Raw genomic sequence first — 57,119 nt, 5'->3', positions numbered from 1 at the left:
CGTGGGGCAGAAACAGCTCGCCCGCGCCGTCGGGGAAGGCGCGGGTGGTCACGATGGTCGCGTTGGTCTCGCGTCGCACGCCCGACGCTGCGGTGACGACGTCATCGTCGTGTTCGATCACGATCGCCGGATAGTCGCCGGTCACGGGAAAGTTGCCGAGTGGGCCGCCGATCGTGACGAGACCGGCCGTGTTCCACGCGCCACTCTCGGCGTGGACAACGGCCACGGCCGCGCCCTGCGAGTGGCCCGTGAACACGACGGGGCTATCCGGCGTGGCTCCGGCGTCACGCAGCGCGAGCTCGACGGCGCGGGCCGACGAAGCGTCGGGCAGTCCCGCGACGAGCGCGCCATTGCTGGCCATGTCGAAGGGGTTCGTGCCTCCGGCCTCGGCGGTGGCGTTCGTGCCCGCGATGTACACCTCGAAGTGCGGGCCGCGTGGCCCGTCGTAGCTCTCGACCCGCACCGGCGGGCCGCTGCTGTCGGGAAGCCTCGATACACGGTCACCCACCGACTGCGGTGGCGGGGTTCGTCTCTCGAGGGTCGAGGGCGCCGGAGTCGGGATGTCTCCGACGACGCTGACGCGTTCGACGCGGACAGGGGCCGTGCCGCGGATGCCGATGATGGCGGCGAGCCCGGTGAGAACAGCCGCCGAACTAGTGACTCCTGTGAGTCCGAGCCCGGGTTCGCCGACGATCGGCACGAGCGCGGGCGGAACGCCGACTGCCCCGAGCGCGGCGTCGTCCAGCAGGGTCACGAGCCAGCGCGTCAGCGCAACGCCATCGGGCGTAGCGAGCCGCTGTCCCACGAGGTCCAGTCCGCGCCCCGCGGCCGACCTCAGTGTGGTCGCCGCGGCGTCGCGCAGGGGTTCGGGAAGCAGCTGCGCAAAGCGAGCAGCCTGCACCGCTGCGGGCAGGAGCATGACCCCACCGGCGAGGGCAACACGAGCGCCGACGAAGCCGATAAGTGCGGCCGCTTGGCTTGCGGCTGCCTCAACAGCGCGCTGCGCGGCGTGGTCGGCGCCGACCATCAGATCAGCGACTGAGGTCAGCGCCGTCGCCAGCGCCTTCAAGCGATGGGTCGCGTCTCGCGTCGCGACAACCGCGTGATCAAGCTGCGCGAGCGCATAGCTGTCGACACCCGGGCCGTACGCGCCGCGAGCCAGTCGCTCGGCGAACGCGCAGCGGCCGGCCTGCGCGCGCACCTGGACGCACATGGACTCGAGCACGGTGTCCGAGACCACGGTGGTGCCGGGCGCCGTGACCGTCAGTGTCATCGGCCACTGCCCGACTCGGCCGCACTCGCGAGAGCGGTGAAATGTCGCCAGGCGTTCGTGAGCGCCCCATCAGCTTCGGCGAGCAGCGCCTCGATACGTCGCGCTTCGGCGTCGTAGACGACACGAATCGGCCCCGCAAACCCCGCTCGCGACTCGGGACCGGGAAGCTGTGTCGGCGCCGTACGCACGATGTCGGCGGCGTGGGCAAGCTGTCGCTCACGCGCGCGCAGGTCAGCCGCCAGGAACGGATCGGGAGAATTCATGCCCGGAGGGTGCCTCGCCGGCGCGACCGCGAGCATCCCGTGCCTGCCGCGTTGGGGCGTATTCGACCACATCGAGGATGGGGAGGAGTGTCGGGCCTTCGGCATTCCCGGCAGAATGGGCGGGTGAGCAGCCAGACGGACGAGGACGCGGAGGCGGACGGCCACCCCCTCGCGCCCGTGTTCCGCATCTGCTTCGTCTGCACCGGCAACATCTGTCGCTCACCGATGGCCGAGGCGGTCATGCGGCAGCTGATCCGCGAACGCGGCTACGAGAAGCTCGTCACGGTGGAGTCAGCGGGAACCGGCGAATGGCACGTGGGCGAGCCCGCCGACCCGCGCACCGTCGAGGCGCTAACCCGGCGCGGCTACGAAGCCGACGACCACCGCGCCCGCCAGTTCGATCCGGCCTGGTTCGTCACCCACGACCTGGTGATTGGCTTCGACCGGGGTCACGAGCGCATTCTTCGCAGTTGGGCACCGAGCGACGACGCCCGCGCGAGCGTGCAGATCATCACCGACGTCGACCCGGAAGGCGCGGGAGTCGACGTGCCCGACCCGTACTACTCCGACGCCGACCTTTTCGACCAGGTGCTCAGCGTGATCGAACGATCGTGCCGCGCCCTTCTTCAGCAGCTCGAACCCGCACTACGACAAGGAGCCCGATGACCACCCTCAGCCCGCAACCACTTAGCCCGCTCGACGGCCGGTATCGCAGCCAGGTCGGCGACCTGGGCAGCCACCTGTCGGAGGCCGGGCTCAACCGCGCGCGTGTGCACGTCGAGGTCGAATGGCTCATCCACCTCACCGACCGCGAACTGCTCGGCGCGCGTCGCCTGACCGACGACGAGAAGGTCGCTCTGCGTTCGCTCGTCGAGGACTTTGGCGATGACGACGTGGCGGCCCTGGCTGCGCGCGAGGCGGTCACGCGGCACGATGTGAAGGCCGTCGAATACCACGTGCGCGACCACCTGGCCGCGATCGGGCTCGATGACCTCGCCGAGCTCACCCACGTCGCCTGCACGAGCGAAGACATCAACAACCTCGCGTACGCGATCACGATCCGCGACGCGGTCGCCGGTGAGTGGATGCCCCGCGCCCGGTTGGTCGTCGAGGCGCTGCGTGAGCGGGCGCTCGCGTGGCGCGCCGTGCCGATGCTCTCGCGCACCCACGGCCAGCCAGCCACTCCCACCACCATGGGCAAGGAGCTCGCCGTGTTCGTGCACCGCCTCGAGCGGCTGCTCACGAGCGTCGACGAGGTCGAATACCTCGGCAAGTTCTCGGGCGCGACCGGCACGTTCGCCGCCCACGTCGCCGCCGACCCGACACACGACTGGCCGACGTCATCGAAGGAGTTCGTCGAGCACCTCGGGCTCACCTGGAACCCGCTCACCACGCAGATCGAGTCTCACGACTGGCAGGCGCAGCTCTACCAGCGCATCGCGCACGTCGGCCGAGTGCTGCACAACCTTTGCACCGACGTCTGGACCTACATCTCGATGGGCTACTTCCGGCAGATCCCGCAGGAGGGCGCCACGGGGTCGTCGACGATGCCGCACAAGATCAACCCCATCCGTTTCGAGAACGCGGAGGCGAACCTCGAGTTGTCGGCAGCGCTGCTCGACTCGCTCGCGTCAACGCTCGTCACCTCGCGCCTGCAGCGCGACCTGACCGACTCCTCGGCACAGCGCAACATCGGCGTCGCCCTCGGCCACGCGTTGCTCGCACTCGACAACATCGTGAAAGGGCTCGGCGAGATCGCCCTCGACGAGGACGCGCTCGCCCGCGATCTCGAGGGAAACTGGGAGGTGCTCGGCGAGGCTATCCAGACGGTGATTCGCGCCGAGGTGACGGCGGGCCGCTCCACCATCAGTGACCCGTATGCACTGCTCAAGGAGCTCACGCGCGGCCACCGCGTTTCGGGCGACGAGTTGCGGGCGTTCGTCGACGGGTTGGACGTCTCGGACGACGCGAAGGAGCGCCTTCGTGCCCTGACGCCGGCCACGTATGCGGGGCTCGCCGACGAGCTGACCGGCTACGTCGAGCGCTAACGGCGGCGCGCGCTACTGCTGCTCGCCGCCCTGCTGCTCGGCCGCCCAGCGCTCACCATCGGCCGGCCTATTGGGCGTGACCGCGAGCATCAGCATGGCAAGCACGAGCAGGTCAATGACGAAGGTCGCACCGAGGAAGATGACGGCGAGCAACCAGTCACGGGTCACCATGAAGGTGATGAGTCCGATGAAGGCGGCGACGACGGCGGCGAGGCCGACGAGCTCGCCGGGGCGCAGTCGTTCGCGGCGGGGCGTCTTGTCGGTCATGAGGCGGGGTGCTCCTTGGGGGTGTCGGCCCACTTCGCGCTGAAGCCGGCGATGACGAGGTAAACGCCGACGATGACGGCGTAGGCGCCGAAGAATCCGACGGCGCTGACCGAGTCGCCGACGGCGACGAGGATCAACGCAAGGATGACCGTGCCCGCACCGACGGTGATGCCGTCACGCGCGAGCGGCGAGATGCCGCGGTGACGCAGGCCCCACACGACCTCGTAGGCGCCCGCGAACACGCAGTATGCACCGAGCGTAAGCAGCAGGAACGGCAAGAGGTTTCCCTCGAGGCCTGCCACGAGGGCGAACGCGGCGGCGGCAACGACGGCCGCGATGACCGACAGCCCACGGTGCAGTGACCGCAGCGGTTCACCGGCGCCGAGACGCAGCGTCGTCAGCACGAGCACGACGGCGCTCACGGCGCCGAAGACGCCCAGAGAGATCAGGCCCATGCTCGCCGAGTGGTCGGGCGTGAACGTGATGACGAGACCGACGACGATCGCGGGGATCGCGCGGGCGATAGGGGCGAGCCACAGCGATGCGGATGCTCGTGTGCCGGTATCGGCGTCACTCTCGGTGGGTGGGGCGGTCACCATAGCTCACAAGCGTAGGGCCGGGAACCGTGAGCCTCCTGCATCGACGGCGTGACGGGGAGCCTGGCTGGGCGCTACACCCGCGGCATGTCGGCGAAGCGCGACAGGTGGCCCTGGAAGGCGACCGTGATGGTGTCGGTCGGGCCGTTGCGGTGCTTCGCGACGATGAGGTCGGCCTCGCCGGGGCGGGCGCTCTCTTTGTCGTAGGCACTGTCGCGGTGAAGGAGGATCACCATGTCGGCGTCTTGCTCGAGTGACCCCGACTCGCGCAGGTCGCTGATCGCGGGCTTCTTGTCGGCGCGCTGCTCGGGCCCACGGTTCAGCTGCGAGAGGGCAACGACCGGCACCTGCAGCTCTTTCGCCATGAGCTTCAACGCTCGCGAAAACTCACTGACTTCCTGCTGGCGCGACTCGACACGCTTGCCGCTCGTCATGAGCTGCAGATAGTCGATCACGACCATCTTCAGCCCAACGGTCTGCTTCAGACGCCGACACTTGGCACGAATCTCGACGAGCGTCATGTTGGGGCTGTCATCGATGTAGAGCGGAGCGTCAGCGATGCGGCCGCGCGTGGCGGCGATCGCCGTCCAGTCGCGGCCCTCGAGCGTTCCCTTGCGCATCGCGTGCAGGGGGATCGACGCCTCGGCGGACAGCAGGCGCATCGCGATCTCGCTACGCCCCATCTCGAGCGAGAACACGATCGTCGGCTGCTGGTGCTTGATGGCGGATGCGCGGGCAAGGTCGAGCGCAAGCGTCGACTTACCGAGCGCGGGTCGCGCCGCGATCAGGATGAGCTGCCCGCCGTGCAGGCCATTCGTCAGCTGGTCGAGGTCGGCGAACCCCGTGGGAACCCCCGTCATCTTGCCGTCGAGGCCCTTCGCTGCCTCGATCTCGTCGATGGCTTCGCCGACCGCCTGTGTCAGCGGCACGTAGTCTTCGGACTGCGTGCCCCCGGCGACGCCGTAGATCTCGGCCTGGGCGTTGTTCACGAGGTCGGTCACCTCGCCCTCTGAGGCGTAGCCCATCTGCACGATGCGTGTGCCGGCCTCGACGAGACGACGCAACACCGCCTTCTCGGCCACCAGGGAGGCGTAGAAGCCAGCGTTGGCCGCGGTCGGCACGAGCCCGGTCAGGGTGTGCAGATAGTCGGCGCCGCCGGCGCGCGTCAGGTTTCCGGTCTTCGTCAGTTCGTCGGCGACGGCGATGACGTCGGTCGGCTCGCCGTGCGAGTACAGCGACATGACGGCGTCGAAGATGATCTCGTGCTTCGGCACGTAGAAGTCGATGCCGCGAACGACCTCGATGACATCGGCAACCGCGTCTTTGCTGAGCAGCATGCCGCCGAGGGCGCTCTGCTCGGCCAGAAGGTCGTGCGGGGGAGTGCGCTCGGCCCGGCGGTCGCCCTCTCGGCCATCACCCGCGCGCGGGTCGACGGCGGCAGAGATGTGGGCGATCGACACGAAAGAAGCCTTCCTGTGGGCGGGGTGCAACCTGTATACGCGCGAGCACCGACACGCGCCGCGTGAACACGCAGCGTGGTCTCGGGGTCGACGACGCTTCACCCTAGGGACGCCGCGTTCCACCCCTCAAATATGGCCTGTGGATAATCCTGGGGAAACCTGCGGAAAACGCCCGCGCGTCGTGTGGGCAATCTGTGGAACGGCCTGTGGATGACCGCGGGGATACTCAGAGCCAACCGCTTCTGACCAGCCTTTTCTTGTTTCACAGGGTGTGTGGAAAAACAGGCCTCAACCGCCACATGAAGCTTCGCGGATGCGCGCCAACGCTGTGGAGGAAACTGCGGGAAAACTCTTGACGGCGGGCACAAAAAAGCGATACCCGCGGCGGTTGCCGCGGGTATCGCTCGGGGCAAGTGCGCCCTACTTCTTCTTCTTGTCGGCCACCACGTTGAGGGTGATGGTCGCCACGATCCCGTCGCGGAGCTTCAGGATCGCCTCGTGCGTGCCCACCGTCTTGATGGGAGCAACGAGCTCGACGAGGCGCTTGTCGATCGAGCCGATGCCGGCCTTATCGACGGCGGTGGCCACGTCGCCGGTCTTGACCGAGCCGAACAGGCGACCCTCGGCGCCCGCTGTCACCGTGAGGGTGACAGGGTTCGCCTCAAGGCGCAGCTTGAGATCTTGAGCCTCCTCGATCGTGGCGTGCTCGCGCGCGGCGCGGGCAGCCTTGATCGACTCAACCTGCTTCTCGCCGCCGCGGCTCCACGCCACGGCGAAACCCTGGGGGATGAGGTAGTTGCGGGCGTACCCGTTCTTGACCTCGACGACGTCGCCGGCCGAGCCAAGGCCCGACACTTCCTGCGTGAGAATGAGCTTCGACATCGTGAACCCCTTAGCGTCCGGCGCCCGCGTACGGAAGCAGGGCCATCTCGCGGGCGTTCTTCACGGCCTTCGCGATCAGTCGCTGCTCCTGCACCGAGACACCGGTGATGCGGCGGGCGCGGATCTTGCCGCGCTCGGAGATGAACTTACGGAGAGTGGCGACGTCCTTGTAGTCGATGACGCCAACCTTGATCGCCTTTGCGGGGGCGGCATTCTTCGCGCCCTTGCCGCCGCGAGGCTTGCGGCGGTCGCCGCTGCTCTTGCCAGCCATAGTGGTTGTCCTTTTATCTGTGATTCACATTGAGGGGATCCGGGCTACCGGATCAGAACGGGGTGTCGTCGGCGTAGGAGCCGGGAGTGTTCCAGACGTCGCCGCCAGCGGACGACTGTCCACCGCCCGATGCCGCGCCACCCGCGGGGGCGCCCCACGGCTCGTCGGCGACCTGAGCGTTGCCGCCCCGGTTGCCGCCACCCATCGCACCGCCGCCCGCGCCACCCGACGAACGGGTGACCTGCGCGGTCGCGTAGCGAAGGCTCGGGCCGATCTCGTCGACCTCGAGCTCGATGGTGGTGCGCTTCTCGCCTTCCTTGGTCTCGTAGGAACGCTGCTTCAGGCGTCCCTGCGCGACCACGCGCATCCCCTTCGTCAGCGACGAGGCGACGTGCTCAGCGAAGTCGCGCCACACGCTCGCGCGGAGGAACAGCGCTTCGCCGTCCTTCCACTCGTTCGACTGGCGGTCGTAGGTGCGCGGCGTCGAGGCGATCGTGAAGTTCGCCACCGCGAGTCCGTTCTGGGTGTACCGCAGCTCCGGGTCGGCGGTCAGGTTGCCGACCACGGTGATGACGGTTTCGCCGGCCACGGGCTTACTCCGCGGCCTTTGCGGCGGCGCGCTCGGCCTTGGCGTCGGCTTCAGCCGCTGCCTTGGCGAGGTTCGCGATCGCTTCCTCGGCGCGAAGAACCTTCGTGCGCATGACCGCTTCGCTGAGCTTCAGCTGGCGGTCGAGCTCAACGGTGGCCTCCGACGTGGCGGTGAAGTTGACGACGGCATAGATGCCCTCGCTCTTCTTGTTGATCTCGTAGGCAAGACGGCGCTTGCCCCAGATGTCGACGTTCTCAACGGAACCGCCGGCGTTACGAACAACGCCGAGGAACTTGTCGAGGCTCGGGGCGACAGTGCGCTCGTCGATCTCGGGGTCGAGAATGACCATCAATTCGTACTGATGCATGACTCACCCACCTCCTTCGGACTCGAACGGCTGCAGACGGTCTGCAGCAGGAGGGTTATGGCATCACGTGCCGGCGCGCGAAAGCACGCAGACAACCGTGACAGCGTAGTCGATCCGGGATGCTCGCCGCCACTCAGCGGGAATCGTCACCGCGCGCGCTCCACCAGTCGCGCAACCGCTGCTCGGCCACGTCGGCCGCAAGCGGGCCTTCGTCGAGCCGCACCTCGAGGAGGTAGCGGTACGCGGCCCCCACCTCTGGCCCCGGACGAAGCCCCAAGATCGCCATGATCTGCTCACCGTCAAGGTCGGGTCGGATGGCCGCGAGCTCTTCCTGTTCGGCGAGTTCGGTGATGCGCTGTTCTAGCTCGTCGTACGCGTTTTTCAGCCGGCTCGCTTTGCGCTTGTTGCGCGTGGTGACGTCGGCGCGCGTGAGGATGTGCAGCCGCTCGAGCACGGGTCCCGCGTCGCGCACGTAGCGCCGCACACCCGAGTCCGTCCACGGTGCATCGGCGTAGCCGAAGAAGCGCAGGTGCAACTCGATGAGGCGCGCGACCGCGGTGATCGTTTCCTTGTCGAAGCGCAGCGCGGTCAGGCGCTTCTTCGCCATCTTCGCGCCGACGACGTCGTGGTGGTGGAAGGTGACGGCGCCGTTCGGCTCGATCTTGCGCGTCGCGGGCTTGCCGATGTCGTGGAGCAGCGCCGCAAGCCGAAGAATCGTGTCGGCCGGCGCATCCTTCTCACCCCGCGCCTTTTCGAGATCGATGGCCTGTTCGAGCACCGTCAGCGAGTGCTCGTAGACGTCTTTGTGGTGCGCGTGCTCGTCGATCTCGAGCCGCAGTGCGGGCAATTCCGGCAGCACGTAGTCGGCAAGGCCCGTTGCGACGAGCAGTTCGAGTCCGCGGCGCGGTGACGCCGTGGCCAGAAGCTTCACAAGCTCGTCGCGGATGCGCTCGGCCGAGATGATCTCGAGCCGGCCCCGCATCGCCGTCATCGCCTGGAGAGCCGCCTCGTCGATCGTCACACCCAGCTGCGCGGCGAAGCGCACGCCGCGCAGCATGCGCAGGGGGTCGTCGCCGAAGGAGCGTTCTGGAGTGGTGGGGGTGACGAGCAGCCCCGCGACGAGGTGGTCGAAGCCACCGGTGGGGTCGACCAGCTCGAGCTGCGGAATGCGCAGGGCGAGCGCATTGATGGTGAAGTCGCGACGCAGCAGGTCGCCCTCGAGCGTGTCGCCGAAAGCCACCTCGGGCTTGCGGCTCGAGGGGTCGTATTCGTCCGCGCGGTAGGTGGTGATCTCCACCGTGTCATCGCCGATGCGCGCGCCGATCGTGCCGAAGTCGCGGCCGATGTCCCAGTGCGCATCCACGACGGGGCGAATGATGCGAATGATGTCGTCGGGGCGCGCCGACGTCGCCAGGTCGAGGTCGTGCACGTCGCGGCCGAGAAAGGCGTCGCGCACGGGACCGCCGACCAGCGCGAGCTCGTGACCGGCCGCGGCGAAGCGCTGGGCAAGGGTGGCCAGGGGTTCGGCGGCGGCGAGCTCGCGCAGTCGGCTGACGGCCTGGGCCACGCTCTCCATAGTCCCCAGAGTCTAGACTTCCCGTCATGGTCGGGCTGCGGGCGTCGAGGGTTCTGGCGTGCCCAGGCTGAGCGGCCGCCGGATCGCCGGGGCCGCGATTGCCCTCTCGCTCGCGGTGGGCCCACTCGTCGCCCCGTTCACCACGACCACCGTCGACGGCGCGACCGGCACGATCACGGTCGTCGCGGCGCCTGCCGACGCGGGGGTGCTGCGCGACGACGCCGACCTGGAGGTTCGCATCACGGTGACGAACGGCACCGCCGAGCCCATCGCGGGCGCGACGGCGCGGCTGCACCTGACGCTCGAACCCCTCATCGACCAGTCCGCCGTGCGCGGGTGGCTGCGCGACGACGACCCGCCGACCGGACCGATTGTCGCCATCACCCCGCTCGTCACGATCGCGCCCGGTGCGACCGTCGTCGCCTCGCTGACGGTGCCCGCCGACGAGATCGACCTCGACGAGCGCTTCGGGGTGCGCGCTGCGGGCGTCGCGGTGACCTCGAGCGAGGGTGCGGTGATCGCCCACGACCGCACGGCCATCGTCGGCCAGCCCGCCGGCACCACGGCGGCTGGCAGCGGCATCGCCGTCATCGCACCCCTCACCGCACCGGATGAACGGGGTCGCTTCCTCGACGCCGAGCAGCTCACCGCCCTCACCGCCCCCGACGGACGGCTGACGCGCACGCTGGACACGGCGCTCGGCGGGGGGGTCGCGCTGGGCGTCGACCCGCGCATCCTCGCCTCGATCCGGGTGCTCGGCGAGGCAGCTCCGGCGAGCGCCACGGCCTGGCTCGACAGGCTTGCCGATTCGGGGCTCGAAACCTTCGCGTTGCGCTGGTCGGATGCCGACCCGCTGGCCGCCGTCGGAACGTTGGAGGTGGCGAGCCCGCCGACGCTCGGCGCCGGCTCCGTGGTGCTGGGTGACGACGGTGAGCCGACCGCGACTCTCGACGAGCTAACACGTTGGCCGCACGCCCTGACCGGGTGGGTGTGGCCCGCCGACGGGAGCCTCGGGGCCGACGCCATCGATCCGCTCGCGACAGAGGGGGCGCGCGTCGTGCTCGCCCGCGCGACCGACGTGGAGGGCGGGGCAGGCGTCAGCATGCCGATCACCGAGTCGCTCCGCGCCGTGGTGGCCGACGACCTCACGACCGACGCGGTGCGGGCGGTCGCCGCATCGACGAGCGCTCAAGTGCGGCGCGCCGCCGTCGCCGAGCTGAGCGCGTTGCTTGCGAGCGCGTCCGCTCCCGCGATGCCGCTCGTCGGTATCGCCGACCGCACCGCTGCGCCGAGCGCGCAAGTGGGTCTGCTGCTCGACGAGCTCACGGCACTGCCGTGGGCTCGGTCGGCCTCCCTCGCACCGGTCACGGGTGTGGGAGCGAACGGGCAGCCTACGTCGCTGGCGTCCGACAGCGCCACCCCGACGACCCCCGCGCTCGACGCCCTGCTCGAACTCGAGCGCGGCGACGCCGAGTTCGCCCGCATCGCCCTTGACGCGGGGCCCCTGCTCGCCGACCGTCGACTCGATCTGCTCGACGCCCTCGCGCTCGGGGGCGAGAGCGCCGCGGCGGGGGAGGGTCGCTATCGCGACCAGTCGGATCGGCTACGCTCGGCCGTGCAGATTGTCGAGAGCAACACCATCACGCTGTTCGCCGACCGCACGTCGCTGCCGGTTACCGTGCAGAACAGCCTCCCCGTGGCCGTGCGCGTTTACGTGCGGGTCGAAGCCGCAACCGGCCAGCTACGCGTCGAAGATCAGCGTGTCGAGACGATCGTGGAGGCGAATTCGCAGGTGCGGGCGCTTGTTCCCGTGCAATCTCTTGTGAACGGAGACGTCGACATCCGCGTATCGTTGCGCGCCGAGGACGGCGCGGTGATCGGCAGCCCGATCGGTGTCGGGCTCAACTTGCAGGCGGGGTGGGAGACCGCCGGTACCATCGCGATCGGGGGCATCATCGCCCTGCTCTTTGCCGTCGGCCTCGTGCGCGACATCCGGCGCCGTCGGCAGACGCGCGCCGATCGCGGAGCGGCAACGAACAGCGCCGACCCCTCCGCACCGGAGCTGACCGGCCCCACTGACACCACCACGACGAGCACGCGGTGAGTTCGGGCCCCGCCGCGACCCCGGCCCCCGAGAGCGACGGTCGACGCGACTCGATCGGCCGCGCGAGCTTGTTCCTCGCGTCGGGGACGATCGTGTCGCGCATCCTCGGATTCGTCTCCGCGATCATCCTGGCCCAGGTGGTCGGCACGTCCGGCGCCGGCGACGCCTTCGCGCTCGCCACGACGCTGCCGAACAACATCTACGCGATCATCGCCGGCGGCATCCTCACGGCCGTGCTCGTGCCGCAGATCGTCAAGGCCAGCGCCGACCCCGATGGAGGCACGCGCTACGTCAACAAGATCATCACGCTCGGCTTCGTCGTCTTCCTCGCGGTCGCCGTCGTCGCCACCGTCAGCGCGCCACTGCTGGTCGCGCTGTATGCCGAGCAGGCCGGCGACGGCTCACGCGGCTTCTCGCCAGAGATCATGGCTCTCGCCACCGCGCTCGCGTACTGGTGCTTGCCGCAGGTGCTGTTCTTCGCCCTGTACAGCCTGCTCGGGGAGGTGCTGAACGCCCGCAAGGTGTTCGGCCCCTACACGTGGGCGCCCGTGGTCAACAACATCGTCATGATCGCCGGCCTGTTGACCTTCGCATGGATCTTCTCGGGCGATGTCAGCGACGCGAGCGTATGGACGCCCGACATGGTGGCCCTGCTCGGTGGCGCATCGACTCTCGGCATCGCGGCGCAGGCATTCGTCCTGTTCCTGTTCTGGCGTCGGGCCGGGCTCCGCTACCGCCCCGACTTCCAGTGGCGGGGCGTGGGGCTCGCACAGACGGGCAAGGCGGCCGGCTGGGTGTTCGGCATGATCCTCGTCACGCAGCTCGCCGGCATCATCCACAACCGTGTCGCCTCGCTCGCGGCCGACGACGGGGAACCGTCGCTGGCCGTGTTGCGTTTCGCCTGGCTGATCTTCATACTGCCGCACTCGATCGTGACGGTCTCGCTCGGCACCGCCTACTTCACCCGGATGAGCGGCCACGCCCGTGACGGACGCCGCGACCTGCTGCGCGACGACATCGGCGCCAGCCTGCGCACGATCACGATGATCATGATGCTGGCCACGATCGGTCTGGCGGTCGTCTCCGGGCCCTTCTCACGCATTTTCAGCAGTGACCCCGTGCTGGTGGAGGGCATGGCGCGCGTCCTCGTCGCGTTCGTCATCGGGCTCATCCCGTTCTCGACCCTGTTCATCACCCAGCGCGTGTTCTACGCGCTCGATGACACGCGCACGCCGTTCGTCATCCAACTGGCGCAGTCCGGCATCTTTGTGGCGCTCGCTCTTGTCGTCGCCACGCTGCCGAGCCCGTGGATCGCGCCCGGCATCGCGCTCGTCACCACCATCGCGGGTACCGCCCAGACCCTGATCTCGTTGGCGATATTGCGCAGGCGCCTCGGCGGTATCGGGATGCGCCTGACCGCCCAGCGCACCGGCCTCTTCGCGCTGGCCGCCATTCCGGCCAGCGCCGTCGGGCTCGCCCTCGCCGTCACAATGGGCGCCTTCGACGGGGGAGCGGCCCGTGAGAACGTGGGCACCGCGATCGTCACCATAATCGCGATCGGGGGAGCCATGACGGTCACCTACGCGGGTGCGCTCTCCGTGTTCCGCGTTCCCGAGTTCACCGCGCTCGTCGATCCCCTCGCGAGGCGCCTGCGCCGCCGGTGAACAGTCGGTGACGGGAATGACCATCCCCTGAACAGCACCCCGAGCCGGAATACCCGCGACCTAGACTGGGTTTGCCTTCCCACAGGCGCGGAAACCGCGCCGATTCGCCAACGAACTGAGGCTCCATGCGACAGGTCATCATCATCGGCTCCGGCCCCGCCGGCTACACGGCCGCCATCTACGCTGCCCGCGCCAACCTCTCGCCGCTCGTCATCGCCAGCTCGGTCGAGTTCGGCGGCGAGCTCATGAAGACCACGGACGTCGAGAATTTCCCCGGCTTCCCCGAGGGCGTCATGGGGCCCGACCTGATGACGAAGATGCAGCAGCAGGCCGAGCGCTTCGGCGCCGAGATCGTCTACGACGATGTCACCTCCCTCGAGCTCGACGGCCCGATCAAGGCGGTCACGCTCGGTAACGGCGACCGTCACGAGGCGCTCGCGGTCATCTACGCGACCGGCTCGGCGTACCGCAAGCTCGGGCTGCCCGACGAAGACCGCCTCTCGGGCTACGGGGTCTCGTGGTGCGCCACCTGCGATGGCGCGTTCTTCCGCCAGAAGACCGTCGCGGTCGTCGGCGGCGGTGACTCCGCGATGGAAGAAGCGACCTTCCTCACCCGCTTCGCCGACAAGGTGTACCTGGTCCACCGCAGCGAGACCTTCCGGGCATCCCCCGCGATGCTCGACCGTGCGAAGGCCGACCCGAAGATCGAATTTGTTACCAACGCGTCGGTCGCGCACATCTACGGCGGCGAGCTCGTCACGGGCGTCGGTGTCGTCGACACGGTCACCGGCGACGAGCGCACGCTGGATGTGAGCGGCCTGTTCATCGCGATCGGCGCCGACCCCCGCACGCACCTTGTGCACGGGATGCTCGACCTCACCGAGCACGGAACGATCGCTGTCGAGGGCCGCAGTTCCCGCACCTCGCTCCCGGGCGTTTTCGCGGCCGGTGACGTTGTTGACCCGACCTACAAGCAGGCCATCACAGCGGCCGGCAGCGGCTGCGCCGCCGCCCTGGACGCCCAGCACTACCTCGAAGGCCTCAGCGACGACGTTCGCCAAGGCGCGAACGCGGAAACCGTCAGCGCCTAACAGGGCCGCCTTTGAGCATCCAACCTTTTTGAGAGAAGGAGAGCAGTTATGTCCACCCGCGACGTCACCGACGCCACGTTTGAGGCCGAAGTTCTGAAGAGCGAAAAGACGATCATGGTCGACTTCTGGGCGCCCTGGTGCGGACCGTGTCGCGCCGTGTCGCCGATCCTCGACCAGATCGCGAGCGAGAACGCCGACAAGATCGACATCGTCAAGATCAACGTCGACGACAACCCCGAGACCGCCATGAAGTACCAGATCACGTCGATTCCGGCGATGAAGGTGTTCCAGGGCGGAGAGGTCGTCAAGAGCGTCATCGGCGCGAAGCCGAAGCCGGCGCTCGAGGCGGACCTCGCCGAGTTCCTCGCCTAAACACCCCGTTGTGCGCGCGTCATCGCGCGTTATCGTCTCCCCCGGCGCTGGTAGCGTCGGGGGAGTCGTGCATCCGGGCACGACCCGCCACCACGGAGACCGCATGAGCATTCCGCGCGAGGGAACATCGCTCGACCCCTGGTACGAGCAGTACGCGACGCGTACGGCCGGGCTGTCTGGCTCGGAAGTTCGCTCCCTGTTCGCCGTGGCGTCGCGCCCCGAGGTCGTGTCGCTCGCGGGCGGTATGCCGTTCGTCTCGGCGCTGCCGCTCGAGTCGATCGGCTCGGCGATGGAACGCGTCATGACGGATCGCGGAGCGACCGCGCTGCAGTACGGAGCGGGGCAGGGCACCCCCGAGCTGCGCGAACGCATCCTCGAGGTCATGGCGATCGAGGGAATCCATGCCGGCGTCGACGACGTCGTCGTGACGACGGGCTCACAGCAAGCCCTCGACCTGGTCGCAAAACTGTTCCTCGACCCGGGAGACGTGGTGCTGGCCGAGTCGCCCTCCTACGTGGGCGCCATCGGCATCTTCCGCTCGTATCAGGCCGACGTCTCGCACATCGCCGTGGACGCCGAGGGCATGATTCCCGCGGCGCTGACCGAGCGCATCCAGTCGCTGCGTGCAGCGGGCCGCCCCATCAAGCTGCTGTACCTGATCCCCAACTTCCAGAACCCCGGGGGAGTGACGCTGAGTTCGGCCCGCCGGCTCGAGATCATCGACATCGCCCGTAGCCACGGCATTCTGATTCTCGAAGACAACCCCTACGGGTTGCTGTGGTTCGATCAGGCCCCGCCGCAAGCCATGCGCAGCGTCGACACCGACGGCATCGTGTACCTCGGGTCGTTCTCGAAGACCCTCGCCCCCGGCTTCCGCGTCGGCTGGGCACTGGCCCCGCACGGCATCCGCGAGAAGCTCGTGCTCGCGGCCGAGGCGTCGATTCTCTCGCCGAGCGTGCTCAACCAGATGGTGATCACCGACTACCTGACGAGCGCCGACTGGCGCGGCCAGATCGATGTGTTCCGCGGGCTGTACAAAGAGCGCCGCGACGCCATGATCGATGCGCTCAACCACTACCTACCCGACCTCAGCTGGACGATGCCGGGCGGCGGGTTCTACGTCTGGCTCACCCTTTCTCCCGGTCTCGACGCGAAGGGGATGCTCCCCCGCGCCGTCAAGGAATTGGTCGCCTACACGCCCGGTACCGCCTTCTTCGCCGACGGCGCCGGCCGCCAGCACCTCCGGCTCGCGTTCTGTTACCCCACGCCCAGCGACATTCGCGAGGGGGTTCGACGACTCTCGACGGTCGTGCGCCAAGAGCAGGAATTGCTCGAGACGTTCGCTCCCACCGGGCCGATCGACGAGGTTCCCGCCGACGTGCGCCTCGGTAGCCACGTCATCTCCCCGCCGCCCAACCTCTCGTAGATCGCCATGTCGTCACCTTCCTTGACCGCCTCCCGCGTCGTCGTCCTCGCCGGCGGCATCTCACACGAGCGCGACATCTCGCTGAAGTCGGGCAGACAGGTCGCCGATGCGCTCACCGCGCACGGCATCGCCGTCGAACTGCGTGACCCCGACGCCTCGCTTCTGCCCAGCCTCATGGCGGATCCGCCAGATGTCGTGTGGCCGGCGCTGCACGGCGCGAGCGGAGAGGACGGCGCCCTGCGGGGCCTGCTCGAATTTCTCGGCCTGCCCTACGTAGGATCGCCCGCGCACGCGACGCGGCTGGCGTGGGACAAGCCCACGGCGAAATCGCTGGTCGAACGCGCGGGGGTGCCGACCCCCCACTCCATCACCTTGACGCGTGATGCGTTCCGTGAACTCGGTGCTGAGAGCGTTCTCGCCGTCATGGGCCAGGAGTTGCCCCCACCGCTCGCCGTCAAGCCAGCACAGGGCGGCTCGGCACAGGGCGTGAGCCTCGTCAGCAGCGATGAGGAGCTGCGCCGTGCCATGGTGCTCGCCTACACCTACTGCGATGTCGCGCTCGTGGAACAGCGCATCATCGGCACCGAGATCTGCATCGGCATCATCGACACCGGCGACGGGCCTGTTGCGCTGCCCGCCGTCGAAATCGAACCCAAGTCGGGCGTCTACGGGTTCGAGGCCCGTTACAACGCGGGGGAGACGACGTTCTACGCGCCGGCCCGCGTCGACGCCGCGACGGTCGACCGCGCCACCGCGGTTGCCCTCGACGCCCACCGAGCGCTGGGCCTTCGGCACCTGAGCCGCATCGACCTCATGATTGATGGCGCAGGCACCCCCTGGTTCTTGGAGGCGAGCGTCATGCCGGGGCTCACCGAAACGTCCACTCTCGCGCTGGCCCTCGAGGCAGCCGGGCACGACGTCGGGTGGGTGTACGCGGAGCTCGCCCACGCCGCTCTGCGCGACGCGGCACGGACCGTCTAGCGGCCTACTGGAATCCCGGCTCGCCGAGCTCGCCGAGAATACGATTCAGGTCGCCCACCGTCGCAAAGTCGATCGTGACGGTGCCCTTGCTCCGCCCGAGCGAGACCTTGACGCGGGTGTGCAGTCGATCGCCCAGGCGCTCAGCAATCTCGTCGAGCTGTGCCTGACGCCCACCCGGCGCCGGCTTACGGGCCGGAGTTTTCTTTCCCTGACCGGCCATGTGTTGCGCTGCCGCTTCCGCCTGGCGCACCGACAGCTCCTCGTTGACGATCTTGTCCGCGAGGCGTTCCATGATTACGGCATCTGCGGTCGACAGAATCGCGCGCGCGTGTCCGGCACTCAACACGCCGGCAGCAACGCGAGACTGTACGGGCGTCGGCAGCTTCAACAGGCGCAGCGTGTTGGTGATCTGCGGCCGCGACCGGCCGAGGCGCTCGGCAAGCTGCTCCTGCGTGATCCCGAAGTCGTCGAGAAGCTGCTGGTACGCGCTCGCCTCTTCCAGGGGGTTCAGCTGGGCGCGATGCAGGTTCTCGAGCAGAGCATCCCGCAGCATGTTCTCGTCGCTCGTATTGCGCACGACGGCGGGAATGCTCTCGAGCCCCGCAATGGTCGATGCGCGCAGGCGCCGCTCGCCCATGATGAGCTCGTAGCGCGCCTCGCCCGGCCCCGCTCCGACCCGGTCGCGCACGACGATGGGCTGCAACACGCCGAACTCCCGCACCGAGTGCACCAGTTCGGCGAGCTCTTCTTCGCGGAACTCTGTGCGCGGCTGCTGAGGGTTCGGAACGACGTCACCGGGGGCGACAGCGACGAGCCGCGCGCCGGGCACCTCGGTCAGTGACTCGTGCGGAGCTTGGGCCTGCGGGAAGAACACATCGACCGGGCGGTCTCCCGATCCCGTCGGGATGAGGGCGCCGATGCCGCGGCCGAGTCCTGTGCGCTTGGGTGCCGCCATCAGGCCACCGCCCCTCTCGTTGCGATCTCTGCGGCTGCCTCGAGGTACGAGAGCGAGCCGGGGGAGTTCTGGTCGTAGCTGATTACGGTTTGACCGTAGCTCGGGGCCTCACTGATGCGGACCGATCGCGGGATCAGCGTGTCGAGCACCTGCTGGGGGAAGTGTTCGCGAACGTCGGCAACCACCTGATTGGCGAGGTTCGTGCGTGCGTCATACATCGTCAAGAGAATCGTGCTGACGCGAAGGTCAGGATTCAGGTGTCGTTCGATCAGCTGGATGCTGTTCAGCAGCTGGCTGAGGCCCTCCAGTGCGTAGTACTCGCACTGGATCGGAATGAGTACCTCGCGCGCCGCGACAAACGCATTGATCGTCAGGAGTCCGAGTGACGGCGGACAGTCGATGAAGACGTAGTGCACGGGGTCGTCAGACTCCGCGAGGTACAGCTCGACCGCCGTGCGGAGCCGCTGCTCGCGCGCGACGAGGGACACGAGCTCGATCTCGGCGCCGGCGAGGTGAATAGTGGCGGGGACGCAGAACAGCCGCTCGAACTCGGGGCTCTTCTGCACGACCTCGTCGATCGTCGCCTCGCCCACGATCACGTCGTAGACGCTCGGCGTCTCGGCACGGTGCTCCACGCCGAGGGCGGTCGACGCGTTCCCCTGGGGATCCAGGTCAATCACCAGAACGTGCGCTCCCTGTCGCGCTAGGGCCGCCGCCAAGTTGACGGTCGTGGTGGTCTTGCCCACGCCACCCTTTTGGTTCGCGACCGTGATAACCCGGGGCGTTTCGGGCAGGGGGAAGTTCTGCGTCTCCACCGCGCGTCGGCGGCGCGTGATGTCGGCGACCTCTCGAGCGAGGGGAGTGGACCCGTCGTAGGGAGAGTCAGTCGTCACGACTACCTTCCGGTGGATGTTTCACGTGAAACAGTGGCGGTTGTTCGACCACTGGCGACCGCCCGGTCAGGAGGCCTCGACCACTGTAGCCCGAAAGAGGCGGGTCGGTTCGGGCACGACGCCCTCCCCGAGAATGAGGACCTCGGGGTCGCTGAGGCGAGCGGCGCGACGCTGCTTCACGCTCTCCGCGATCTCGCTCTCGACACGCGCGCCCTTGAGAAAAAGCATCTCCCCGCCGGCGGACAGGAGAGGGCGCGTCATGGGAACCAGTTGACGGAGAGCCTTCACGGCGCGGGCCGTCACCTGATCAAATGGTCCGGCGTCGACGGCCTCCTCCGCGCGAGCACGAAGCACGGTGACGTTCCGGAGCCCGAGGCGCTGAGCTTCGTCGCGCAACCACTCCGTGCGACGCTCCATCGGCTCGATGAGAATGAGCTCGACATCCGGTCGCGCGATCGCGAGCACGAGCCCGGGGAGGCCCGCACCACTGCCCACATCAGCGACGCGCGCGCCCCCGCGCAGGAAGGGGGCGACGAATGCACAGTTCAGAATGTGGCGTGACCACAGCCGCTCGCGTTCGACGGGCCCGATGAGGCCGAGCTCTTCCCCGATCTCTGCCAGGCGGTGTGCAAACGAACGAGCGACGTCGATGCGCGGGCCGAACAGGCCAGACGCGACCGCCGGCTCCGGCTCTACGTCGGAATGTTTCACGTGAAACGTCCTAAGCGCGGCGAATGACGGTGTGGCGCTCGGCGCCCTCGCCTTCCGACTCAGACGTGAAGCCACGCTCGGCGACGATGTCGTGCACGAGCTTGCGCTCGTAACTCGACATCGGGGGGAGCGCTGCGGACGAGGCGCCAGCATCAATCCGCTCAACCGCTCGGTCGACCAGACGCGCGAGCTCGGTTGCGCGAGCATCGCGGGATCCCGCGATGTCGAGAATCAACCGCGAGAACTCGCCGGTCTTCACGTGCACCGCGAGGCGCGTCAGCTCCTGCAGAGCGCTCACGGTATCGGGCTTCGACAACAGACGAAGCGCATCCCGCTCGTCCGCATCGATCGAGAGATAGACGCGACCGCCCCGCTCGTCGATCTCGATGTCGCCGTCGAGATCGGCGATGTCGAGAAGCTCTTCGAGGTAATCGGCGGCGATGTCGCCTTCGGCATCGCTTGAGGTAGGGGCGGTGCTCGTGGTTTCGGTCATGGCCTAGCGACCACCCTTCTTGTTCTGCTTCTTCGCGCGCGACTTCGATACCGGCTGTTGGCGCTGAGTCTTGATGGGTTCCTCGACGGCGACGGAGCCGCTGGCCTCGTCGGCGGGGTCGGGGAGCCCCTTCTTCTGGCGCTTCTTTGCGAGTCGCGCCTCACGGGCGAGCGCGGCCTCGCTCCCGGGGGTCGGCATGTTTCGGATGACGATGAACTGCTGAACCATGGTCCAGATGTTCGAGACGAACCAATAGAACATGACGCCGAGGGGGAAGAAGGCTCCCGAGAAAACGAACACCAGCGGAAGCAAGTACAGCAGGATCTTCTGCTGGCGGTACATGGGGGAGTTCTTCATCTCGGGCGACTGGTTCTTCGCCATGATCTGCAGCTGGGTCAAGAACTGCGAGCCGGTCATGAGAATCACGAGCACGATCGCGATGATGATGACCGCGACGTTTCCGTCGCTCGTCGCCATGGTGAGACCGAGGGGGGCGACGCCAAAGAGGCTCGCGCTTCCGAACTCCGCCGACAGCTCCGGCGTGAGGAGCCCCACACTGTCGCGCCCGGCGTAGGCGTCGTTCAGCACCGAGAACAGGCCGAAGAAGATGGGCATCTGCAACAGCAGGGGGAAGCACGACGACAGCGGGTTCGTGCCGTGCTTCTTGTACAGGTTCATCGTTTCGCGCGACATGGCCTCACGCGAGAACTGATCCTTCTTGCCGCGGTACTTGTCCTGAATCTTCTTGAGCTCGGGCGAGATCTCGAGCATCTTGCGCTGCGACTTGATCTGCCGCACAAATACCGGAATCAACAGCGCGCGGATGACGATGACGAGACCGACGATCGACAGAACCCACGTCACGCCAGCGGCCGACTCCAGTCCGGCCAGAGTGAGCAACGAATGGAAGCCAACGAGGATTGCCTCAATGACCCACTTAATGGGCCACAGAAGTGTTCCGAAGAAACCCAGTTCCATGACGGGGTTATGCCTTTCTGTCGAGGACGATGAAGCCAAAGCGGGTGAGGCGGTACGGGGAGTGTTCGCGCGCCGGCGGGTCATCGACCCCGCCAGCGGCCCACGGGTGGCACCGCGCAAGTCGCCGCACAGTCAACCAGCCTCCGCGAACAACGCCGTGCTGCTGGACCGACGTCAACCCGTACGCCGAACAGCTGGGGTAGTACCGACACACATCCCCGTAGAGCGGGGAGATGACCGCGCGGTATACGTGGAGGAGCGCCACGACGATGTTGCGCGGAACGAGCGCCACGAGTCGGAAGGCACGCACCAGGGGCTGGTCTGTCACGCATTCACCGCCCGCCGGATGGTTGTGGTCAGCTGCTCCCGCAGGGTATCCCAGGTGACCTCGGCTGCCGCTGGGAGCATGCGGATCACCACCGCAGTACCAGCCGGGATGCTCGGGGCGACGTTCGCGCAGATCGCGCGCACCCGCCGCTTGATCCGATTGCGCACAACAGCGCCCCCGACAGCTTTCGACACGATGATGCCGAAGCGGGCGGGGGCGGTTTCTTCGCCGCTGCGGGCGTAGACGACGGCCGTGGGGGTTGCAGTCTTGCGCCCGCGGCGCATCGTCTCGCGGAAGTCGGAACCCGACCTCACCCGGTGGGCGCGGGCGAGCACGACGCGACGGCGCCTTAGGCCGAGAGTTCGGTGCGGCCCTTGCGACGGCGGTTCGCGAGGATCGCGCGGCCGGCGCGGGTGCGCATGCGAAGGCGGAAGCCGTGCACCTTGGCGCGGCGGCGGTTGTTGGGCTGGAACGTACGCTTGCTCATGATGGTCTCCTCGGCCCCTCGAGGGAGCGACGATGTGGGGTCTGCTGGCTCGTGGGCGCGCGCCGCACGGCAGAAGTCAACCGGTTAACAATAGGCTTCGCGACACCCCCGGTCAAACGGGATCGGGCGAGCCACGCATTATCGCGAGCATCAGCCACACCAGTGGTAACGACACGGCGAGAGAACTACAGTAGGCGAACGGCCTGCCAGAGGGATGCTCGACGTCGTCCCCGCACCGTCACACCGACCTGCATCAACGAGAGGGACACTGCGCCATGACCGACGACACCGAACCCATAGGCGCGATGTGGGATTCGGTGAAGGCGCACCTCGTGGCGGATGACCGCATCACTCCGCAGCTCATCGGCTTCATCAACCTCGTCGTTCCGCGCGGCATTATGGCCGGCACGCTGTATCTCGAGGTACCGAACGAGCTGACCCGAGGGATGCTGGAGCAGCGCATCCGCTTGCCCCTGCTCGCCGCCATCACCACGGTCGCCGGGGACGACGCCTCCAACTTCGCCATTGTCGTGAACCCCGAAATGCAAGCAGAGGCCTTCGACAGTGCACCGGATATCAGCGACCAGCCCACAGCATCCGGCTACATCGAGCAGCCGGCGCCGCCGGCACCGATCGATGTGGCATCCCGTCGCGGCGACAGCCGGTTGAACGACAAATACAGCTTCGACAACTTCGTCATCGGCGGCTCGAACCGCTTCGCGCACGCCGCAGCGGTCGCCGTTGCTGAAGCGCCGGCGAAGGCCTACAACCCTCTCTTCGTCTATGGAGAATCGGGGCTCGGAAAGACGCACCTGTTGCACGCCATCGGCCACTACGCCGAAAACCTGTACCCGGGTATCCGTGTGCGCTACGTGAGCTCAGAAGAGTTCACGAACGACTTCATCAACTCGATCGCCAACAATCGCGCAAGCCTGTTCCAATCGCGCTACCGCGAGATCGACATCCTGCTGATCGACGACATCCAGTTCCTGCAGGGGAAGGACTCGACTCAGGAAGCCTTCTTCCACACGTTCAATACGCTGCACGATCACAACAAGCAGGTGGTCATCACGTCCGACCTGCCCCCCAAACACCTCACTGGCTTCGAAGACCGGATGCGCAGCCGCTTCGAGTGGGGTCTCATCACCGATGTGCAGGCGCCGGATCTCGAAACCCGCATCGCGATCCTCCGAAAGAAGGCGCAAAACGATCGACTGCAGGTGCGCGACGACGTACTCGAGTACATGGCCTCGAAGGTCTCCAGTAACATCCGCGAGCTCGAAGGGACGCTCATCCGCGTCACCGCGTTCGCGAACCTGAACCGGACGCCGGTCGACCTGCAGCTCGTGCAGACCGTTCTCAAAGACCTGATCACCCTCGATGAAGACAACGTGATCGCGCCGGTCGACATCATCAATCACACCGCGGCGTACTTCAAGCTCACGGTCGACGATCTGTACGGCTCTTCGCGGTCGCAGGCGGTCGCCACGGCCCGGCAGATCGCGATGTACCTGTGCCGCGAGCTGACCAACCTGTCTCTCCCGAAGATCGGCCAGCTGTTCGGCAACCGCGACCACACCACGGTGATGTACGCCAACAAGAAGATCAGTGAGCTCATGAAGGAGCGGCGCTCGATCTACAACCAGGTCACCGAGCTGACCAGCCGAATTAAGCAGAACCACCGCTACAGCTAGCGATTCCGCGACCGCTCACAGCGAGCATCCAGCAAGAAAAACCCCGGGATTCGGGCCTTTTGTCGTGTCGTCACAGAAGAACCTCAGGTTCAGGCGTCATTTCCCACACTGGGGACAGCCTGTGGAAAACGCCGAGGGCGCTTGGGGATGGATTGCGGAAACGCCGCGCACGGCTGTGAGCGGATGCTCGGGGCAGGCGTCCGTCATCCCCTTAACTTTCCGCCGTGTCGAGAGGTGATTCCACAAGTTACACACATGTGGTTTCCCGAGATTCCGGGCATCTGGCGTCGTTGTCCACACTGTGCACAGCGGTTAACGCTCTTATTTCTTGTTCTTCTCTGATGTGATTCGGGGATAACCCTTGTCCGGGGAGCGAACGACAAACTCTTCGGGGAGGCGCTGTGCCAGTATGGGAATCCCGGCACTCCCGGACCGCCCGACGGAAGAGGGATTCGACGTGAAGTTCCAGGTCAATCGCGATGTCTTCAGCGACGCCGTGTCGTTCGCCGTTCGCCTGCTTCCCCAACGCACCACACTGCCGATCCTGTCGGGCGTACTCCTCCGGGCAGAGAACGGCACGGTCACTCTGTCGTCGTTCGACTACGAAGTCTCGGCGCAGACGAGCATCACGGCCGATGTCGAGAGCGATGGCACCGTTCTTGTATCCGGGCGTTTGCTCGCCGACATTGCGTCGCGGCTGCCGAACGCCCCCGTCGAGTTTTCGCTCGACGACAACAAGGTCGCCGTTCGCTGCGGCTCTGCACGTTTCGCGCTGTCGCTCATGCCGGTCGAGGAGTATCCGAGCCTTCCCGTGATCGACGGTGACAGCGGGCTTCTTCCCGGCGAGGCGTTCAGCGACGCCGTCTCGCAGGTCGCCGTTGCCGCCTCGCGCGACGACGTGACGCCGGTCATCACGGGTGTGCAGCTGGAAACGTCAGGCACGTCCCTGTCGCTGGTCGCCACCGATCGCTACCGCGTTGCCGTGCGCGGTATCGACTGGGAATCCACCGGCACGAGTGACGGCACGACAGCGCTCGTCCCCGCGCGCACGCTGTCCGAGACCGCGAAGATCTTTGCCCATTCAGCGCAGATCACCGTGACCATCGTGAGCGGTGGCGACCGTGAGCTCATCGCCTTTTCTGCCGACAACAAGACCGTGACATCCCTGTTGATCAAGGGAAACTTCCCACCCGTCAAGCGCTTGTTCCCCGAGTCACCTGAAAACTACGCCGTGATGAACACCGCTGAGCTCATCGAAGCGACCCGTCGTGTCGCCCTCGTGCTCGAGCGTGATGCCGCGCTTCGGTACAGCTTCAGCGAAGATGGCCTCACGCTGGAAGCGATCGGCAGTGAGAACGCGCAGGCGCAAGAGACGATCGACGCACACCTCTCGGGGGAGAGCACGGTCGTGTCACTCAAGCCCCAATTCCTCATCGACGGGCTGTCTGCCGTGCACTCGGAGTTCGTGCGTATCTCGTTCACGAAGACCGACAACCCCGGCAAGCCCGGCCCGGTGCTCATCACCAGCCAGACCTCGAAGGACCAGGCCGGCTCCGACAGCTACCGGTACCTGCTGCAGCCCAACCTGTTGCTGCGCTAGTGCGCGGCGCACCCGCAGCGCTGTGCACGTCACTCACCTGAGCCTCGCCGACTTTCGCAACTACGCTCGCGCAGAACTCGCCCTGACTGCCGGCCCCACACTGCTTATCGGGCGGAACGGTCAAGGAAAAACCAACCTCGTTGAGGCGATCAGTTATCCGTCTCTCGGCGGCTCGCACCGCGTCGCCGGCGATGCCGCGCTCGTGCGCGCCGGCGAGGAGGCCGCGATCGTGCGCATGCGCGTCGCCCACGACGACCGCGCCATCGTCGTGGAATTGCACCTCAACACGTCGGGAGCGAACCGCGCACAGGTCAACGGCTCTGTCGTACGGATGCGCGAGCTTCCTCGCTACGTGCACACCGTGCTCTTCGCGCCAGAAGACCTCGCGCTCGTGCGAGGTGAACCGTCCGGGCGACGCAGCTTTCTTGATGCGCTCGTCGTTCAGCGTTCTCCGCGCATGGCCGGCACCCTCGGCGACTACGACCGGGTACTTCGGCAACGGAACTCTCTCTTGAAGTCGGCCCGAGCATCCCGCCTGTCGCCCGATGCGTTGACCACACTCGATGTCTGGGATGAGCGCCTGGTCACGCTCGGTGTCGAGATCATGGCGGCGCGCGTCGCGCTCGTGGCAGAGCTTCGGCCTCATCTCACGGCGGGATACGCCGCGGTCGCCGGTGACGACCACGCCGCAACTCTCGGACTTCGTCACTCGGCCGTGGACCCGTCCGGGGATGCGCCGCTCGATGACAGCGACGAACTCGATGCGGAGCGTGCCGCTGCGCAGTTTCGTTTTTCCCTCGCAGAACGGCGTCGAGCGGAGCTCGAGCGAGCGGTCACTCTGGTGGGCCCGCATCGCGACGATCTCGTGCTGACGTTGAATGGTCTCCCCGCGCGCACGCACGCGAGTCACGGTGAGAGTTGGTCGTACGCTCTCGCGCTCAAGCTTGCGGCGGCGCGGGTACTGCGGGCGGACGCGGTCGCGGGGGACCCGATCGTGATTCTCGACGACGTGTTCGCCGAACTCGACGAGGGGCGTCGCGAACGTCTCGCCGATGCCGTTGCCGATTTCGAGCAGGTGCTGATCACGGCCGCGGTCGAGAACGATGTGCCCGAGCGCTTGGCCGCCACGCGCATCCCGATCGTGGCGGGCACCATCCAGGCCTCGGACCAGCCCGGCGACGATCATGCGGGTGGTGACGCGTGACCGCCGATGACGCGACCGCGCCCGAGAGCGAGGCAAGCGCCGTATATCGCCGGCTGCAGCGCGTGTTTGGCGACCCGGCGCTTCGATCGCGGGATGCTCGGCGCCGCTCGCAGAAAACGGCTGGGTCGTCGACTCCCTACGGCTCGGGACGCGACCCCGCGGGTCTGGGTGACGTGCTCGAGGGTGTCAGCCGAACCATGGGGTGGACATCGCCGCTGGCGAGAGGCGACTTGCTGGCGTCGTGGTCCGATCTCGTGGGACCAGAGGTGGCATCGCACACGGAGCCGGTCGGGATCGACGATGGTGTGTTGTCGGTGCAGTGCGACTCGACCGCGTGGGCGACCCAGCTGCGCATGATGCGTGGCGACATGGTCACGTCGATCACGAAGCGATTCCCGGATGCTCAGATCACGAGCATCCGATTTATTGGCCCGAGTGCCCCCAGTTGGAAGCGGGGGCCTCGATCGATCCCGGGGCGCGGTCCACGCGATACCTACGGCTGAGACGACGAATCAGTCCACAGGGAGCGAGAAATCTCCCCAGAGGGGCCTTCACGCGCCTCTGAGGGGCCTTCCATTGATAGGATGGACCCCGTGACTACCACCCCTCATCCAGACAATTACGGCGCGGCCAACATTCAGGTTCTGGAAGGGCTCGAGGCGGTGCGTAAGCGCCCCGGCATGTACATCGGGTCGACCGGCCCCCGGGGCCTCCATCACCTCGTGTACGAGATCGTCGACAACTCTGTCGATGAGGCCCTCGCCGGCCACTGCGACACGATCCACGTCACGATCCTTCCCGACGGCGCCGTTCGCGTCGTCGACAATGGCCGCGGCATCCCCGTCGACGAACATCCGGTCGAGAAGCGATCGACCGTCGAGGTCGTCCTGACCGTGCTGCACGCCGGCGGAAAGTTCGGCGGCGGCGGGTACGCCGTCTCGGGCGGTCTACACGGTGTCGGTTCCTCCGTCGTCAACGCCCTGTCGCAGCGCCTCGAGGTTGCCGTCAAGCGCCAGGGCCACGAGTACACGCAGAGCTACACCGTCGGCGTGCCGGATGCACCACTGAAGAAGGGGCGTGCCGTCGACGGCACCGGCACCACGATCACCTTCTGGCCGAGCACCGACATCTTCGAAACTGTCGACTTTGACTACGAGACGCTGCGCACGCGCTTCCAGCAGATGGCGTTCCTCAACAAGGGTCTGCGCATCACCATCACCGACGAGCGTGCCCACCCCGAAACGGATGACCAGCCGGCCAGCGAGCCCCGGCACGACGAATTCCTCTACGAGAAGGGGCTCGTCGACTATGTCGAGCACCTGAACGCGTCGAAGAAGACCGACGTCGTGCACCCCGAGATCATCGCGTTCGAGTCCGAAGACACCGAGCGCACGATCGCCCTCGAGGTCGCGATGCAGTGGACGACTGCCTACAGCGAGAGCGTCCACACCTACGCCAACACGATCAACACCCACGAGGGCGGCACGCACGAGGAGGGGTTCCGCGCGGCACTCACCACCCTCGTCAACCGGTACGCCCGTGAGAAGAACCTCATCAAGGAGAAGGAAGAGAACCTCTCCGGCGACGACGTGCGCGAGGGTCTGACCGCCGTGATCTCCATCAAGCTCGGCGAGCCGCAGTTCGAGGGCCAGACGAAGACGAAGCTCGGCAACACCGAGGCGAAGTCGTTCGTGCAGAAGGTCACCGGCGAGTTCTTGGGCGACTGGTTCGAGCGCAACCCCAGCCAGGCGCGCGACGTCATACGCAAGGCGCAGCAGGCGGCCGCCGCACGCATTGCGGCGCGCAAGGCGCGTGAGCAGACCAGGCGTAAGGGCCTGCTCGAGTCGGGCGGCATGCCCGGCAAGCTCAAGGACTGCCAGTCGAAAGACCCCTCGATCAGCGAGATCTTCATCGTCGAGGGTGACTCGGCCGGCGGCTCGGCCGTGCAGGGGCGCAACCCCGAGACGCAGGCGATCCTGCCGCTGCGCGGCAAGATTCTGAACGTCGAGAAGGCGCGCCTCGACCGCGCGCTCGGCAACGCCGAAGTGCAGGCGATGATCACCGCCTTCGGTGCCAACATCGGCGAAGACTTCGACCCCGACAAGGTGCGGTACCACAAGATCGTCTTGATGGCCGATGCCGACGTCGACGGCCAGCACATCACGACACTGCTGCTGACGCTGCTGTTCCGCTACATGCGACCGCTCATCGATCGGGGCTACGTCTACCTCGCGCAGCCGCCGCTGTATCGCCTGAAGTGGTCGAACGCCGAGCACGAGTACGTGTTCAGCGATCGCGAGCGCGACGCGCTGCTCGAGGCGGGGCTTGCCGCCGGCAAGCGCATCCCGAAAGACAACGGCGTTCAGCGTTACAAGGGTCTCGGCGAGATGAACCACCAAGAGCTCTGGGACACGACCATGAACCCCGAGACGCGCACGCTCATGCAGGTCACGCTGGAAGACGCCGCGATCGCCGACAGCGTGTTCGCCACCCTCATGGGCGAAGACGTGGATGCACGACGCACCTTCATTCAGCAAAACGCCAAAGACGTCCGCTTCCTCGATATCTGATGCATTGCGCGTGACGCGCACCGAGCCTCCCGAACATCACCACGCAAAGGAATCCGATGGCTGACGAGCCCACCGCTACTGACGAGGACTTCGGCGCCGGCGGCCGCATCACGCAGGTCGACCTGCAGCTCGAGATGCAGCGGTCGTACCTCGACTACGCGATGAGCGTCATCGTCGGTCGAGCGTTGCCCGACGTGCGCGATGGCCTGAAGCCCGTGCACCGCCGCGTGCTGTACGCGATGTACGACGGCGGCTACCGCCCCGACAAGGCGTTCTCGAAGTGTTCGCGCGTCGTCGGCGACGTGATGGGGCAGTTCCACCCGCACGGCGACTCGGCGATCTACGACGCGCTCGTGCGCCTCGTGCAGCCGTGGTCGATGCGCTACCCGCTCGCGGCGGGTCAGGGAAACTTTGGCTCACCCGGCAACGACGGCGCGGCTGCCCCTCGGTACACCGAGACGAAGATGGCCCCGCTCGCCATGGAGATGGTGCGCGACATCGACGAGGAGACCGTCGACTTCCACGACAACTACGACGGTCGCACGCAGGAGCCGTCTATCCTTCCCTCGCGCTTCCCGAACCTGCTCGTCAACGGGTCGGTCGGCATCGCGGTGGGTATGGCGACGAACATTCCGCCGCACAACCTGCGCGAGGTGGCCGACGCTGCCCTCTGGCACCTGGCGAATCCTGACGCGTCGCGCGAGGAGCTGCTGGATGCGTGCCTGCAGCGCGTCAAGGGCCCCGACTTCCCGACGGGCGCGCAGATCCTCGGCGTCAAGGGCATCCAGGACGCCTACCGCACCGGCCGCGGTTCGATCACCATGCGCGCGGTCGTCACGGTCGAAGAGATCCAGAACCGCACGTGCCTCGTGATCACCGAGCTGCCGTACCAGGTAAACCCCGACAACCTGGCGATCAAGATCGCCGACCTGGTAAAGGACGGCAAGCTTGCCGGCATCGCCGACATCCGCGACGAGTCGTCGGGTCGCACCGGTCAGCGTCTCGTCATCGTCTTGAAGCGGGATGCCGTTGCTCGTGTCGTGTTGAACAACCTGTACAAGCAGACGCAGCTACAAGACAACTTCGGCGCGAACATGCTCGCGATCGTCGACGGGGTTCCGCGCACGCTCACGCTCGACCAGTTCATCTCGTACTGGGTGGAACACCAGGTCGAGGTGATCGTTCGCCGCACCGAGTACCGCCTGAAGAAGGCGGAAGCGGACGCGCACATTTTGCGCGGGTACCTGAAGGCACTGGATGCTCTCGACGAGGTCATCGCGCTCATCCGCCGCTCGCAGACCACGGAAGAGGCGCGCGACGGCCTGATGGCGTTGCTTGACGTCGACGAACTGCAGGCCACCGCGATTCTGAACCTGCAGCTGCGGCGCTTGGCGGCCCTCGAGCGGCAGAAGATTCAGGAGCAGGCCGACGAGCTAGAGCGCCTGATCGCCGACTACAAGGAGATCCTCGCGAGCCCCGAGCGCCAGCGCGAGATCATCAGCGACGAGCTGACCGAGATCGTGGCGCGCTACGGCGACGACCGTCGCACCGAGATCATGTTCGGGTTCGACGGCGACATGAGCGTCGAAGACCTGATACCGGTCGAAGAGATGGTGGTGACCGTCACCCGCGGTGGCTACATCAAGCGCACCCGCAGCGACAATTACCGCTCGCAGCACCGAGGCGGGAAGGGCGTGCGCGGTGCGCAGCTGCGCGCCGACGACGTCGTCGAGCACTTCTTCGTCACGACAACACATCACTGGCTGTTGTTCTTCACGACCACCGGCCGCGTCTATCGCCTGAAGACCTACGAGATTCAGGAGGCCGGACGCGACGCGAAGGGCCAGCACGTCGCCAACCTGCTCGCCCTGCAACCCGACGAAGAGATCGCCCAGATTCTCGACATCCCCGACTATCAGGCGGCGCCCTACCTGGTGTTGGCCACCCGCGGCGGTCAAATCAAGAAGACGGCGCTCGTTGAGTACGACACCAACCGCACGGGCGGCATCATCGCCATCAACCTGCGCGAGGGCGACGAGCTCGTGTCGGCCATGCTCACCGACGACACCAGCGACATCCTGCTCGTCTCGCGCGCCGGAATGTCGGTGCGCTTCACCGCGAACGACCAGGCCCTGCGCCCGATGGGTCGGTCGACGGCGGGGGTCACGGGCATGAAGTTCCGCGGCGATGACGAACTGCTCGCCGCCGACGTCGTGACCGACGACGGCTACGTCTTCGTCGTCACCGAGGGCGGCTATGCCAAGCGCACCGCCGTTGACCAGTACCGAGTTCAGGGTCGTGGCGGCCTTGGCATCAAGGTGGCGAAACTCAGCGACGATCGCGGGGGCCTCGCCGGCGCCCTCATCGTCGGCGACAATGATGAGGTTCTCGTGGTTATGGCCGGTGGCAAGGTGGTACGCTCCTCGGTGGCCGAAGTGCCCGCAAAGGGCCGCGACACCATGGGTGTCGTCTTCGCCCGCGCGGACGACGACGACCGCATCATCGCCATCGCGCGCAACAGTGAGCGAAATCTGGCGAACACCGACGCCGATACGGTAGACACAACCGACGGCACCGAACCCGCAACCGACCCGGCTGCGGACGCTGGGAAGGATACCGCCTCGTGAGTACTGTCGCCGAAAAGCTGCAGCGCAAATCGCAGCGCACCGTGGGCGCGAAGCAGGTGCGGCTGAAGCTCGTCTACATCGACTTCTGGTCGGCCGTGAAGCTGTCGTTCCTCATCGCCCTGTGCGGTGCGATCGTGCTCGTCGTCGCCGCCTTCTTCATCTGGGTCGTGGTCTCAAGCCTGGGTGTCCTGGAACAGGTCGATGGACTGTTCGGTGAGATCCTCGGCGACGATGCGCCGAGGATCGTCGAACTCTTCTCGCTCGGCCAGGTGATGCTGTTCGCGATCATCCTCGGCATCATCAACCTCGTGTCGATGACCGCGATCGGGGCGATCTCGGCGCTGCTGTACAACCTCAGCGTCAAGGTCACCGGCGGTCTGCTTGTCGGCTTCACCAACAACTAATCCCGACCCCCACGCGGCGGGCCCCGAAGGCCCGGCCGAATTGGGGGAAGGCGACCGGGTCGTGTAGAGTCATCCCCGGTCTGAGGGGCTATAGCTCAGGCGGTTAGAGCGCTTCGCTGATAACGAAGAGGTCCCAGGTTCAAGTCCTGGTAGCCCCACTGCAATTTTCTGTCTCGCCGCCGCTCCTGCGGCGCGACCCCGCTCCCGCGAGACGAGCGCGGTCGTCTCGCTCCGCGGCCACGGCTAGACTGGAAACCCTCCGGGGCCTTAGCTCAATTGGTAGAGCGCCTGCTTTGCAAGCAGGAGGTCAGGGGTTCGATTCCCCTAGGCTCCACAACGTCCATTTCTGGCTCCGCCCCCGCTTCTGCGGCGCAGCGCGCTCCGGGTCGCGGGCGCGGTCGCAACCCTTCGCTTTCGTCCAGTGGGTGAACGAAAAAGCCCCCGGTGTCGACCGGGGGCTTTGTTCGTTCGGGGGCTTAAGCGACGGGGGCCTCGACGGGCTCGTCCTCCACCCACAGGTCGTCGTCGGCGCGGAGCGTCTGGTACGCCGCATAGGCGACGGCGCCCACGGCGATGACGCCCAGGGCGACTGCGATGTAGCGGCCGGGGCGGGGAGTCGGCTTGACCTCGATGATGCCGAGCTTCTGACCGGCGCGCGTGCCCAGCTCGCGGCTCGTGCGCGACGCCTCACGGATGGCAACGCGGCCGTTGTCGCGCGCGACGTCGATGACGGCGAGCGTGGCTCCAATCGCTCCAGTCACCGCCGGCAGGATCGCGCGGTTCCAGGTCTGCCGCGAGTGGTCGGCTGCAGAACGGACAGCGCCCACGCCGGCTTCGACTCCGGGCTGCAGCCGCTTCTCGTACGTCGTCTTCACCCGAGGCGCGACGTCCCGCTTGGCAACCTCTCCCGCCTGGCGACTCGCCTTCTTCAGCACAGAGGCGGCGTGGTCGAGCACCTCGCGCTGCTCGCTCCACAGGTCGCCGGCCTCCCCGCGCAGCTTCTTCAGATTGCGGCGGCTCTTACGAGACAGTCCCATGATCGGTCCTCCTTGTGGGTGGCGGGCAAAACGTCGGCTTCCATCCTTCCACCGACTCGGGGTTTCCCCAACGGACGCCGACGGAATGCTCAGGAAGCGTGCATCCCGCACCGTGACAGAATTGCGGCATGTCGATTCACACCGCTGTCGCCACCATCCACACGACCGAGGGTGACATTCGCGTCAACCTGTTCGGAAACCACGCCCCGAAGACCGTGAAAAACTTCGTGGGTCTTGCGACGGGCGAGATCGAGTGGACCCACCCAGCCACCGGTCAGAAGACCACCGACCCGCTCTACAACGGCGTCATCTTCCACCGCATCATCAAGGACTTCATGCTCCAGGGTGGTGACCCGCTGGGTCAGGGCGTTGGCGGCCCCGGCTATGAGTTCGACGACGAGATCCACCCCGAACTGCAGTTCACCGAGCCCTACCTCCTGGCGATGGCGAACGCCGGCAAGCGAGGGGGGCGCGGAACTAACGGTTCGCAGTTCTTCATCACCACGGTGCCGACCACCTGGCTGAACGGCAATCACACGATCTTCGGCGCCGTCGCCGACGACGAGTCGAAGAGGGTCGTTGACGCCATCGAGGCCGTGCCGACCGATGGCCGCGACAAGCCGCTGCAGGATGTCGTCATCACGAGCATCGAGGTCGCCGAGGTCGCGTGACCGATCCCGCGCCCGGCGCCGGGGAGGCCGTCGACCCGAACGTCTGTTACCGGCATCCCGGCCGGCGCTCGTTCGTGCTCTGCCAACGCTGCGGGCGCACGGTCTGCGGTGAGTGTCAGACCCCGGCGGCCGTCGGTGTGCAGTGCCCCGAGTGCATCGCGCAGGCTCGTTCGGCACTGCCGAAACAGAAGCCCGCCATCGTGCGCGCATTTCGTCGCGGAGGGGCGACGCCCGTCGTCACCTACACGATCCTCGCGATCACGCTGGGCGTTTTCGTCCTGCAGTTGGTGACCGGCAGCGCCGTCACGCGGGCGCTCGGCTACGCGCCACCGCTTACGCCCATCGAGCCGTGGCGGATGCTGACGGTGGCCCTGGTGCACAGCCCGAGCTCCTTCTTCCACATCCTGTTCAACATGTACGCCCTGTTCGTCTTGGGCCCATTGCTGGAGCAGCTGGTCGGGCGAGTACGTTTCCTCGTCGTATACGTCGTGAGCACCTTCGCCGGATCCGTCGCCGTGCTGTGGCTGGCTCCGCTCACCTTCGTGGTCGGAGCATCCGGCGCGATCTTCGGACTGTTCGGCGCGTTTTTCGTCATTCAGCGGCGCCTCGGCGGCAACACCGTGCAGCTCATGGTGATTCTTGGTATCAACCTGGCACTGGGATTCGTGGTGCCCGGCATATCGTGGCAGGCGCATGTGGGCGGGTTGCTCGGCGGCGCGATCGTCGCACTCATCCTCGTGCGCACGCGTCGGCGTGATCAGCAGGTCCTGCAGGGCGTGCTCGTGGCCGTGTTCGGTGCACTGCTTGTGGCCGGTACAGTGCTGCGATTCTCCGGCCTCGGCTAGGTGAATGGTTATCCACAGCCCCATCCACAGTGGGGATAAGAATCACAGCCGTGTCATTCCACCCCCTTTTCGGGGGTGATTGCGCAGCCGTGGAAAAGCGCGGCTAGCGCCAGCGAGTGGTCATCAGGAAGCCGATGAACATGATGCCGAAGCCGACCATGATGTTCCACGGCCCGATCGCCGCAATCGGCAGCGCCGACGCGCTCACGTAGTAGGTGATGATCCAGATGAGGCCAAGCAGCATGAAGCCGAACATCACCGGCTTGAACCACACCGGGTTCGGGGCGTCGGCGCCGCTGCGGGCATTGTTGGGGTTCTCAGCGTCGCTCGCAGTCGTCCGTGCCATGCCCCGCAGTCTACCCGGCGTGGCCCGCCATTTTTGTGGATGATCGGGGCCGAGCCGCGTAAAGAACGCGCGCCTACAATAAAGCGGTGACCGACAGCATCCCGAATCCGGCGCCGAACGCGCCGACCGAGGCGAACCGCGCGCGCCCGGTTCGGCCCCGGCGACGGGCCAGCGTTGTCGGCGTCCTGGGTGAACTGCTGATCACCGCCGGCGTCGTCGTCATGCTGTTTCTTGGCTGGTACGTGTGGCTGAACGACATCATCGCGGGCGCACAACAGCAAAATGCAGCCTCGGAGGTGCAAGTGCAATTGCGCGCCGAGTTCGAACGCGACAGGGTCCAATCACCTGACGAGCCGAGCGAACCGCGCGATCCCGGCGAGCCCCCTGTGACCGCCGCCCCTCCCGAGGGGGAGGCTTTTGGCACGCTCATCGTGCCGCGCTTCGGCGACGGTTACGTGCGCACGATCGCCTCGGGCGTCGACCTTCAGACGGTGCTGAACAACCCGCGTCTCGGTGTTGGGCATTACGTCGAGACGCAAATGCCGGGTGAGATCGGCAACGTCGCATTGGCGGCGCACCGCACCACGTATGGCGCGCCATTCGCCGACATCGCCGAACTCCGCGTCGGGGACCGCATCTACGTCGAGACCCGCGACGGCTGGTACGAGTATGTGTTCCGCAACCTCGAGTACGTGTGGCCGACGGCTGTGCAGGTGCTTGAGCCCGTACCGCAGGCGCCACAGGTCGAGCCGAACGAGAGGTACCTGACGCTCACCAGCTGCAATCCGCGATTCTCGGCTGCCGAACGCATCATCGCCTACGCCGTGTTCGAGACCTGGTACCCGCGCGAGGGTGGCCCGCCGGCCGAAATTTCCGGCCTGACGCAGGCGGCCGCAGCGCCGACGATCGGTTAGGCCCCGCGCATGTATGCAGCCCTCTGGCGTATCCTGCCCGGACCCGCCTGGGTACGGGTGGTCATCCTTCTCGTGCTCGCCACCGCAGTGCTCGCCGCCCTCATTCACTGGGTGTTCCCCTGGGCGGCCGACACCTTCCTTCCCCAAGAATCCACCGTGGAGCAGTGACCGTGCGCGTTCTCGTCATCGACAACTACGACAGCTTCGTGTACACGCTCGACGGGTACCTGCAGCAGCTCGGCGCCGAGACGACGGTGCTGCGCAATGATGCGGTCTCTGCCGACGCTGTGGCCGGGCTCATCGCCGACTACGACGCGGTGCTCGTCTCACCCGGCCCCGGTAACCCCGCAGAGGCGGGCATCTCGATCGCGGCCGTCCACGCTGCCATCGCCGCCGCGAAACCCCTCCTCGGGGTCTGCCTTGGCCATCAGGCGATCGCGGAGGCGCTCGGAGGCGTCGTCACGCACGCCGAGGAGCTCATGCACGGCAAGACGTCGCAGGTCGTGCACGAGGGGGATGCGCTGTTCGACGGTGTGCCCGAGAGCTTCCGTGCCACCCGCTATCACTCGCTCGCAATCGTCGACGGAACGGTGCCCGACGACCTGGTCGTTACGGCGCGCACGGAGGGCGGCGTCATCATGGGCGTGCGCCACCGCTCGGCGCCCGTTCACGGCGTACAGTTCCACCCCGAGTCGGTGCTCACCGAGGGCGGCTACCGGATGCTCGGCAACTGGCTCGCTGAGGCGGGACTTCCCGCGGCGGCCGAGACCGCGCGCGGTCTGAGCCCGCTCATGTCGAGCGACGCGGCTGCGGACGCGTAGCAACTTCTCGAGCGTCAGCCGTCGCTGCCGCCCCCGGCCGCTCCGCTGCAGTACACGAGGGTGATCGGCGACGACTGTGGTTGGTCGCCCGGCGGCAGGGACTGCCCGACGACGATTCCACCCTGGCAGCCGCCGTCGGCCTGCACCGTCACTTGAAGTCCGAGGTTCCGGGCCTGCGCCGTCGCGTCCCCGATGGGGAGGTTACGCAGGTCGGGCACCGACACGAGACCGTTCGAGATCGTGAGGTTCACGATGTCGCCCTCGCGCAGTTGCACGCCGGTGTCGGGGTCGGTACGAATGACGACGTTCGCGCGAATGGTCCCCGAGTTCTCGCTCGTGACCGTACCGACGACGAGGCCGCGCGACTCGATCTGCGCCGTCGCGGCGGCGATGTCGATGTTGCGCACGTCGGGCATCTGAACGCGCGGGGCGCCCGATGACACGAAGACGCGAATCTCTTGACCTGGCGACACCGAGATGCCGGGACTCGGATCGGTGCGTAAGATCAGGCCCTCGTCCTCGGCCGTTCCCGGTTCCTGGATGGCGGAGACCCGGAGGTTCTCGTCGATCAGGATCGCCTCACCGTCTTCGAAAGCGAGACCCACCACGTCGGGCACCTCGACGGCAACGGTTCCAACAATCCCTCCGTCGCGGTCGAGGGTGAACGCCCAGAAGAGCACGGCGGCGATCAGCACGGCGACGACGACGATGCCCGACCAGATCCAGGCGACGGGCGGTCGGCTCTGCGTGCGTGTACGGCGGTCGTCATCGTCGATGGTCAGCTGCCGCATGGCGGCCTCCGTTCCGGCGGTCGCCTGCGGGTTGACGCCGAACAGCGACATCGTCGGGTCGTTGTCTGCGTCGGTGCGGCGCGGCGGAACCTGCCCGGCCGCGGCGGCCGAGAGGTCGGCCCGGAACTCGGCGGCCGTCTGGAATCGCTGAAAGCGGTCTTTCGCCAGCGCGTGCATCACCACGGCGTCGAAGGCCGGCGAGACAGACGGGTTGAGGCTGCTCGGAGTGGGCGCGACCTCGCTCACGTGCTGGTAGGCGACGGCGACGGGCGAGTCACCACGGAAGGGCGGGCGCCCCGTGAGCAGCTCGAACAACACGACGCCCGTCGAGTAGAGGTCGGTGCGAGCATCCACGGTTTCGCCGCGGGCCTGCTCGGGTGAGAAGTACTGCGCCGTGCCGAGGATGGTGGAGGTCTGCGCGACCGTCGCGGACGAGTCGGAGATCGCGCGGGCGATACCGAAGTCCATGACTTTCACCTGGCCGGTGGCGGTCACCATGATGTTGCCGGGCTTCACGTCGCGGTGCACAACGCCCGCCCGGTGCGAATACTCGAGTGCGGTCAGCACCTGCTCGATGATCTGCGATGCTTCGGCTGCGGGCAGCGGACCGTCGAGCACCATGTCTCTCAACAGTCGACCCTCGACGTGCTCCATGACGATGAACGGGATGACCGTTTCGCGCCCATCGGCCTCGCGCCGTACCTCTTCGCCGGCATCGAACACGCGGACGATCGTGGGATGCGCCATCCGTGCGGCGGCCTGAGCCTCCTGGCGGAATCGCGTGCGGAACACCGGGTCGGAGGCGAGTGACGACTTCAAGAGCTTGACGGCGACGCGGCGGCCGAGCCGGGCATCCGTCGCGATGTGCACGTCGGACATGCCCCCGCGGCCGATGAGCGCACCGAGCTCGTAGCGGCCCGCGATCTGGCGGGTGCCGGGGGTGGTGCTGTCCATCGGGGTCCGTTTCGTTGCGGGAGAAGTCGTCGTAAGTGAGTGTAGGCGGATGCGCGTGCCGACAGCGCGCCGGGGTGCCCCGGAGCTATATCGGCTGGGTAACGCTCGACGCTATTCCTCGTCGGGGTAGGGCGAGGGTGTGGGCGTCGTCGGGGTCGGGGTCGGGGTCGGGGTCGGGGTCGGCGCGGGGGCCTGGATGGGCACCGCCAACTCGTTGGAGCGTTCCGACTGGAGGTCGCCGCACAGCGCGACATAGGTCACGCGGAGTTGACCTCCGTTGTCGAGCACGATCTGACCGCTGTTCGTCCCCGCCGGAACGGGGTTGCTGAACTGCGGGGTTCCGCCCACGGTGGTGAAGTTGTACCCCGTGAGTGTGAAGCCCGCGGGGCAGCTGGTGTACGACGGCCACGAGAGCGTGACCGTGGAGCCTCCGACGTACGGGCCGCTCCCGGGGTTGATGGCAAGGTTCGCGGGCTGAGGTGGCGTCGGAATCGCTGTGTAGAACGTCACGCGGATCGTCTGGCCTTCCGTGACCAGGCCCGTTTGATTGATGCGGTACGACAGGCCCACCTGGTCTTGGCTGGGTGCCGGGTTTCCGTCCTGTGCGTCGAGGATCAACCCCAGCTCGTCGAAGCGGCGCTGCACTTCGTCGCGGGTGAGTCCGAGGAATTCCTCTTCCGTGATCCGGATCTCCTCCGGCTCGTCACTGGGCTCGGGACTTACATCCGTCACGGTAGGGGTGGGCGACGTCGGCGGCTCGATCGGATCGTCGCTGGGCTGCGCCAGGACGGCGATGATCGCGCCGATGATCAGCACCACGAGCAGCCCAATGAGCGCGATGAGCGGCCAGGTCCAGGGGCTGCGCTTCTTCTTCGCCGCAGCGGCCCCGGCTGCGCCGGCGGCGGCCCCGGCGCCCATGTTCGGCAGCACGCGCGTGGCTTCGTCGTTGCCCGTGGCACTCGGCATGACGCGCGTCGCATCGAGCACTTCGGTGGCCGCAAGTCCGGCGACGGCGGGAACGATCGCAGCCGCGCCGCCGACATCTCCGCGACGCAGGGCCTGTGCGGCCCGCGCGAAATGCTGAGCACTCGCGGGACGCTCGGCCGGCTTCTTCGCGATTGCCGACGTGACGAGGTTGCGCACCGGCTCGGGAACTGAGACGGGCAGTTCGGGAGGAGCATCGTTGATGTGCGCCATCGCGATGGCTACCTGCGATTCGCCCGTGAACGGTCGACGCCCGGCCAGGGCCTCGTACGCCACGATGCCGAGCGAGTACACGTCGGTCGACGGGCTGGCGGACTGACCGCTCGCCTGCTCGGGCGATAGGTACTGCACCGTGCCCATCACCTGACCGGTCGCGGTCAGCGGAACCTGGTCGGCGATGCGGGCGATGCCGAAGTCGGTGATCTTCACGCGACCGTCGGGCGTGATCAGCAGGTTGCCGGGCTTGATGTCGCGGTGGACGAGCCCAGCCTGGTGGGCGGCGTGCAACGCGGATGCCGTCTGCGCGACGATGTCGAGTACCTGATCGCTCGAGAGGGTGCGTTCGCGCTCCAGGATCGTCGAGAGCGCCTCGCCGGGGACGAGCTCCATGACGAGGAAGGCGCTGCCCTCCTCCTCGCCGTAGTCGTAGACGTTGGCAATGCCCTCGTGGTTGACGAGGGCCGCGTGACGCGCCTCCGCGCGGAAACGCTCGAGGAACCCCGGGTCACCCAGGTACTCGTCCTTCAGGATCTTGATGGCAACGGTGCGGCCAATGACCTGATCGGTCGCCTGCCACACCTCGCCCATGCCGCCGATCGCCACGCGAGAGAGCAGCTGGTAACGCCCTCCGAATGTGAGCCCGCTCGTGGGTCTCATCTGTTCAGCACCGCCTCCATGACCTGTCGCGCAATGGGAGCCGCGACTTGATTACCAAAAGCATTCTGGCCCTGCCCGCCGCCGTCTTCCACGACGACGGCGACCGCCACCTGAGGGTTGTCCGCCGGCGCGAAACCGGTGAACCACAGCGTGAAGGGCTGCCCCGCACCGTTCTCCGCGGTGCCCGTCTTGCCCGCGACCTCCACGCCCGGGATCGCCGCGTTGAATGCAACGCCGTCCGAGACGCCGTCCACAAGCATCCGGGTGAGCGTCGTCGCGGTGCGACGGCTGATCGGCTGCGAGAAAACCTCTGGCTCGGATTCGAGAACGGTTGACAGGTCGGGCGCGATGATGCGATCGAGCAGCGTCGGCTGCATGAGCTCGCCGCCGTTGGCGATCGCCGCGCTGATCATCGCGATCTGCAGGGGGGTGACGCGCACGTCGTACTGACCGAAGCCCGTCAGCATGAGCTGGGCATCGTCGAGGTTCTCGGGGTACTGGCTCGGCGTCGCATTCATCGGAACGGCGATCGTCTGCCCGAAGCCGAAGCGCTCGGCATATCCGGCCAGCTCGTCTTGCCCCAGCTCCAGCGCGAGCTCGGCGAAGGGAATGTTGCAGCTCAGCCGCAGCGACGTCGCGAGGGTGACCGTCTCCTGCCCACCGCAGTTTCCGCCCTCCGCATTACTGATCACATTCGTCGACAGCGGCAACTGCAACCGTGGCGGGTTCGGGAACTCGCCGTCAGGGTCGAACTCGCCCGAATCAATCGCGGCCGCCGTGACCAGCACCTTGAACACCGATCCCGGGAAGTACAGGTCGCCGCCGATCGCGCGATTGTTGAGCGGCCGGAGCGGATCGGAGATGAGTTCGTTGTACGCGTCGATGACGCTTGAGGTGCGGTGCGCCGACAGCCGGTTCGGGTCGAAGCCGGGGGTGGAGACCATGGCGAGGATCCGCCCGGTGGACGGCTCGATCGCGACGACGGACCCGCGCAGGTCTCCCATCGCATCGAATGCGGCCTGCTGGACGGCCGGGTCGATCGTGAGCTCGACGGCCGCACCGCGCGGGCTCTGGCCGGTCACGAGAGCGCTCAGCTGATCGAGGAACTGCTCGTTCGCGGTTCCCGTGAGGAAGTCGTTGTAGGCCGACTCGATGCCGGTCGTTCCCTGATTGAGCGAGAAGTAGCCGGTGACCGCCGAGTACAGCTCGGGCTCGAGGTACTCGCGGAGGAAGCGGAACTCGTTGTCGACGGGGCGCGACTGCGCAACGGGCTCGCCGGCCACGAGAATCGGGCCGCGCTCGGCGGAGTAGCTCGCGAACAGAGTGCGCACGTTACGGCCGTCGGCGCGCAGCTCGTCGACGGCGAACACCTGAATGACGCTGAGCGAGACGAATAGCGCGAGGAACATGGCGAGCGTCGCGACGCTGATGTGACGCAACTGCTTATGCATCGTCGTCCACCACCAATCGTGGCTGGTGTCGCACCGTGTCACTAAGACGTAGCAGCAGCGCGGCGATGATCCAGTTCGCCATGAGCGACGATCCGCCGGCCGCGAGGAACGGCGTCGTCAGTCCCGTGAGCGGGATCACGCGGGTCACGCCGCCGATCACGACGAAGACCTGCAGTGCGATGAGGAAGCCGAGCCCCACGGCCAGCAGGCGCCCGAAGTCGTCGGTGCCGGTGAAGCCGATGCGGTAGGCGCGGGCGACCAGCAAGAGGTACAGGGCGAGGATCGCGAACACGCCCACGAGCCCGAGTTCTTCACCGAGGCTCGCGACGATGTAGTCACTCTCGGCCAGCGGCACGATGTCGGGGCGGCCGCGCCCGAGGCCGGTTCCGATGAGCCCGCCGTCGGCAAGCCCGAACAGGCCCTGTACCAACTGGTAGCTGCCGCCGACAGCGTCATAGATTTCCGGGTTGAACGAGTCGAGCCACGCATCGAACCGGCCGCGCACGTATCCCAGCGCGTCGCGGGCGATGAGCGCGCCACCGACGAAAAGCCCGAGCCCCAGCAGAATCCAGCTGAGGCGCCCGGTTGCGACATACAGCATCACGAGGAACAGGCCGAAGTACAAAAGCGCGGTTCCGAGGTCGCGCTGGAAGACCAAGACGCCCATCGCGGCGGCCCACGCGACGACTAGCGGGCCCAGGTCGCGAGCGCGCGGAAGGCGCATCCCGAGCACTTTGCTGCCCACGATCGAGAGCGAGTCGCGCGCCGTCATCAGGTAGCCGGCGAAGAAGATCGCGAGCGCGATCTTGCCGAGCTCGCCCGGCTGGAACGAGAACGGGCCGACGGCGATCCACACGCGCGCGCCGTTGATGGTTTGGCCGATGCCGGGCGCCAGCGGCAGCAGCAGCAGGCCGATGCCGATAAAAAGCGCGAGGTAGCGGTAGCGGGCGAGGACGCGGTGGTTGCGTAGGACGACCACGACGACCAGCGCGATCACCATCGCTAGTGCTGTCCAGGCCATCTGCCGAACGCCGGCGCTCGACCAGCCCTCGAAGCCCTTGGCGATGTCAAGGCGATAAATCATGGCGATGCCGAGCCCGTTGAGGGTGGTGATGATCGGCAGGATGAAGGGGTCGGCGTCGGGTGCGACCACGCGCAGGGCGAGGTGCATGACGATCACGATCAGGGCGAGACCCGTTCCGTAGGTGATCACCGTCTGATCGAGCTCGCCGATCGCCCCCAATTGCACGAGCGCAATCGCTCCGCCGCTCACGGCGAGAGCGAGCACGAGCAGCGCGAGTTCGAGATTGCGCAACTTCGATGGTGTTTTCAGCCTGATGCGAATCGCTTCGGTGAAGGGCGCGGATGCACGGGGGGCGTCGATCGCGCCGGTCGGAGCCGCCTGCCCGCCGGGCGCGGTGTCATCGTTCGGCTTCACGACGCAGCCTTTCGATGATCGCGAGCGCATCGACGAGGTCGACGGCGCTGATGGTCTGCTCGACGGCATTGCGGCTGAAGGGCGTCAGCGCCATCAGATCGATGCCCGTCTCCTGGTACACGCTCGACAGCGGGATGGGGCCGGCGTTCTGCTGTACGCCCTGGAAGATGGCGACCCGGCCGTCGACTTCGCCCACGAAGAAGCGCGTCTGCGTCCACTGATAACCCGCGGTGAGGGCCGCCGCGATGAGGCTGATGATGAGGACGAGGCCGACGCTCCACGTGGCGCGCCGGCGATTCTTGCGCCGGCGGTCCTCCGCGATGAGTTCTTGGAGAAACCCTTCGCTCTCGGGTTCGAAGTGCTCGTCTTCGGGGTCGGGCGTCGGCTTGAGCGGGTGCAGCAGCAGCTGCGGCAGGCTCTTCGAGGCGCGTTTCTCCTCGACAGGGCGGAAGCTCAGCGGCTTCGCGGCCGATCCGACCATGATTGGCGAGGAGATGCCGCTGGATTCGTCGTCGTCCACTCCGACGACCAGCACCGTCACGTTGTCGGGTGCGCCGTTGTCGAGACTCGCCTGAATGAGCGCATCGACGGCGGCCTCGGCGTCGGCGTTCTCGGTGAGAATCTCGGCGATGCGCTCGTCGTCGACGTAGCCGCTCAGCCCGTCCGAGCAGAGCAACCAGCGATCGCCGGGCATCGTCTCAAGCACATCGGTGTCGATCTCGGGCGAAATGTCGACGTCTCCGAGCACCCGCATGAGCACGGAGCGCCGCGGGTGCACGGCGGCTTCTTCGGGCGTGATGCGGCCGGAGTCGACGAGGCGCTGCACGAAAGTGTGGTCCTTCGTGATCTGCGTGAACTCGCCGTCGCGCAGCAAGTACACGCGCGAGTCGCCGATGTGCGCGAGCGCCATTCGCTCGCCGACGCGCACGAGGCCGCTGACGGTCGTTCCCATTCCGGTCAGTTCGGGATGCTCGAACACCGTCTCTGCGAGCTCACCGTTCGCCGTGAGCAGCGCCTGCTCGAGCGCGTCGCGCGCCTCCTCTGCGGTGTCGAACCGCGCATCCGTCTGGGCGATCGCCTGGATCGCGAGCGCGCTCGCGACGTCACCGCCCGCGTGCCCGCCCATCCCGTCGGCGACGACGAAGAGGTGCGTGCCGGCGTAGCCCGAGTCCTGGTTGTTGGCTCGGATCCGCCCGACGTGGCTGGCGGCCGCGGTGCGCACTGTCATGGGCGCCTACCGTCGCAACTCGAACGTCGTCGTGCCGATGCTGACGGGGGTGTTGAGGGGCACGTGCGTAGGGATGCTCACCCGCTTGCCGCCGAGGAACGTGCCGTTGGTCGAGTCGAGGTCTTGCACCATCCACTTGCCGTCCCACAGCATGAGGCGCGCGTGGTGGGTGGAGGTGTAGTCATCGCGGATCACGAGTCCCGAGTCGCTCGAGCGCCCGATCGTGAGCTGGTCGCCGTCGAGCTCGAGCTCGATTCCCTCCTTCGAGCCGCTCGTGATCACGAGGCGGCGGGCGGGTTCGCCGTCGTCGCTGTCGTTGCCGCCCGCCACACCGCCGAGCCCGCTGCGCGGTGCGGGCGACAGGTCGCGGGTCGGCGCGGCTGCGGGCACCGGCGTGGGGGTGGGGGCGACGACCGGCGAGGGTTGCGCCGACGCCGGCATGCGGCGCACCTTCTGCCCGAACAGGTCGGAGCGCAGCGCATACACGATGGCGAACACGAGCGCCCACATCAGGATGAGGAACCCGACGCGCAGGAGCAGCAGCGTCAACTCGCTCACAGAGCGCCTCCTCGGGTGGTGCGATCAGCGGCATCGTCGGACTGCGCCAGCACCCGGTACAGGATGCTCGTGCGCCCGATCTCGATCACGCTATCCGGTTGCAGCACGGCGCGCGCGACGGGCTCACCGTTCAGGCGCGAGCCGTTCGTCGAACCGAGGTCGGTGACCTGCCCGTTGGCGCCGTCCCACGCAATCTCGACGTGTTTGCGCGAGGTGCCAGGGTCGTCGACGGTGATGTCGGCTTCGGAGCCGCGGCCGACGACCGTGCGCCCCTTCTTCAGTCGGTGTCGCTGCCCGTCGATGTCGAGCACGGCCACCCACGTGACCCGCCCCTTCACCGACTCAGAACTCACGCGCAGAACACCCTCACTGAGCGAACCGTCGCGCTCGAGGGCGATGCGGATTCCGCCGGGGAAGGTGTAGCGCTGTGCTGTGGCGTGCCGCTGAACGAGTTGCGTGAGCTCGTCGTTGAGCGCCTCGCCGAGCGCCGCCATGCGGTCGTGGTCGGCGGGAGCCAGCCGTACGGTCAAGCGATTCGGCACGAGGATGCGGTCACGGGCGACGACGGCAGCCTTCGTGTCGAGTTCGCGGCGTAGCGCGGCGGCGATCTCGACCGGCTGTACGCCCGACTTGAAGGTCTTCGCGAAGGCGCCACCGACGACGCGCTCTAAGCCGCGCTCGAAGCTATCGAGAAGCCCCACGTGCGTCCTCCCTCAGCCTGCGGACGTACCGATGCTAGTCGGCGTGCGTGACCGCGGGCCGAATCGGGGATACTCACCGGCGCTTTCTGGGCGGATCCGCCGCTACCGGGCGGTGCGAGCGGGTGCCGCCCGCTGTGATAATCTCGCCAGGTTGATGGCGCGAGTGCGCCGTCTCGCGCGAGTGGCGGAATTGGCAGACGCGCTGGCTTCAGGTGCCAGTGCCCGCAAGGGCGTGGGGGTTCAAGTCCCCCCTCGCGCACGAGATAACCGTCTCGATCTCTCACGGATCGAGGCGGTTTTGTCGTTTCTGGGTTTCTCGTGCCCGTGTACCCCTCTGGGGTATGCGACACTGGAGGCATGAACGACAACTTTTCAGCGCAGCCCGGCCTCACCCTGCTCGGACAGGGGGGTGGCGGCTGCTGTGGTGGCGGAAGCTGCGGGTGCGGCCACGGGGCCGCCGACACGGAGGCGACGGCTGGCGCCGCCTCGGTCGAGGGGGTCGAAGCCTCGTTCCTCGTGAGCGGCATGACCTGCGGCCACTGCGTCGCAAGCGTCACGGAAGAGGTGAGCGCTCTCGACGGCGTTACGAGCGTGGCCGTCGACCTGAACGCGCAGGGCGCATCCCGGGTCACCGTTCAGGCCACGCATCCCATCGAGGCGGATGCTCTGCGCACCGCGATCGCGGATGCCGGCTACGAGATTGTTGGCCGCTGACCTGGGATTTCCTCGCCAACTGATTCGGCGAATCCGGTTCGGTCGATTACTCTGAATCGGTTATGACACCCCAACCTTTCGACGCGCGCACGCGCGCCGCCGCCCTCCTCGCCGCAGCAGCGTTGCTGCTAGCGGGGTGCGCGACGGCGATCAGCGATGGTGCAGACGCGCCCGTGCAGGCCGATGTGGCCTCGGCCCCCGAGCAGGCGTCCGCGCCGGAGCAGGCCGACGTTCTTCCGACGCGGATCGCCGCCCTCGACATCGACGAGACCGCGGGAGTAATTCGCGTCGCCACCGATCGCGGCATCTATGTGGCGACCTTGCCCGACACCGACACCGATACCGATACCGCCGCTCGGTCCACCACATTGCTGGGGGATCGCGTCGACGACGTCAAGAGCTACCAGCGACTGGGAGCCCGCGTCCTCATCAGTGGTCACCCGAACGACCCGGAGGTCAGCGCCGACGAGCGGCTGGGCCTCTGGGTGGGCGACACTGAGTCGGGCGAGTGGGCGCCCTTCGCCCTGACCGGCGAAGTCGACTTTCACGCGATTACCGCCGCCGGTTCGACGGCCGTCGACGCCATCATCGCCGCCGCCGATACGGTCAGTAACTCCGTCTTCTACAGCCCCGACGGTGGAGAATCGTGGCAGAAGGGAGCGGTGATCGGTGCGACGTCGCTCGCCTTCACCAGCGACGGATCGGCTCTCGTCGCGGTCACGCCCGTGGGTCTCAAGGTCAGCACGGACCGGGGCCGCGCCTTCGTCGAGCCCGAGGCTGCGCCCGCTCTGCAACTCCTCGCGACGCCGCCGGTCGGCACGAAAGAGTGGCGCATCGTGGGCGTCGACTCGGCGGGGGCTCTGTGGAGTTCGACCGACGGCGAGCGCTGGCAGCAGTTCGGCGCCCTGGCCGCGGTGCCCGCAGCCCTCGCGCTCGGCACGAGCGGCGAGGCCATCTATGTCGCGACGGCAGACGGCGTGTTCGTGAGTAGCGACGGTGGCGAGACGCTCACGCTCTTGGTCACCCTCGACTGGTAGCCAGAGCTCGCTGGAGTACCCCACCGGGGTATGTCACAATGGGGCTATGACCACGGCACCCCTTCAGCTCGAGATCGGCGGCATGACGTGCGCGGCGTGTGCAGGTCGTGTTGAGCGCAGCCTGTCACGGCTGGGCGGCGTGACGGCGAGCGTCAACTACGCCACCGAGAAGGCAACCGTCATGCCTGCGGGCGGCGCTGACGCACTCCCAACGATCGACGAGCTTGTCGCCGCCATCGAGAAGGCGGGTTACAGCGCGACGCCGGTGGCGCCACTGAGCGAGCCGCGCGCATCCACTGCGCAGGGCGACGCCTCCGATCCCCTCGCCGATGCGCGACGTCGGCTGTCAATCGTGGTCGCTCTGACGGTGCCCGTGCTCGTGCTGTCGATGGTGCCGCCGCTGCAATTCCCGAACTGGCAGTGGCTCGTGTTGGCGCTGGCGTCCCCCGTCGCGGTGTGGGGTGCGTGGCCGTTCCACCGTGCGGCGTTCGTGAATGCTCGCCACGGCACCGCCACGATGGACACTCTGATTTCCGTCGGCGTTGGGGCGGCGTTCGTGTGGAGCCTCTACACGCTGTTCTTCGGCGAGGCCGGCATGACCGGCATGGTCATGAGCCTTCAGCTGTTCGGCAGCGTCGATACCGGCTCGCACGAGATCTACCTCGAGGTCGCGGCGGCGGTCACGGCATTCATGCTGGCGGGTCGCTATCTCGAAGCGAAGGCGAAGCGTGCGAGCGGTGAGGCACTGCGCGCCCTGCTGAAACTTTCGGCGACCGACGCGGCCGTGCTGCGTGATGGCGTCGAGACGCGTATCGCCGTCGACCAGCTAGTCGTCGGCGACCGGTTCATCGCGAGGCCCGGCGACACGATCGCCACCGACGGACTCGTGCGCAACGGGGCGACCGCCGTCGACACATCCGTCATGACTGGCGAAAGCATGCCCGTCGAGGTGACTGTCGACGCCCGGGTCGTCGGCGGCACCGTCAATGTCGGCCCCGGCGTCATTACCGTCGAGGCCACCCGTATCGGTGCCGACACCGAGCTGGCGCGTCTCGGCCGTCTCGTCGAGGAGGCGCAGACCGGCAAGGCGCGGGTGCAGCGCATCGCCGACCGTGTGTCCGCCATCTTCGTCCCGGTGGTCATGGTGCTCTCGCTGCTGGCCTTGCTCGGCTGGCTCCTGTTCGGCGGCACGATCGAGCAGGCCTTCACCGCGGCCGTCACCACCCTGATCATCGCCTGCCCCTGCGCGCTCGGCCTTGCTACCCCGACCGCCCTGCTCGTCGGAACAGGCCGCGGCTCGCAGCTCGGCATTCTGATTCGAGGCCCCGAGGTGCTCGAGCAGACCCGCCGAGTCGACACCATCGTGCTCGACAAGACGGGAACGCTCACCACCGGCCGGATGCGCGTCACCGCGGTGCTGCCCGCCGCCGGCATCGCGGAGGAGTGGGTGTTGGCTGCTGCCGCCGGCGCAGAAAGCGGCAGCGTGCATCCCGTCGCGGCCGCCATCGTTGCGGCCGCTCGCGAGGCGAGGGCCACTTCGGGCTCCGTCGAGGGGTTCCAGGCCCACGACGGCGCCGGCGTCTCGGCCGTCGTCGACGACAGGGCCGTCGCCGTCGGTCGCGCCGACTGGCTCACCAGTGCGTGGTCGGTCGAGGTGGGTGACGACGTGCGCGCCGACATCGTGCACCGCGAAAACGCCGGGATGACCGTGGTCGCGGTCGCGATCGATGGTGCGTACGCGGGCCTCATCGCCATCTCCGACGCGGTGCGGCCGGAGGCGCCCGCCGCGATTGAGCGGTTGCGCGCGCTGGGTCTCACCCCCGTGCTGTTGACGGGCGACAATGCCGGAGCAGCGGCACGCGTGGCGGAGCAGCTCGGCATCGACGATGTGCGCTCGGGGGTGACGCCGGTCGGCAAGCTGGAGGCGATCCGCGGGCTGCAGGCCGACGGTCACGTCGTGGCGATGCTCGGCGACGGCGTCAACGATGCTGCGGCGCTCGCGGCCGCCGACCTCGGCATCGCGATGGGGTCGGGAACCGACGCGGCGATGGCCGCCAGCGACCTGACCATCGTCTCTGGCGACCTCTCGCTCGTGCCCGATGCGATCCGCCTCGCTCGGCGCACCCTGCGCACAATCATCGGCAACCTGTTCTGGGCCTTCGGCTACAACACCGCCGCGATTCCGGTGGCGATGATGGGCCTCCTCAGCCCGGTGCTTGCCGCTCTCGCGATGGCGGTGTCGAGCCTGTTCGTCCTCGGCAATTCGCTGCGACTGCGCAGCTTCGCGCCCGAGCCGCGTTAGGCGCCGGGGCGTACGGCGGGCATCCCGAGAACGACGGGGCCGTTCGGCAGCCGCAGCGCCGCTGGGGCGTCCGCCGGCACGACCGGAGAGCGAGGCGCCACGGGCGCGACGGGAACGTACGCGGCGCCGAGAGCGGGACGAGCATCCGCCTCGCCCGTGTTCGGCCAGAGCGCGAACGCCCGCTCGGCCTGCGCGGTGATCGTGAGGGACGGGTTCACGCCGAGGTTCGCCGAGATTGTCGAACCGTCGACAATGTGGAGGCCGTCGTGCCCGAACGCGCGGTGGTAGGCGTCGACCACGCCGGTCTCGGGCGAGTCGCCGATCGGTGCGCCGCCCAGGAAGTGGGCGGTCATGGGTACCTCGACGACCTCCCCGATTCCCGACTCAGGGAAGCCCCGCATGTGCTCGGCCATGCGCCGGTACGCGGCGTTCGCCTGGGGAATCCAGGTCGGGTTTGGCTCACCGTGGCCTTGCGTGCTGCGGAGCTTCACGCGCCCGCGGCGCTTCGGCGTGGCCGTCACCGTGAGCGAATTGTCACGCGACTGCATGACGAGGGCGACGATCGAGCGGTTCGACCAGGAACCGATACCGAACAGAATCGACCCGACCCGCCCGGGGTGACGCACCACCTGACCGAGCCAGCGCAGCCAGCGCGGCACGCGCCCGCCTCCGTCGACCATGACGGTGGCGAGCAGCGCCATGAGGTTCGATCCGTCGCCGTAGCGGCAGGGTTCGATGTGGGTCTGCTCGTCGACGTGAATGGACGAGGTGATGGCGACGCCGCGGGTGAAGTCGACCTCTTTGCGGTGACGCCAGCGGGTCGTCGCTCCGCCGAGTGCTTCTGAGTTCGTGCGGGTCAACTCGCCGAGCCGATCCGAGAGGTTCGGCAGTTCGCCGTGAACCTTCGCAGCGTGCAACAGCTGCTGGGTACCCCACGCTCCGGCGGCGATGACGACCTGGCCGGCACTCCAGCGGCGCTCGCCGCCCGGGCCGGGCCCGGTCGTTCGGGTGAGCAACTCGTAGCCGCCATCCGGCAGCGGGCGCAGCCGGGTTACCGTCGTGCGCTCGACGACGTCTGCCCCGGCGCTCTCGGCGAGGTGCAGGTAGTTCTTCACGAGGGTGTTCTTGGCATTGTGGCGGCAGCCGGTCATGCACTCGCCGCACTCGCGGCAGCCGGTGCGGGCGGGCCCCGCGCCGCCAAAGTAGGGGTCGGGGCTGTCGATGCCCGCGCCCTCGCCGAAGAACACCCCGACGGGAGTGCGGCGAAAACTGTCGGCCACGCCCATGTCTGCGGCGACCTTCTGCATGACCTCGTCGGCGGGGGTGATGGTGGGGTTCTCGACGACCCCCAGCATGCGGCTCGCCTGGTCGTAGTACGGGTCGAGCTCGGCTTTCCAGTCGGTGATGTGTGCCCACTGGCGGTCGCGGAAGAACGCGTCGGACCGCGGTCGGTACAGGGTGTTCGCGTAGACGAGGGATCCGCCCCCGACGCCCGCGCCGGCGAGGATGATTACATCGCCGAGGGCGTGGATGCGCTGAATTCCGAGACAGCCGACCGCGGGCGCCCACAGGAACTTCCGCACGTCCCAGCTGGTGCGGGCAAATTCGTCGTCGGCGAAGCGTCGGCCCGCCTCGAGTACGGCAACCGAATACCCCTTCTCGACGAGGCGGAGCGCGGCGACCGAACCGCCGAAGCCCGACCCGATGACGATGACGTCGTAATGCCGCTCTGGCCGGCTCACTGCCTCAACCTTTCCGGTAGCTGTCGACCGCGGCGGCGCCGAGCGGCGCGGCGATCGCCCACGAGTCGATGCCGGCAAATCGGGTTAGTCGGCGCGCGGTCACGTGCGCTGTGCGGTTGTCGACGAACCACAGTGGCGTCGGCCATGCCTGCCACGGGCCGCGTCCGACGGTGCGCTCGACGTGTTCGGGGTCGAGGAGCAGCGCGTTGTGGACGACGCCGATGCCGCTGCCAACGTCGTCCGGCGTGTGCCCAGGGAAGGCCCCCCACGTGGCGGCGGGCATCCCGAACAGGGGGCCGACCCAGCTGTTGACACCGATCGTGCCGTAGCGCAGGTTCGCCACCGCCCACTCGAAGCGGTTGCCGAGCTCGTCGATCGTGCGGGGGTGGGCGATGATGCCGGCGCCGAGCGTGCCCGCCAGCCGGTCATTGCAGAAGGTGACCGCAGCATCCAAGAAACTGGCGGCGTCGGCGTCAGTCGACAGCCGGACGACGCCGAGAACGGGGCCGAAGATTTCGGTCGTGAACAGCAGTTCGTCGGAGTTCTCGGGGTCGAGGTGGTCGATGAGTGTGCGCGGAGCCTCCGGGTCGCCACCCAAGACGCTGGCGTCGGGATGCGCGGAGAAGGCGGCGAGCTGGCGCTGCGAGGCGCCCGGATAGTAGGCGCGCCGCGGGGGAGCGTCGCGCACGTAGTCGCGCAGGGCCTCGACGAACTCATCAGCGCGCGCCCAGTGGGCGGGAATCACCACGACCTGGGTGGCGACGCAGTTGAAGCCGGAGTTATGGAGCCGCTGCGTCGTGAGGTTGCGGGCGGCGGCATCGAGTTCGTCGTCGGTCCACTCGTCGTCGGGCACCACGATTGCCGGGCCGACCCCGCCCAGCTCGCTCGTCATGGGCTTCGTGAGGAGCCGCTCGCCGGCGGCGCGACGGTGTTCCGCATCGTCGCCCGTGCCGAACAGGATCGTGTCGTGCGTGGCGCGACTACCGGTGATGTGGACGGCGTCGACGAGCGTGTGCTGCACGAGCGCCTGACCGACATCGGCGCCGCCGGTCGTGATGCGCACCAGGTCGATGTCGATGAGGGGGGCGAAGGCCGCCTCGAGTGCCTCGGCGATGCGGGCGTTGACGGGATTGAGCTTCACGATCGCCGCGCTCGCCTCGCCGTAGAGGGCATTGAGAACATCGAGTGCGGGGATCCCGCTGACGTTGCCTGCGCCCAGCACGGCGGTCACTCGCGGGGCGCGGCTGGGGTCGCGAAGGGCACGCGCGACACCGTTGCGAATGACGTCGAGGTCGAGGCCGGGCCGCAACCACACGTGGGCCTCGTAGCCGCTCAGCACCACATCTTTTGGCAGATACGGGAAGGCGGCGACGGCGAGGCGTCCCCCCGGAGCGCCGGTGACGGCGACCTCGTCGAGGGGCGAGCGACCCTTCTCGATCAGCTTGAGCGTCTTTTCGAGCGCGCTCGTCATCGTGATGAGTGCGTATGGTCCGCTTGACCACTCCTCGCCGGCGGCGGGCGAGCGCGGGTCGACGTCCTTGACCGCGCACGCGGCGGCAACCCAGTCGGCGGCGACCGCCAGGGTTGCGGCCCGGATCTGGCGCAGCAGCCTACGCTTCTCGCCCAGCGGCATGGCGACCCAGCGGGCCGCGCCAGCGCGCAGAGCGGCGAGATCGTCGTCGAGTGCGGGGTCAGACAACGGGTCTCCTCGAGGGCCACCCGGCCCAGGGTTCAGCGATGAACGGTGACTCTCAGCCTACTCGCGAGGGTCGCCCTCGGCGGGCAGACCGATGAGGCTGCGCAGCTCGTCGACCGTGTCGACCACGGCGATCGCATGCTCGAACTCGCCCTCCTCGGCGTAGCCCCAGCTCACCCCGATGGCCGGGATGCCGTGGGCGGCGGCGCCCTCGATGTCATGGATGCGGTCGCCAATCATGATCGGACGGCTCAGGTCGGCGCCGAACGCGTTCAGGCGCACCAGAGCCTCGGCGATGACATCAGCCTTCGCGCTGCGCACCTCATCGGCGGAGGCGCCCGTGATGATGTCGAAGTGGTGGGCGATCGTGAAGTGCTCGAGCATGAGCGTCGCCGGGGTCTCGGGCTTCGAGGTGGCGAGGCTCAGCGGCAGCCCCGACGCGTCGATGTCGGCGACGAAGAGACCCATGCCGGGAAACAGTGCGGCGTCGTAGGCGCCCTGGTCGAGGTACTGCTCGCGATACACCTCCAGCGCACGCTCGCGCTGCTCGAGCGTCATGCCCGCGCGGTCGCGGAACGAATCAAGGATCGGTGGGCCGACGTAGCGCAGCAGTTCGGCATCGTCGGGAACGGGTATCTCGAGCGCGACGAAGGTGCGCTTCAGGGTGTCGATGATGCCGGGCGCCGAGTCGGCGACGGTTCCGTCGAGGTCGAGCAGGATCGTCGTGTAGGGCAGGCTCACGACTCGAGCCTAGGTGCGAAGCCTCAGAACAGGCGGGGCACCCCGTCGTCGATGCCGCGCATCGCGTCGTAGTCGAGCAGCAGGCAGCGGATTCCGCGGTCCTCGGCGAGCGTGCGAGCCTGCGGGGTGATCTCTTGCGCGGCGAACACCCCGGCGACGGGGGCGAGCAACGGGTCGCGGTTCATCAGCTCGAGGTACCGGGTGAGTTGCTCGACCCCGTCGATGCCGCCGCGGCGCTTGATTTCGATGGCCACCGAGTGGCCCGCCGCATCCCGGGCCAAAATGTCGACCGGGCCGATCGCGGTCATGTATTCCCGCCTCACGAGCGTGTAGCCGTCGCCGGCGAGTTCGATCTGCTCGGCGAGGAGCTTCTGCAGGTGGGCCTCGACACCGTCCTTCTGCAGGCCAGGGTCGACGCCCAGCTCGTGCGCCGTGTCGTGCAGCGTTTCGTAGATCGACACGACGAGCATGTCGGCGGTCTTCGCGTGCGTGACGCGCCAGATCTCGGCGACCCCCGCAGCCCTCTGCTCGTCGTCGGGTTCGTGCACGGTCAGCGTGCACGGCGGGCTCATCCAGTTCAACGGCTTGTAGCTGCCGCCGTCGGAGTGCACAAGCAAAGACCCGTCGTTCTTGTGGATGAGCAACCGCGTCGCTATCGGAAGGTGCGCCTGCAGACGGCCGGCATAGTCAACGGAGCAGCGGGCAATGACGAGGCGCACCTAGCCAGCCTAGGTGGGCGGTGGCGGAGCCTACGCCGCGGGTGCCTCCTGCGGGGTGCGTGTGTTGACGCCACGCTCGCGCGTCGCCGGCGACGACACCGCGGTCAGCGTGACGAGGGCAAGCACCACCCACAGCGCGTCGATGAGGCCGATGCGCTCGCCGAGAAACCCGATGAGCGGAGGGCCGACGAGGAACGCGAAGTAGCCGACCGTGGCGACGGCGGCGACGCGCGCGGCCGCCTTGTCGGGGTCGTCGGCGGCGGCCGACATTCCGACGGGGAAACCGAGGGATGCGCCGAGCCCCCACACGAAGATGGCGACGCCGGCGACAACCGGCTGATCGACGAGAATCAGCACGCTGAGGCCGATGATCGCGAAGATCGCTGATCCCAGCAGCACCGGCACGCGGCCGAAACGGTTGAGCAGGGGAACGCCGACGATGCGTCCCGTGGTCATCGCGACGGCGAAGACGCCGAAGTAGAAGGCGCCGGCCGCCTCGTCGACGCCGCGGTCGTCGACCATGGCGAGCGCGAGCCAGTCGTTCGCGGTTCCTTCGGCGAAGGCCATGCCGAGCACGACGAGGCCGATGATGAGCGTGCGAGGCTCTTTCCAGATGGCCATGCGCTCGCTGAAGGTCGAGCGCTCAGGGCCCGGGCCGTCGTCGTCGAGGCCGGGCAAGATGCGGTGCTTGGGAAGGCCGCGAACGGTGATGAGGATGCCCACGCCGAGGACGAGGGCGACGCCGATCGTGTGTACGTCGAGGCCGACGCCCAGCACCGCGACGCCCGCGGCGACGCCGGCGCCCACGATCGTTCCTGCGCTCCACGCAGCGTGGAACCAGGGCATGATCGCCGTGCCCTGGGCTTGTTCGACACCCGCGCCCTCGACGTTCATGGCCACATCGGTGATGCCCATGCCCGCCCCGTACAGCGCCATGGCGATAAGCACGGTGACGTACGAGCCGAACTGGGCCGAACCTACGCCGACGACGGCGATCATGACGAGCGTCGTGATGATGCCGCCGAGAATCGATGCCCGCGTGCCGATGCGGGCGATCAAGTGGCTGGAGCCGAGCAGCCCAATGATCGAGCCGGCGGCGAGGCCGAAGATAAGCATGCCGAACTGCTCGAGGTTCACGTCGAGCGCGTCACGAATCGCGGGCGTGCGGGCGACCCACGTGGCCATCGTGGCGCCGTTGATCGCGAAGACCGCGAAGACGGCGAGACGCCACGCGGCCAGGCTCGGCTGCGTATCGAATCGATTCGATGTGCTCATTCGGCTACGCTACCAATCCCATGACACGCCCGGCAAACGACGACGCGACACCCGCGGTGGCCGCGACCGGTCGACCGACCCTCGCGCAGGTTGCCAAGCGCGCCGGCGTGAGCGCCTCGACCGCCTCCCTCGCGTTTTCCGGCGCCGGTCCGGTCTCTGACGAGACGCGCGATCGGGTGCTCGCTGCAGCTCGCGAGCTCGACTACGGCGGGCCCGACCCGCGCGCCCGAAGCCTGCGGACGGGACGCAGCGGCATCATCGCGGTGGTCATGGAGGAACGCATTCGCGACGGCTTCACCGACCCCATGGCGATCGCCATGCTCGACGGCATCGCCGACGAGATCGGTGCGGCGGGCTACAGCATGCTGCTGCTCACCGACAGTCCCGACCGCGAGGCCGGGGGTCTGCGCGACGCCCCCATGGACGCGGCCATCCTTTTCGGCTGCTCGACCGATCTCGACCCCGCCGTCGCCGTGCTCGGCCAGCGCCACGTGCCGCTGGTCGGCGTCGAAACAACGCCTCGCGACGGCATGCGGCTCGTGAACAGCAACGACCGCGACACCGTCGCCGAGAGCGCGCGACTGCTCAGCGAACTCGGCCACACCCGGGTCGGCATCATCACCCTCCCGCTCGACCGCGCTCGAACCCGCGGCCCGCTGACCGCCGACCGGCTCACCGCTTCCGACGCGTACACCGGCCTCGAACGACTCGCGGGGGCACGCGCCGTTTTTCCTGACGCGCCCGCAATGGTCGCCTCCGGTTCGCTCATCGACGAGGGGATGCTCGCGGCGCGACGACTTCTCGACCAGCACCCCGATATGACCGCGATCATGGCGCAGAGCGACCTGCTCGCGATCGGCGCCATCCAGGCGGCGGAGGAGCGCGGGTTGACGGTGCCGGGCGACGTGAGCGTGGTGGGCTTCGACGGCGCCCGCGTCGACGGCCTCACGACCCGCACGCTCACGACGGTCGTGCAGCCCATCGCCGAGAAAGGCCGAGCGGCGGCCCGCCTCGCGCTGGGCGCGCTCGCGGACGACAGTGACCTGCGTGATCAGGTATTCACGAGCATCCTGCGCGTGGGCGACACGACGGGGCCGGCACCGG

At 67.6% G+C, this 57,119-nt stretch carries 56 protein-coding genes and 3 tRNA genes (2 of these 59 running past the window's edge); 27 read left to right on the top strand and 32 right to left on the bottom strand.

Translation table 11 applies throughout. From position 1 onward, the window contains the following. Positions 1–1,273, bottom strand: partial view of an alpha/beta hydrolase family protein gene (locus EV140_RS08325; protein WP_130282877.1) — the 5' portion only. Its footprint begins 146 nt before the window's first position; only the first 1,273 of its 1,419 coding nucleotides appear in the window; it begins with the start codon at positions 1,271–1,273; its stop codon lies off the left edge, out of view. Then, the gene (locus EV140_RS13510) at positions 1,270–1,536 is read right to left on the bottom strand and encodes a hypothetical protein (protein WP_241971374.1); all 267 of its coding nucleotides are present in this window, start codon (positions 1,534–1,536) and stop codon (positions 1,270–1,272) included. The genes EV140_RS08325 and EV140_RS13510 overlap by 4 nt, the downstream gene beginning before the upstream one ends. Before the next feature lie 225 nt (positions 1,537–1,761). Here EV140_RS13510 and EV140_RS13505 point away from each other — a divergent pair, with 225 nt between their 5' ends. Together EV140_RS13505 and purB are read left to right on the top strand one after the other, a co-directional pair. Next, positions 1,762–2,202 (top strand): low molecular weight protein-tyrosine-phosphatase, encoded by a 441-nt coding sequence (locus EV140_RS13505; RefSeq protein WP_241971388.1) that lies wholly within the window; start codon positions 1,762–1,764, stop codon positions 2,200–2,202. Next, positions 2,199–3,584: an adenylosuccinate lyase gene (gene purB, locus EV140_RS08315; RefSeq protein ID WP_130282873.1), complete on the top strand. Its 1,386-nt coding sequence runs from the start codon at positions 2,199–2,201 to the stop codon at positions 3,582–3,584. The genes EV140_RS13505 and purB overlap by 4 nt, the downstream gene beginning before the upstream one ends. 12 nt (positions 3,585–3,596) lie before the next feature. Here purB and EV140_RS08310 read toward each other — a convergent pair whose 3' ends face one another. The 8 genes from EV140_RS08310 to EV140_RS08275 all read right to left on the bottom strand — a co-directional run bounded on the left by EV140_RS08310 (position 3,597) and on the right by EV140_RS08275 (position 9,592). Next, entirely contained in the window at positions 3,597–3,851 is a 255-nt protein-coding gene (locus EV140_RS08310) for a hypothetical protein (protein ID WP_130282871.1), read from the bottom strand. After that, complete coding sequence (locus EV140_RS08305; protein WP_130282869.1) at positions 3,848–4,450, bottom strand: hypothetical protein; 603 nt, start codon at positions 4,448–4,450, stop codon at positions 3,848–3,850. The genes EV140_RS08310 and EV140_RS08305 overlap by 4 nt, the downstream gene beginning before the upstream one ends. 71 nt (positions 4,451–4,521) lie before the next feature. After that, positions 4,522–5,907: a replicative DNA helicase gene (gene dnaB, locus EV140_RS08300; RefSeq protein WP_198674392.1), complete on the bottom strand. Its 1,386-nt coding sequence runs from the start codon at positions 5,905–5,907 to the stop codon at positions 4,522–4,524. Between the two features lie 420 nt (positions 5,908–6,327). Then, positions 6,328–6,789: a 50S ribosomal protein L9 gene (gene rplI, locus EV140_RS08295; RefSeq protein ID WP_130282867.1), complete on the bottom strand. Its 462-nt coding sequence runs from the start codon at positions 6,787–6,789 to the stop codon at positions 6,328–6,330. Between the two features lie 10 nt (positions 6,790–6,799). Continuing rightward, positions 6,800–7,060: a 30S ribosomal protein S18 gene (gene rpsR, locus EV140_RS08290; RefSeq protein ID WP_096420059.1), complete on the bottom strand. Its 261-nt coding sequence runs from the start codon at positions 7,058–7,060 to the stop codon at positions 6,800–6,802. Between the two features lie 52 nt (positions 7,061–7,112). Then, complete coding sequence (locus EV140_RS08285) at positions 7,113–7,649, bottom strand: single-stranded DNA-binding protein (RefSeq protein ID WP_130282865.1); 537 nt, start codon at positions 7,647–7,649, stop codon at positions 7,113–7,115. A gap of 4 nt (positions 7,650–7,653) precedes the next feature. Then, on the bottom strand, positions 7,654–8,016 hold the full coding sequence (gene rpsF, locus EV140_RS08280; RefSeq protein ID WP_130282863.1) for a 30S ribosomal protein S6: 363 nt from the start codon (positions 8,014–8,016) through the stop codon (positions 7,654–7,656). A gap of 133 nt (positions 8,017–8,149) precedes the next feature. Next, a complete protein-coding gene (locus EV140_RS08275) occupies positions 8,150–9,592 on the bottom strand; it encodes a CCA tRNA nucleotidyltransferase (RefSeq protein WP_130282861.1) in 1,443 nt (480 codons plus the stop codon). Positions 9,593–9,650: 58 nt separating this feature from the next. On the opposite strand from EV140_RS08275, the gene EV140_RS08270 reads away from it, so the two are divergent. From EV140_RS08270 to EV140_RS08245, 6 genes are all read left to right on the top strand, one after another. Further along, positions 9,651–11,696 carry a DUF6049 family protein gene (locus EV140_RS08270; protein WP_130282859.1) on the top strand — a complete coding sequence of 682 codons (2,046 nt, stop codon included), beginning with the start codon at positions 9,651–9,653 and terminating at the stop codon, positions 11,694–11,696. Beyond that, complete coding sequence (murJ, locus tag EV140_RS08265; RefSeq protein WP_130282857.1) at positions 11,693–13,360, top strand: murein biosynthesis integral membrane protein MurJ; 1,668 nt, start codon at positions 11,693–11,695, stop codon at positions 13,358–13,360. The genes EV140_RS08270 and murJ overlap by 4 nt, the downstream gene beginning before the upstream one ends. A 125-nt stretch (positions 13,361–13,485) precedes the next feature. Then, complete coding sequence (trxB, locus tag EV140_RS08260; protein ID WP_130282855.1) at positions 13,486–14,451, top strand: thioredoxin-disulfide reductase; 966 nt, start codon at positions 13,486–13,488, stop codon at positions 14,449–14,451. A 48-nt stretch (positions 14,452–14,499) separates the two neighbouring features. Further along, positions 14,500–14,823, top strand: coding sequence for a thioredoxin (gene trxA, locus EV140_RS08255; protein WP_096420071.1), 324 nt, complete (start codon positions 14,500–14,502; stop codon positions 14,821–14,823). Positions 14,824–14,926: 103 nt separating this feature from the next. After that, entirely contained in the window at positions 14,927–16,249 is a 1,323-nt protein-coding gene (locus tag EV140_RS08250; protein ID WP_130282853.1) for an aminotransferase-like domain-containing protein, read from the top strand. Positions 16,250–16,255: 6 nt separating this feature from the next. Beyond that, positions 16,256–17,230, top strand: a complete 975-nt coding sequence (locus tag EV140_RS08245; RefSeq protein WP_130282851.1) for a D-alanine--D-alanine ligase family protein — start codon at positions 16,256–16,258, stop codon at positions 17,228–17,230. Positions 17,231–17,234: 4 nt separating this feature from the next. Here the strand turns inward: EV140_RS08245 and EV140_RS08240 are convergent, their stop codons facing one another. The 8 genes from EV140_RS08240 to rpmH form a co-directional block, all read right to left on the bottom strand. Continuing rightward, positions 17,235–18,185, bottom strand: a complete 951-nt coding sequence (locus EV140_RS08240) for a ParB/RepB/Spo0J family partition protein (protein WP_130282849.1) — start codon at positions 18,183–18,185, stop codon at positions 17,235–17,237. After that, positions 18,185–19,078 (bottom strand): ParA family protein, encoded by an 894-nt coding sequence (locus EV140_RS08235; RefSeq protein ID WP_173826846.1) that lies wholly within the window; start codon positions 19,076–19,078, stop codon positions 18,185–18,187. Before EV140_RS08235 ends, EV140_RS08240 begins: the two co-directional genes overlap by 1 nt. Positions 19,079–19,144: 66 nt before the next feature. After that, complete coding sequence (rsmG, locus tag EV140_RS08230) at positions 19,145–19,789, bottom strand: 16S rRNA (guanine(527)-N(7))-methyltransferase RsmG (protein ID WP_198674391.1); 645 nt, start codon at positions 19,787–19,789, stop codon at positions 19,145–19,147. A 10-nt stretch (positions 19,790–19,799) separates the two neighbouring features. Then, positions 19,800–20,282: a Jag family protein gene (locus EV140_RS08225; protein WP_130282847.1), complete on the bottom strand. Its 483-nt coding sequence runs from the start codon at positions 20,280–20,282 to the stop codon at positions 19,800–19,802. Between the two features lie 3 nt (positions 20,283–20,285). Beyond that, positions 20,286–21,254, bottom strand: a complete 969-nt coding sequence (gene yidC / locus EV140_RS08220) for a membrane protein insertase YidC (RefSeq protein WP_130283058.1) — start codon at positions 21,252–21,254, stop codon at positions 20,286–20,288. A gap of 13 nt (positions 21,255–21,267) precedes the next feature. After that, positions 21,268–21,573, bottom strand: a complete 306-nt coding sequence (gene yidD, locus EV140_RS08215) for a membrane protein insertion efficiency factor YidD (RefSeq protein WP_130283055.1) — start codon at positions 21,571–21,573, stop codon at positions 21,268–21,270. 11 nt (positions 21,574–21,584) lie between these two features. Continuing rightward, positions 21,585–21,923 carry a ribonuclease P protein component gene (gene rnpA / locus EV140_RS08210; RefSeq protein WP_130282845.1) on the bottom strand — a complete coding sequence of 113 codons (339 nt, stop codon included), beginning with the start codon at positions 21,921–21,923 and terminating at the stop codon, positions 21,585–21,587. Between the two features lie 14 nt (positions 21,924–21,937). After that, entirely contained in the window at positions 21,938–22,075 is a 138-nt protein-coding gene (gene rpmH, locus EV140_RS08205; protein ID WP_026940492.1) for a 50S ribosomal protein L34, read from the bottom strand. Between the two features lie 275 nt (positions 22,076–22,350). On the opposite strand from rpmH, the gene dnaA reads away from it, so the two are divergent. From dnaA to EV140_RS08160, 9 genes are all read left to right on the top strand, one after another. After that, positions 22,351–23,769, top strand: coding sequence for a chromosomal replication initiator protein DnaA (gene dnaA, locus EV140_RS08200; protein ID WP_096420085.1), 1,419 nt, complete (start codon positions 22,351–22,353; stop codon positions 23,767–23,769). 457 nt (positions 23,770–24,226) lie between these two features. After that, positions 24,227–25,369: a DNA polymerase III subunit beta gene (gene dnaN / locus EV140_RS08195; RefSeq protein ID WP_130282843.1), complete on the top strand. Its 1,143-nt coding sequence runs from the start codon at positions 24,227–24,229 to the stop codon at positions 25,367–25,369. 22 nt (positions 25,370–25,391) lie between these two features. Next, positions 25,392–26,573 (top strand): DNA replication/repair protein RecF, encoded by a 1,182-nt coding sequence (gene recF / locus EV140_RS08190; protein ID WP_130282841.1) that lies wholly within the window; start codon positions 25,392–25,394, stop codon positions 26,571–26,573. Beyond that, positions 26,570–27,076 carry a DciA family protein gene (locus EV140_RS08185; protein ID WP_096420091.1) on the top strand — a complete coding sequence of 169 codons (507 nt, stop codon included), beginning with the start codon at positions 26,570–26,572 and terminating at the stop codon, positions 27,074–27,076. The genes recF and EV140_RS08185 overlap by 4 nt, the downstream gene beginning before the upstream one ends. Positions 27,077–27,157: 81 nt before the next feature. Beyond that, entirely contained in the window at positions 27,158–29,143 is a 1,986-nt protein-coding gene (gene gyrB, locus EV140_RS08180; RefSeq protein WP_096420093.1) for a DNA topoisomerase (ATP-hydrolyzing) subunit B, read from the top strand. 56 nt (positions 29,144–29,199) lie between these two features. Continuing rightward, positions 29,200–31,770: a DNA gyrase subunit A gene (gene gyrA, locus EV140_RS08175; protein WP_130282839.1), complete on the top strand. Its 2,571-nt coding sequence runs from the start codon at positions 29,200–29,202 to the stop codon at positions 31,768–31,770. Further along, entirely contained in the window at positions 31,767–32,174 is a 408-nt protein-coding gene (locus EV140_RS08170) for a DUF3566 domain-containing protein (protein ID WP_130282837.1), read from the top strand. Before gyrA ends, EV140_RS08170 begins: the two co-directional genes overlap by 4 nt. A gap of 84 nt (positions 32,175–32,258) precedes the next feature. Then, positions 32,259–32,332 (top strand) — tRNA-Ile (locus EV140_RS08165). 103 nt (positions 32,333–32,435) lie between these two features. Continuing rightward, positions 32,436–32,508: transfer RNA gene (locus EV140_RS08160), tRNA-Ala, on the top strand. 142 nt (positions 32,509–32,650) lie between these two features. Here the strand turns inward: EV140_RS08160 and EV140_RS08155 are convergent. Next, positions 32,651–33,211, bottom strand: a complete 561-nt coding sequence (locus EV140_RS08155; protein WP_130282835.1) for a hypothetical protein — start codon at positions 33,209–33,211, stop codon at positions 32,651–32,653. A gap of 128 nt (positions 33,212–33,339) precedes the next feature. On the opposite strand from EV140_RS08155, the gene EV140_RS08150 reads away from it, so the two are divergent. Continuing rightward, the gene (locus tag EV140_RS08150) at positions 33,340–33,882 is read left to right on the top strand and encodes a peptidylprolyl isomerase (RefSeq protein WP_130282833.1); all 543 of its coding nucleotides are present in this window, start codon (positions 33,340–33,342) and stop codon (positions 33,880–33,882) included. Continuing rightward, positions 33,879–34,727, top strand: coding sequence for a rhomboid family intramembrane serine protease (locus EV140_RS08145; RefSeq protein WP_130282831.1), 849 nt, complete (start codon positions 33,879–33,881; stop codon positions 34,725–34,727). Before EV140_RS08150 ends, EV140_RS08145 begins: the two co-directional genes overlap by 4 nt. Before the next feature lie 103 nt (positions 34,728–34,830). Here EV140_RS08145 and EV140_RS08140 read toward each other — a convergent pair whose 3' ends face one another. Beyond that, positions 34,831–35,073 (bottom strand): cell division protein CrgA, encoded by a 243-nt coding sequence (locus tag EV140_RS08140; RefSeq protein WP_130282829.1) that lies wholly within the window; start codon positions 35,071–35,073, stop codon positions 34,831–34,833. 86 nt (positions 35,074–35,159) lie between these two features. Here EV140_RS08140 and EV140_RS08135 point away from each other — a divergent pair, with 86 nt between their 5' ends. From EV140_RS08135 to EV140_RS08130, 3 genes are read left to right on the top strand one after another with little or no spacing between them, the layout of a single operon-like run. Then, the gene (locus EV140_RS08135) at positions 35,160–35,987 is read left to right on the top strand and encodes a class E sortase (RefSeq protein ID WP_130282827.1); all 828 of its coding nucleotides are present in this window, start codon (positions 35,160–35,162) and stop codon (positions 35,985–35,987) included. Between the two features lie 9 nt (positions 35,988–35,996). Next, positions 35,997–36,155 carry a hypothetical protein gene (locus EV140_RS13345; protein WP_198674390.1) on the top strand — a complete coding sequence of 53 codons (159 nt, stop codon included), beginning with the start codon at positions 35,997–35,999 and terminating at the stop codon, positions 36,153–36,155. Beyond that, positions 36,152–36,808 carry an anthranilate synthase component II gene (locus tag EV140_RS08130; RefSeq protein ID WP_241971372.1) on the top strand — a complete coding sequence of 219 codons (657 nt, stop codon included), beginning with the start codon at positions 36,152–36,154 and terminating at the stop codon, positions 36,806–36,808. The genes EV140_RS13345 and EV140_RS08130 overlap by 4 nt, the downstream gene beginning before the upstream one ends. A 14-nt stretch (positions 36,809–36,822) precedes the next feature. On the opposite strand, the gene pknB is transcribed toward EV140_RS08130, so the two are convergent. The 7 genes from pknB to EV140_RS08095 form a co-directional block, all read right to left on the bottom strand. Continuing rightward, complete coding sequence (gene pknB, locus EV140_RS08125) at positions 36,823–38,553, bottom strand: Stk1 family PASTA domain-containing Ser/Thr kinase (protein WP_130282825.1); 1,731 nt, start codon at positions 38,551–38,553, stop codon at positions 36,823–36,825. A 111-nt stretch (positions 38,554–38,664) separates the two neighbouring features. Further along, positions 38,665–40,413, bottom strand: a complete 1,749-nt coding sequence (locus EV140_RS08120; RefSeq protein WP_130282823.1) for a protein kinase domain-containing protein — start codon at positions 40,411–40,413, stop codon at positions 38,665–38,667. Next, positions 40,410–41,864, bottom strand: coding sequence for a peptidoglycan D,D-transpeptidase FtsI family protein (locus tag EV140_RS08115; protein ID WP_130282821.1), 1,455 nt, complete (start codon positions 41,862–41,864; stop codon positions 40,410–40,412). The genes EV140_RS08120 and EV140_RS08115 overlap by 4 nt, the downstream gene beginning before the upstream one ends. Continuing rightward, the gene (locus tag EV140_RS08110; RefSeq protein ID WP_241971387.1) at positions 41,857–43,248 is read right to left on the bottom strand and encodes an FtsW/RodA/SpoVE family cell cycle protein; all 1,392 of its coding nucleotides are present in this window, start codon (positions 43,246–43,248) and stop codon (positions 41,857–41,859) included. Before EV140_RS08110 ends, EV140_RS08115 begins: the two co-directional genes overlap by 8 nt. A gap of 37 nt (positions 43,249–43,285) precedes the next feature. Continuing rightward, positions 43,286–44,530, bottom strand: a complete 1,245-nt coding sequence (locus tag EV140_RS08105) for a Stp1/IreP family PP2C-type Ser/Thr phosphatase (protein ID WP_130282817.1) — start codon at positions 44,528–44,530, stop codon at positions 43,286–43,288. Positions 44,531–44,536: 6 nt separating this feature from the next. Then, entirely contained in the window at positions 44,537–45,088 is a 552-nt protein-coding gene (locus tag EV140_RS08100; RefSeq protein WP_130282815.1) for an FHA domain-containing protein FhaB/FipA, read from the bottom strand. Then, positions 45,085–45,789 (bottom strand): FhaA domain-containing protein, encoded by a 705-nt coding sequence (locus EV140_RS08095; protein WP_130282813.1) that lies wholly within the window; start codon positions 45,787–45,789, stop codon positions 45,085–45,087. The genes EV140_RS08100 and EV140_RS08095 overlap by 4 nt, the downstream gene beginning before the upstream one ends. Before the next feature lie 175 nt (positions 45,790–45,964). Between EV140_RS08095 and EV140_RS08090 the strand changes: the two genes are divergently transcribed. The 4 genes from EV140_RS08090 to EV140_RS08075 all read left to right on the top strand — a co-directional run bounded on the left by EV140_RS08090 (position 45,965) and on the right by EV140_RS08075 (position 49,842). Further along, positions 45,965–46,048, top strand: a tRNA-Leu gene (locus EV140_RS08090). A 98-nt stretch (positions 46,049–46,146) separates the two neighbouring features. Continuing rightward, entirely contained in the window at positions 46,147–46,503 is a 357-nt protein-coding gene (locus EV140_RS08085) for a heavy-metal-associated domain-containing protein (RefSeq protein ID WP_130282811.1), read from the top strand. 62 nt (positions 46,504–46,565) lie between these two features. After that, complete coding sequence (locus EV140_RS08080; protein ID WP_130282809.1) at positions 46,566–47,540, top strand: beta propeller repeat protein; 975 nt, start codon at positions 46,566–46,568, stop codon at positions 47,538–47,540. Positions 47,541–47,586: 46 nt separating this feature from the next. Continuing rightward, positions 47,587–49,842, top strand: coding sequence for a heavy metal translocating P-type ATPase (locus EV140_RS08075; protein ID WP_130282807.1), 2,256 nt, complete (start codon positions 47,587–47,589; stop codon positions 49,840–49,842). Here the strand turns inward: EV140_RS08075 and EV140_RS08070 are convergent. Genes EV140_RS08070 through EV140_RS08050 form a run of 5 tightly spaced genes read right to left on the bottom strand, consistent with a single transcriptional unit; the run spans position 49,839 to position 56,015 of the window. Further along, positions 49,839–51,584, bottom strand: a complete 1,746-nt coding sequence (locus EV140_RS08070) for an FAD-dependent oxidoreductase (protein ID WP_130282805.1) — start codon at positions 51,582–51,584, stop codon at positions 49,839–49,841. The two genes, EV140_RS08075 and EV140_RS08070, sit on opposite strands and share 4 nt — an antisense overlap. Positions 51,585–51,588: 4 nt before the next feature. Next, positions 51,589–53,283 carry an aldehyde dehydrogenase family protein gene (locus tag EV140_RS08065; protein WP_198674389.1) on the bottom strand — a complete coding sequence of 565 codons (1,695 nt, stop codon included), beginning with the start codon at positions 53,281–53,283 and terminating at the stop codon, positions 51,589–51,591. Positions 53,284–53,340: 57 nt separating this feature from the next. Continuing rightward, positions 53,341–54,021, bottom strand: coding sequence for an HAD hydrolase-like protein (locus EV140_RS08060; protein WP_130282803.1), 681 nt, complete (start codon positions 54,019–54,021; stop codon positions 53,341–53,343). A 23-nt stretch (positions 54,022–54,044) separates the two neighbouring features. Continuing rightward, positions 54,045–54,740 carry an endonuclease NucS gene (nucS, locus tag EV140_RS08055; RefSeq protein WP_130282801.1) on the bottom strand — a complete coding sequence of 232 codons (696 nt, stop codon included), beginning with the start codon at positions 54,738–54,740 and terminating at the stop codon, positions 54,045–54,047. Positions 54,741–54,770: 30 nt separating this feature from the next. Further along, positions 54,771–56,015 (bottom strand): MFS transporter, encoded by a 1,245-nt coding sequence (locus EV140_RS08050; protein WP_130282799.1) that lies wholly within the window; start codon positions 56,013–56,015, stop codon positions 54,771–54,773. 20 nt (positions 56,016–56,035) lie between these two features. Between EV140_RS08050 and EV140_RS08045 the strand changes: the two genes are divergently transcribed. After that, positions 56,036–57,119, top strand: partial view of a LacI family DNA-binding transcriptional regulator gene (locus EV140_RS08045; RefSeq protein WP_130282797.1) — the 5' portion only. 8 nt of this gene lie beyond the right edge of the window; only the first 1,084 of its 1,092 coding nucleotides appear in the window; the start codon lies at positions 56,036–56,038; its stop codon lies beyond the right edge, outside the window.

Source organism: Microcella alkaliphila, from assembly GCF_004216855.1.
Classification (GTDB): Bacteria; Actinomycetota; Actinomycetes; order Actinomycetales; family Microbacteriaceae; genus Microcella; species Microcella alkaliphila.
The sequence above is the reverse complement of the archived record's forward strand: the minus strand, read 5'-3'. Positions and strand labels throughout refer to the sequence as shown.

Coding starts and splice junctions, on each gene's coding strand:
- EV140_RS08050 (WP_130282799.1), bottom strand. CDS start 56,015: ATGAGCACATCGAATCGATTCGATACGCAGCCGAGCCTGGCCGCGTGG.
- gyrB (WP_096420093.1), top strand. CDS start 27,158: ATGGACCCCGTGACTACCACCCCTCATCCAGACAATTACGGCGCGGCC.
- EV140_RS08155 (WP_130282835.1), bottom strand. CDS start 33,211: ATGGGACTGTCTCGTAAGAGCCGCCGCAATCTGAAGAAGCTGCGCGGG.
- EV140_RS08240 (WP_130282849.1), bottom strand. CDS start 18,185: ATGGCGGCACCCAAGCGCACAGGACTCGGCCGCGGCATCGGCGCCCTC.
- EV140_RS08085 (WP_130282811.1), top strand. CDS start 46,147: ATGAACGACAACTTTTCAGCGCAGCCCGGCCTCACCCTGCTCGGACAG.
- EV140_RS08105 (WP_130282817.1), bottom strand. CDS start 44,530: ATGACAGTGCGCACCGCGGCCGCCAGCCACGTCGGGCGGATCCGAGCC.
- purB (WP_130282873.1), top strand. CDS start 2,199: ATGACCACCCTCAGCCCGCAACCACTTAGCCCGCTCGACGGCCGGTAT.
- EV140_RS08310 (WP_130282871.1), bottom strand. CDS start 3,851: ATGACCGACAAGACGCCCCGCCGCGAACGACTGCGCCCCGGCGAGCTC.
- EV140_RS13510 (WP_241971374.1), bottom strand. CDS start 1,536: ATGAATTCTCCCGATCCGTTCCTGGCGGCTGACCTGCGCGCGCGTGAG.
- EV140_RS08120 (WP_130282823.1), bottom strand. CDS start 40,413: ATGAGACCCACGAGCGGGCTCACATTCGGAGGGCGTTACCAGCTGCTC.
- rplI (WP_130282867.1), bottom strand. CDS start 6,789: ATGTCGAAGCTCATTCTCACGCAGGAAGTGTCGGGCCTTGGCTCGGCC.
- EV140_RS08225 (WP_130282847.1), bottom strand. CDS start 20,282: ATGACCGAAACCACGAGCACCGCCCCTACCTCAAGCGATGCCGAAGGC.
- pknB (WP_130282825.1), bottom strand. CDS start 38,553: ATGGACAGCACCACCCCCGGCACCCGCCAGATCGCGGGCCGCTACGAG.
- rpmH (WP_026940492.1), bottom strand. CDS start 22,075: ATGAGCAAGCGTACGTTCCAGCCCAACAACCGCCGCCGCGCCAAGGTG.
- trxB (WP_130282855.1), top strand. CDS start 13,486: ATGCGACAGGTCATCATCATCGGCTCCGGCCCCGCCGGCTACACGGCC.
- EV140_RS08250 (WP_130282853.1), top strand. CDS start 14,927: ATGAGCATTCCGCGCGAGGGAACATCGCTCGACCCCTGGTACGAGCAG.
- rpsF (WP_130282863.1), bottom strand. CDS start 8,016: ATGCATCAGTACGAATTGATGGTCATTCTCGACCCCGAGATCGACGAG.
- EV140_RS08305 (WP_130282869.1), bottom strand. CDS start 4,450: ATGGTGACCGCCCCACCCACCGAGAGTGACGCCGATACCGGCACACGA.
- rpsR (WP_096420059.1), bottom strand. CDS start 7,060: ATGGCTGGCAAGAGCAGCGGCGACCGCCGCAAGCCTCGCGGCGGCAAG.
- gyrA (WP_130282839.1), top strand. CDS start 29,200: ATGGCTGACGAGCCCACCGCTACTGACGAGGACTTCGGCGCCGGCGGC.
- EV140_RS08245 (WP_130282851.1), top strand. CDS start 16,256: ATGTCGTCACCTTCCTTGACCGCCTCCCGCGTCGTCGTCCTCGCCGGC.
- EV140_RS08115 (WP_130282821.1), bottom strand. CDS start 41,864: ATGCATAAGCAGTTGCGTCACATCAGCGTCGCGACGCTCGCCATGTTC.
- EV140_RS08275 (WP_130282861.1), bottom strand. CDS start 9,592: ATGGAGAGCGTGGCCCAGGCCGTCAGCCGACTGCGCGAGCTCGCCGCC.
- EV140_RS13345 (WP_198674390.1), top strand. CDS start 35,997: ATGTATGCAGCCCTCTGGCGTATCCTGCCCGGACCCGCCTGGGTACGG.
- EV140_RS08140 (WP_130282829.1), bottom strand. CDS start 35,073: ATGGCACGGACGACTGCGAGCGACGCTGAGAACCCCAACAATGCCCGC.
- EV140_RS08080 (WP_130282809.1), top strand. CDS start 46,566: ATGACACCCCAACCTTTCGACGCGCGCACGCGCGCCGCCGCCCTCCTC.
- EV140_RS13505 (WP_241971388.1), top strand. CDS start 1,762: ATGGCCGAGGCGGTCATGCGGCAGCTGATCCGCGAACGCGGCTACGAG.
- EV140_RS08150 (WP_130282833.1), top strand. CDS start 33,340: ATGTCGATTCACACCGCTGTCGCCACCATCCACACGACCGAGGGTGAC.
- trxA (WP_096420071.1), top strand. CDS start 14,500: ATGTCCACCCGCGACGTCACCGACGCCACGTTTGAGGCCGAAGTTCTG.
- EV140_RS08075 (WP_130282807.1), top strand. CDS start 47,587: ATGACCACGGCACCCCTTCAGCTCGAGATCGGCGGCATGACGTGCGCG.
- dnaA (WP_096420085.1), top strand. CDS start 22,351: ATGACCGACGACACCGAACCCATAGGCGCGATGTGGGATTCGGTGAAG.